The sequence below is a fragment of the Allobosea caraganae genome (assembly GCF_003351345.1).
Classification (GTDB): Bacteria; Pseudomonadota; Alphaproteobacteria; order Rhizobiales; family Beijerinckiaceae; genus Allobosea; species Allobosea caraganae.
This window is the reverse complement of record NZ_QQTO01000033.1, coordinates 113,094-169,068: the sequence shown is the minus strand read 5'-3', so window position 1 is coordinate 169,068 and position 55,975 is coordinate 113,094. Positions and strand designations below refer to the sequence as shown.

The 55,975-nt window shown below is 67.4% G+C and carries 52 protein-coding genes (2 of these 52 only partly in view); 27 read left to right on the top strand and 25 right to left on the bottom strand.

Annotated features, from left to right (window positions below):
• The 9 genes from hemB to DWF00_RS21650 all read left to right on the top strand — a co-directional run.
• Window positions 1-542, top strand: the 3' portion of a protein-coding gene (hemB, locus tag DWF00_RS21690; protein ID WP_114829729.1) for a porphobilinogen synthase. It extends 532 nt beyond the left edge of the window; 542 of the gene's 1,074 nt are visible here — the last part of the coding sequence; its start codon lies beyond the left edge, outside the window; it ends in the stop codon at window positions 540-542.
• A gap of 43 nt (window positions 543-585) precedes the next feature.
• Complete coding sequence (locus DWF00_RS21685) at window positions 586-1,923, top strand: branched-chain amino acid ABC transporter permease (protein WP_114829730.1); 1,338 nt, start codon at window positions 586-588, stop codon at window positions 1,921-1,923.
• Window positions 1,924-1,966: 43 nt separating this feature from the next.
• Window positions 1,967-3,214, top strand: a complete 1,248-nt coding sequence (locus DWF00_RS21680) for a threonine ammonia-lyase (protein ID WP_114829731.1) — start codon at window positions 1,967-1,969, stop codon at window positions 3,212-3,214.
• A 58-nt stretch (window positions 3,215-3,272) separates the two neighbouring features.
• Window positions 3,273-3,743, top strand: coding sequence for an RDD family protein (locus DWF00_RS21675; protein WP_181832680.1), 471 nt, complete (start codon window positions 3,273-3,275; stop codon window positions 3,741-3,743).
• 79 nt (window positions 3,744-3,822) lie between these two features.
• Window positions 3,823-4,575 (top strand): arginyltransferase, encoded by a 753-nt coding sequence (locus tag DWF00_RS21670; protein ID WP_114829733.1) that lies wholly within the window; start codon window positions 3,823-3,825, stop codon window positions 4,573-4,575.
• 313 nt (window positions 4,576-4,888) lie between these two features.
• Window positions 4,889-5,263, top strand: a complete 375-nt coding sequence (locus DWF00_RS21665; protein WP_114829734.1) for a hypothetical protein — start codon at window positions 4,889-4,891, stop codon at window positions 5,261-5,263.
• 30 nt (window positions 5,264-5,293) lie between these two features.
• Window positions 5,294-6,643 (top strand): PepSY-associated TM helix domain-containing protein, encoded by a 1,350-nt coding sequence (locus tag DWF00_RS21660; RefSeq protein WP_181832696.1) that lies wholly within the window; start codon window positions 5,294-5,296, stop codon window positions 6,641-6,643.
• A gap of 263 nt (window positions 6,644-6,906) precedes the next feature.
• A complete protein-coding gene (locus DWF00_RS21655) occupies window positions 6,907-7,932 on the top strand; it encodes a DUF2336 domain-containing protein (RefSeq protein ID WP_114829736.1) in 1,026 nt (341 codons plus the stop codon).
• A gap of 122 nt (window positions 7,933-8,054) precedes the next feature.
• The gene (locus DWF00_RS21650) at window positions 8,055-8,663 is read left to right on the top strand and encodes an outer membrane protein (RefSeq protein ID WP_114829737.1); all 609 of its coding nucleotides are present in this window, start codon (window positions 8,055-8,057) and stop codon (window positions 8,661-8,663) included.
• A gap of 265 nt (window positions 8,664-8,928) precedes the next feature.
• Here the strand turns inward: DWF00_RS21650 and parC are convergent, their stop codons facing one another.
• The 3 genes from parC to DWF00_RS21635 all read right to left on the bottom strand — a co-directional run bounded on the left by parC (window position 8,929) and on the right by DWF00_RS21635 (window position 12,570).
• Window positions 8,929-11,175, bottom strand: a complete 2,247-nt coding sequence (parC, locus tag DWF00_RS21645) for a DNA topoisomerase IV subunit A (protein ID WP_114829738.1) — start codon at window positions 11,173-11,175, stop codon at window positions 8,929-8,931.
• Between the two features lie 122 nt (window positions 11,176-11,297).
• Window positions 11,298-12,026 carry a DNA repair protein RecO gene (recO, locus tag DWF00_RS21640; RefSeq protein ID WP_114829739.1) on the bottom strand — a complete coding sequence of 243 codons (729 nt, stop codon included), beginning with the start codon at window positions 12,024-12,026 and terminating at the stop codon, window positions 11,298-11,300.
• Window positions 12,027-12,189: 163 nt separating this feature from the next.
• On the bottom strand, window positions 12,190-12,570 hold the full coding sequence (locus DWF00_RS21635; protein ID WP_114829740.1) for a tautomerase family protein: 381 nt from the start codon (window positions 12,568-12,570) through the stop codon (window positions 12,190-12,192).
• Window positions 12,571-12,682: 112 nt separating this feature from the next.
• Here DWF00_RS21635 and DWF00_RS21630 point away from each other — a divergent pair, with 112 nt between their 5' ends.
• Window positions 12,683-13,534 (top strand): LysR family transcriptional regulator, encoded by an 852-nt coding sequence (locus DWF00_RS21630; protein ID WP_114829741.1) that lies wholly within the window; start codon window positions 12,683-12,685, stop codon window positions 13,532-13,534.
• Between the two features lie 108 nt (window positions 13,535-13,642).
• On the opposite strand, the gene era is transcribed toward DWF00_RS21630, so the two are convergent.
• From era to DWF00_RS29555, 4 genes are all read right to left on the bottom strand, one after another.
• On the bottom strand, window positions 13,643-14,566 hold the full coding sequence (era, locus tag DWF00_RS21625) for a GTPase Era (protein WP_114829742.1): 924 nt from the start codon (window positions 14,564-14,566) through the stop codon (window positions 13,643-13,645).
• Window positions 14,559-15,290 (bottom strand): ribonuclease III, encoded by a 732-nt coding sequence (gene rnc, locus DWF00_RS21620; protein ID WP_245974179.1) that lies wholly within the window; start codon window positions 15,288-15,290, stop codon window positions 14,559-14,561. Before rnc ends, era begins: the two co-directional genes overlap by 8 nt.
• Entirely contained in the window at window positions 15,287-16,045 is a 759-nt protein-coding gene (gene lepB / locus DWF00_RS21615) for a signal peptidase I (protein WP_114829875.1), read from the bottom strand. The genes rnc and lepB overlap by 4 nt, the downstream gene beginning before the upstream one ends.
• 158 nt (window positions 16,046-16,203) lie before the next feature.
• The gene (locus tag DWF00_RS29555) at window positions 16,204-16,347 is read right to left on the bottom strand and encodes a hypothetical protein (protein ID WP_181832681.1); all 144 of its coding nucleotides are present in this window, start codon (window positions 16,345-16,347) and stop codon (window positions 16,204-16,206) included.
• Between the two features lie 225 nt (window positions 16,348-16,572).
• On the opposite strand from DWF00_RS29555, the gene aqpZ reads away from it, so the two are divergent.
• A complete protein-coding gene (gene aqpZ, locus DWF00_RS21610) occupies window positions 16,573-17,289 on the top strand; it encodes an aquaporin Z (RefSeq protein WP_114829744.1) in 717 nt (238 codons plus the stop codon).
• Window positions 17,290-17,367: 78 nt separating this feature from the next.
• Here aqpZ and DWF00_RS21605 read toward each other — a convergent pair whose 3' ends face one another.
• Genes DWF00_RS21605 through DWF00_RS21595 form a run of 3 tightly spaced genes read right to left on the bottom strand, consistent with a single transcriptional unit; the run spans window position 17,368 to window position 19,603 of the window.
• Window positions 17,368-18,423, bottom strand: coding sequence for a DUF2332 domain-containing protein (locus tag DWF00_RS21605; protein ID WP_114829745.1), 1,056 nt, complete (start codon window positions 18,421-18,423; stop codon window positions 17,368-17,370).
• Between the two features lie 12 nt (window positions 18,424-18,435).
• Window positions 18,436-18,840: a holo-ACP synthase gene (gene acpS, locus DWF00_RS21600; protein WP_114829746.1), complete on the bottom strand. Its 405-nt coding sequence runs from the start codon at window positions 18,838-18,840 to the stop codon at window positions 18,436-18,438.
• 10 nt (window positions 18,841-18,850) lie between these two features.
• Window positions 18,851-19,603 carry a pyridoxine 5'-phosphate synthase gene (locus DWF00_RS21595; protein WP_114829747.1) on the bottom strand — a complete coding sequence of 251 codons (753 nt, stop codon included), beginning with the start codon at window positions 19,601-19,603 and terminating at the stop codon, window positions 18,851-18,853.
• A 227-nt stretch (window positions 19,604-19,830) separates the two neighbouring features.
• Between DWF00_RS21595 and DWF00_RS21590 the strand changes: the two genes are divergently transcribed.
• From DWF00_RS21590 to DWF00_RS21560, 7 genes are all read left to right on the top strand, one after another.
• The gene (locus tag DWF00_RS21590; protein WP_114829748.1) at window positions 19,831-21,540 is read left to right on the top strand and encodes an ATP-binding protein; all 1,710 of its coding nucleotides are present in this window, start codon (window positions 19,831-19,833) and stop codon (window positions 21,538-21,540) included.
• A gap of 98 nt (window positions 21,541-21,638) precedes the next feature.
• Window positions 21,639-22,031, top strand: coding sequence for a DNA-directed RNA polymerase subunit omega (rpoZ, locus tag DWF00_RS21585; protein WP_114829749.1), 393 nt, complete (start codon window positions 21,639-21,641; stop codon window positions 22,029-22,031).
• 175 nt (window positions 22,032-22,206) lie between these two features.
• The gene (locus DWF00_RS21580; RefSeq protein WP_114829876.1) at window positions 22,207-24,417 is read left to right on the top strand and encodes a RelA/SpoT family protein; all 2,211 of its coding nucleotides are present in this window, start codon (window positions 22,207-22,209) and stop codon (window positions 24,415-24,417) included.
• Window positions 24,418-24,546: 129 nt separating this feature from the next.
• Window positions 24,547-25,131, top strand: coding sequence for an orotate phosphoribosyltransferase (gene pyrE / locus DWF00_RS21575; RefSeq protein WP_114829750.1), 585 nt, complete (start codon window positions 24,547-24,549; stop codon window positions 25,129-25,131).
• Window positions 25,132-25,273: 142 nt separating this feature from the next.
• The gene (locus DWF00_RS21570; RefSeq protein WP_114829751.1) at window positions 25,274-25,900 is read left to right on the top strand and encodes a LabA-like NYN domain-containing protein; all 627 of its coding nucleotides are present in this window, start codon (window positions 25,274-25,276) and stop codon (window positions 25,898-25,900) included.
• A 115-nt stretch (window positions 25,901-26,015) separates the two neighbouring features.
• A complete protein-coding gene (locus tag DWF00_RS21565) occupies window positions 26,016-26,747 on the top strand; it encodes a superoxide dismutase (protein WP_342769122.1) in 732 nt (243 codons plus the stop codon).
• Window positions 26,748-26,925: 178 nt separating this feature from the next.
• Entirely contained in the window at window positions 26,926-27,516 is a 591-nt protein-coding gene (locus DWF00_RS21560) for a TetR/AcrR family transcriptional regulator (protein ID WP_245974177.1), read from the top strand.
• Window positions 27,517-27,699: 183 nt separating this feature from the next.
• Here the strand turns inward: DWF00_RS21560 and smpB are convergent, their stop codons facing one another.
• Genes smpB through dapA form a run of 3 tightly spaced genes read right to left on the bottom strand, consistent with a single transcriptional unit; the run spans window position 27,700 to window position 29,763 of the window.
• Window positions 27,700-28,173 carry an SsrA-binding protein SmpB gene (gene smpB, locus DWF00_RS21555; protein ID WP_114829753.1) on the bottom strand — a complete coding sequence of 158 codons (474 nt, stop codon included), beginning with the start codon at window positions 28,171-28,173 and terminating at the stop codon, window positions 27,700-27,702.
• A complete protein-coding gene (locus DWF00_RS21550; RefSeq protein ID WP_114829754.1) occupies window positions 28,170-28,817 on the bottom strand; it encodes an FMN-binding negative transcriptional regulator in 648 nt (215 codons plus the stop codon). The genes smpB and DWF00_RS21550 overlap by 4 nt, the downstream gene beginning before the upstream one ends.
• Before the next feature lie 52 nt (window positions 28,818-28,869).
• Window positions 28,870-29,763: a 4-hydroxy-tetrahydrodipicolinate synthase gene (dapA, locus tag DWF00_RS21545; RefSeq protein ID WP_114829755.1), complete on the bottom strand. Its 894-nt coding sequence runs from the start codon at window positions 29,761-29,763 to the stop codon at window positions 28,870-28,872.
• A 167-nt stretch (window positions 29,764-29,930) separates the two neighbouring features.
• Between dapA and DWF00_RS21540 the strand changes: the two genes are divergently transcribed.
• Window positions 29,931-32,024, top strand: a complete 2,094-nt coding sequence (locus tag DWF00_RS21540) for a lytic transglycosylase domain-containing protein (protein ID WP_245974175.1) — start codon at window positions 29,931-29,933, stop codon at window positions 32,022-32,024.
• A 47-nt stretch (window positions 32,025-32,071) separates the two neighbouring features.
• Here the strand turns inward: DWF00_RS21540 and DWF00_RS21535 are convergent, their stop codons facing one another.
• A complete protein-coding gene (locus tag DWF00_RS21535) occupies window positions 32,072-32,797 on the bottom strand; it encodes a class I SAM-dependent methyltransferase (RefSeq protein WP_114829878.1) in 726 nt (241 codons plus the stop codon).
• Between the two features lie 137 nt (window positions 32,798-32,934).
• Here DWF00_RS21535 and DWF00_RS21530 point away from each other — a divergent pair, with 137 nt between their 5' ends.
• The gene (locus DWF00_RS21530) at window positions 32,935-33,828 is read left to right on the top strand and encodes an alpha/beta fold hydrolase (RefSeq protein ID WP_114829757.1); all 894 of its coding nucleotides are present in this window, start codon (window positions 32,935-32,937) and stop codon (window positions 33,826-33,828) included.
• A gap of 112 nt (window positions 33,829-33,940) precedes the next feature.
• Here the strand turns inward: DWF00_RS21530 and DWF00_RS21525 are convergent, their stop codons facing one another.
• The 6 genes from DWF00_RS21525 to DWF00_RS21500 all read right to left on the bottom strand — a co-directional run bounded on the left by DWF00_RS21525 (window position 33,941) and on the right by DWF00_RS21500 (window position 46,227).
• The gene (locus DWF00_RS21525) at window positions 33,941-34,432 is read right to left on the bottom strand and encodes a hypothetical protein (RefSeq protein WP_114829758.1); all 492 of its coding nucleotides are present in this window, start codon (window positions 34,430-34,432) and stop codon (window positions 33,941-33,943) included.
• A gap of 9 nt (window positions 34,433-34,441) precedes the next feature.
• Window positions 34,442-36,913, bottom strand: a complete 2,472-nt coding sequence (locus DWF00_RS21520) for an OmpA family protein (protein WP_114829759.1) — start codon at window positions 36,911-36,913, stop codon at window positions 34,442-34,444.
• Between the two features lie 198 nt (window positions 36,914-37,111).
• Window positions 37,112-38,506, bottom strand: coding sequence for a porin (locus DWF00_RS21515; RefSeq protein ID WP_114829760.1), 1,395 nt, complete (start codon window positions 38,504-38,506; stop codon window positions 37,112-37,114).
• Window positions 38,507-38,918: 412 nt separating this feature from the next.
• Entirely contained in the window at window positions 38,919-43,241 is a 4,323-nt protein-coding gene (locus tag DWF00_RS21510) for a translocation/assembly module TamB domain-containing protein (protein WP_114829761.1), read from the bottom strand.
• On the bottom strand, window positions 43,241-45,190 hold the full coding sequence (locus tag DWF00_RS21505) for an autotransporter assembly complex protein TamA (RefSeq protein WP_245974173.1): 1,950 nt from the start codon (window positions 45,188-45,190) through the stop codon (window positions 43,241-43,243). Before DWF00_RS21505 ends, DWF00_RS21510 begins: the two co-directional genes overlap by 1 nt.
• A 278-nt stretch (window positions 45,191-45,468) precedes the next feature.
• Window positions 45,469-46,227, bottom strand: a complete 759-nt coding sequence (locus tag DWF00_RS21500) for a hypothetical protein (protein ID WP_114829763.1) — start codon at window positions 46,225-46,227, stop codon at window positions 45,469-45,471.
• A 167-nt stretch (window positions 46,228-46,394) separates the two neighbouring features.
• On the opposite strand from DWF00_RS21500, the gene DWF00_RS21495 reads away from it, so the two are divergent.
• Both DWF00_RS21495 and DWF00_RS21490 read left to right on the top strand, forming a co-directional pair.
• Complete coding sequence (locus tag DWF00_RS21495) at window positions 46,395-46,595, top strand: type II toxin-antitoxin system VapB family antitoxin (RefSeq protein WP_114829879.1); 201 nt, start codon at window positions 46,395-46,397, stop codon at window positions 46,593-46,595.
• Window positions 46,592-46,960 (top strand): type II toxin-antitoxin system VapC family toxin, encoded by a 369-nt coding sequence (locus tag DWF00_RS21490; RefSeq protein ID WP_114829764.1) that lies wholly within the window; start codon window positions 46,592-46,594, stop codon window positions 46,958-46,960. Before DWF00_RS21495 ends, DWF00_RS21490 begins: the two co-directional genes overlap by 4 nt.
• An 11-nt stretch (window positions 46,961-46,971) precedes the next feature.
• Here the strand turns inward: DWF00_RS21490 and DWF00_RS21485 are convergent, their stop codons facing one another.
• From DWF00_RS21485 to DWF00_RS21465, 5 genes are all read right to left on the bottom strand, one after another.
• Window positions 46,972-47,889 carry a dihydrodipicolinate synthase family protein gene (locus DWF00_RS21485; RefSeq protein WP_114829765.1) on the bottom strand — a complete coding sequence of 306 codons (918 nt, stop codon included), beginning with the start codon at window positions 47,887-47,889 and terminating at the stop codon, window positions 46,972-46,974.
• A gap of 53 nt (window positions 47,890-47,942) precedes the next feature.
• Entirely contained in the window at window positions 47,943-49,454 is a 1,512-nt protein-coding gene (locus DWF00_RS21480; protein ID WP_114829766.1) for a tripartite tricarboxylate transporter permease, read from the bottom strand.
• A 30-nt stretch (window positions 49,455-49,484) separates the two neighbouring features.
• Window positions 49,485-49,973 carry a tripartite tricarboxylate transporter TctB family protein gene (locus DWF00_RS21475; protein WP_245974171.1) on the bottom strand — a complete coding sequence of 163 codons (489 nt, stop codon included), beginning with the start codon at window positions 49,971-49,973 and terminating at the stop codon, window positions 49,485-49,487.
• A gap of 162 nt (window positions 49,974-50,135) precedes the next feature.
• Entirely contained in the window at window positions 50,136-51,128 is a 993-nt protein-coding gene (locus tag DWF00_RS21470; RefSeq protein WP_114829767.1) for a Bug family tripartite tricarboxylate transporter substrate binding protein, read from the bottom strand.
• A gap of 69 nt (window positions 51,129-51,197) precedes the next feature.
• On the bottom strand, window positions 51,198-52,238 hold the full coding sequence (locus tag DWF00_RS21465; protein WP_114829768.1) for a 4-hydroxythreonine-4-phosphate dehydrogenase PdxA: 1,041 nt from the start codon (window positions 52,236-52,238) through the stop codon (window positions 51,198-51,200).
• Window positions 52,239-52,393: 155 nt separating this feature from the next.
• On the opposite strand from DWF00_RS21465, the gene DWF00_RS21460 reads away from it, so the two are divergent.
• From DWF00_RS21460 to DWF00_RS21440, 5 genes are all read left to right on the top strand, one after another.
• Window positions 52,394-53,812 carry an NAD(P)H-dependent oxidoreductase gene (locus DWF00_RS21460; protein ID WP_114829769.1) on the top strand — a complete coding sequence of 473 codons (1,419 nt, stop codon included), beginning with the start codon at window positions 52,394-52,396 and terminating at the stop codon, window positions 53,810-53,812.
• A 43-nt stretch (window positions 53,813-53,855) separates the two neighbouring features.
• Complete coding sequence (locus tag DWF00_RS21455) at window positions 53,856-54,542, top strand: GntR family transcriptional regulator (RefSeq protein WP_114829770.1); 687 nt, start codon at window positions 53,856-53,858, stop codon at window positions 54,540-54,542.
• A gap of 83 nt (window positions 54,543-54,625) precedes the next feature.
• Entirely contained in the window at window positions 54,626-55,126 is a 501-nt protein-coding gene (locus DWF00_RS21450; protein WP_181832682.1) for a DUF4142 domain-containing protein, read from the top strand.
• A gap of 74 nt (window positions 55,127-55,200) precedes the next feature.
• Window positions 55,201-55,533 (top strand): LysR substrate-binding domain-containing protein, encoded by a 333-nt coding sequence (locus DWF00_RS21445; RefSeq protein WP_114829772.1) that lies wholly within the window; start codon window positions 55,201-55,203, stop codon window positions 55,531-55,533.
• Between the two features lie 95 nt (window positions 55,534-55,628).
• Window positions 55,629-55,975, top strand: the beginning of a protein-coding gene (locus DWF00_RS21440) for a shikimate dehydrogenase (protein WP_114829773.1). Its footprint extends 538 nt past the window's final position; 347 of the gene's 885 nt are visible here — the first part of the coding sequence; its start codon is at window positions 55,629-55,631; its stop codon lies beyond the right edge, outside the window.

Here is a 55,975-nt window from a genome sequence, read left to right as displayed (position 1 = left end):
CCGAACAGGCGCTGGCGCTGGCCGATGCCGGCGCCGATGTGATCGCACCCTCCGACATGATGGACGGGCGCGTCGGCGCCATTCGCGCCGGGCTCGACGCGGCCGGGTTCGACCAGGTCCAGATCATGTCCTATGCCGCGAAATACGCCTCGGCCTATTACGGCCCGTTCCGCGACGCCATCGGCACCAACGCCACCCTGATCGGCGACAAGCGTACCTACCAGATGGACCCGGCCAATTCGGATGAGGCCATCGCGGAGGTCGCGCTCGACCTCGAAGAGGGGGCCGATATGGTGATGATCAAGCCCGGCCTGCCCTATCTCGACGTGATCGCGCGGGTGAAGGACCATTTTCGCGTGCCGACCTTCGCCTACCAGGTCTCCGGCGAGTACGCGATGATCCAGGCGGCGGCGCTGAACGGCTGGCTCGACGGCGACAAGGCGATGCTTGAGAGCCTGATCGCCTTCAAGCGCGCCGGCGCCGACGGGGTGCTGACCTATTTCGCGCCCCGGGTTGCCGAGAAGCTGAAGGCGATCGGCTGAACACGAGTTTCAACGCACCGCAACTGGCGCTAGCGTCAGCGCGATGCGCCCCGCCCTCCTCCTGCTGATTCTGTTCGGCCTGGCGCTTGCCGGCTGCGGCGGGCGTTTCGATACGGATCAGACGCGGCTGTGCCGGCAGGCGATCCCGCCGCTCAACCCGCCCGGCGCGCGCATCACGATCGAACGCGACACGACCGGGCCGCGCGCCAACGCCCTGCGCATCCTCTACAAGGTCGAGGCCGGATCGACGTTGGCGCGCACGCGCTATATCGACTGCCTCTTCGCCGGCGAGGGCATCGGCTCGCAGCGCGGCGCGCTGATCGGCGTCGCGACCGACGGAAGGCCGATGAACGATGCCAGCTTCTACCTGCTGCGGCGCTTCTACCTGGAGAACCGCGAAGAGCCCGCGCCCGATCCCGGCTCGACCCGGCTGGAGGACCTGCCGGAGATCCCGTTCGGCCTGGCCTACGGGCTGCAGCAGGCCTTGAGCGCCCTGCCCTCGGCCGCGGTCTATGCGCTGCTCGCCTCGGCCTACGCGCTGATCTACGGGCTGACCGGCCGCATCATCCTGAGCTTCGGCGAGTTCGCGGCGCTCGGCGCGCTTGCCTCGGTCGTCGGCGTGGCACTGCTGGTCTCGGCCTCGCTCTCGACGCCGATCTCGGGGCTGGTCATTGCGTTTGCCGTGGCGATGGCGGTCTCGGCCTTCCATGGCTTCGCCATGGGCCGCTTCGTGCTGCGCCACATGCAGCGGGCCAATGGCCAGCAGGTGCTGATCGCGACGATCGGCCTTGCCATCGGACTGTCCGAATATCTGCGGCTGGCGCAGGGGCCGGACCTGCGCTGGCTGCCGCCGGTCTTCAACGAGCCCTGGGCGCTGGCGCGGGCGGAGGGCTTCGTCGTCACCGCGACGCCGGTCGGGCTCGGGCTGGCCGCGTTCGGGCTGGCGCTGACGCTGGGGCTCGTGTTGCTGATCCGGTATTCCGGCTACGGCCGGGCCTGGCGCGCGGTCTCGGATGACGAGCGGACGGCGTCACTGTTCGGCGTCGATGCGCGGGCCGTGCACGACAAGGCGCTGATCCTGGCTTGCGCGGCCTGCGGCGCGGCCGGCGTCATCGTCACCGTGATCTACGGCGGCATGGGTTTTGCCGGAGGGTTCACACTCGGACTGAAGGCGCTCGTCGCCGCCATCCTCGGCGGCATCGGCTCGGTCTCGGGCGCCTGCCTCGGCGCGCTCAGCATCGCGCTGTTCGAGGCGCTCTGGTCGTCGACGATGCCGCTCGAACAGCGCGACATCGCCGTCTATAGCTTGCTCGCCGTGGTGCTGATCCTGCGCCCCGGCGGCTTCTTCGGCGAAGCCGAACTGACGCCGCGCCAAGTCTGAACGCGCGATGTCTGAAATCCGTCCGGCCTGAAATGGGAAACACATGACCAGCGCGCCCTTCGCGATCACCCTTGCCGATATCGCGGCGGCCGCGCGCCGAATCGAGGGCCATGTGCTGCGCACGCCGCTGGTGCCGGCGCCGCGCCTCTCCGAGCTCACCGGCGCGACCATCCTGGTCAAGCACGAGAACATGCAGGCGACCGCCTCGTTCAAGGAGCGCGGCGCGGTCAACAAGCTGCTCTCGCTCGACGAGGCCGAGAAGGCGCGCGGCGTCATCGCCATGTCGGCCGGCAACCATGCCCAGGCCGTGGCCTATCACGCGCATCGCTTCGGCATCCCAGCGACGATCGTGATGCCGGAGACGACGCCGCTGGTGAAGGTCGAGAACACCCGGGCGCATGGCGCGCGCGTGGTCCTGTATGGCGAGACGCTCTATGAATCGGCGCAGAAGGCCCGCGAGCTGGCCGAGGCCGAGGCGCTGGTCTTCGTCCACCCCTATGACGACGCCGCCGTGATGGCCGGCCAGGGCACGGTCGCCAGCGAGATGCTGGCCGATGCGCCCGATCTCGAGATGCTCGTCATTCCGCTCGGCGGCGGCGGGCTGATGGCGGGCAACGCCATCGCGGCCAAGGCGATCAAGCCGGAGATCGAGCTGATCGGCGTCGAGGCGGCGCTCTACCCGTCCTTCTACAACGCGGTGAACGACAAGGACCTGTTCATCGGCGGCGCGACGCTGGCCGAGGGCATCGCGGTCAAGACCGTCGGCCAGCAGACCCTGCCGATCGTCGCCAGCCTGGTCTCCGACATCGTGCTGATCGGCGAGGACCTGATCGAGCGCGCCGTCAACGCCTATGCCAGCCTGCAGCACACGCTGGCCGAGGGCGCGGGCGCGATCGGGCTTGCCGCCATCTTCAAGGAGCCCGAGCGCTACAAGGGCCGCAAGGTCGGGCTGCTGCTCAGCGGCGGCAATATCGACACCCGCCTGCTCGCCGCGATCATGGTGCGCGAGCTGGAGCGCGAGGATCGCATCTGCGCCTTCCGGCTCACCGCCAGCGACCGTCCCGGCCTGCTCGGCAAGGTCGCGAGCCTGCTCGGCGAGCACGGCGCCAACATCCTCGAGGTCAGCCATGGCAGGCTCTTCCTCGACGTGCCCGCCAAGGGCGTGACGCTCGACGTCACCGTGGAGACCCGCGGCGAGGCGCATACGCGCTCGATCGAGGCGGCGCTGAAAAATGATGGCTATGCGCCGCGCCGGATCCTGCCGCGCGGCCTTGCAGAACAGGACCGCTGATCAAACATTATGGCGGCACGGGCGGATCATCCGCCCGCCAGGACAGGGGCCGTTTCCGATGAGCGACCGCAGCTACCAGCAGCCGATCACGCCGATCGAGCCCTATGCCGTGCCGAATGTGCGCGGCGTGCTCGGCTCGCGGCTCTTCGCCTGGATCGGCGACATCGTCATCCTGTTCATCCTGGGCTGGCTGATCTTCTTCCTGCTGCTGCTCCTCGGCATCGTCACCTTCGGCGCGACCTGGCTGCTGATCCCGATCGCCACCGTCGCGACCGCGCTCGGCTATGCGGCGCTGACGATTGGCGGGCGCAGGCAGGCGACCTGGGGCATGCGCATGGCCGGCCTCAGGGTCGAGACTGTGACCGGCGCGCGGCCGGACGGGCTTGCCGCTGCCGTGCATGCGCTGCTGTTCTACGTCGCCGCCGGCACGGTCGGGCTCTGGGTGCTCGACATCCTGTGCGGCTTCGTCCGCGCCGACCGCCGGCTGGGACACGATATCCTGACCGGATTCGTGATCGTACGGGCCTGATTTGCCCAAAGCCTGCGCTTGTTGCTGCCGTTGCTGCTGTTACACTGTCGTTTAGAGCCGTTTCCGGAGCGACCTGACCTTGACGCGCCCGTTGCGGGATGCCCCGCAATTCTACCTGACCTCGCCGACTCCTTGCCCCTATCTGCCCGGGCGCGAGGAGAGGAAGGTGTTTACGCATCTCGTCGGCGGCCGGGCGCGCGACCTCAACGACGTGCTCTCGCAAGGCGGCTTCCGGCGCTCGCAGAGCATCGCCTATCGACCCGCCTGCGAGACCTGCCGCGCCTGCATCTCGGTGCGCGTCGTCGTCGACGACTTCAGGCCCTCGCGCGGCTTCCGCAAGGTGCTCTCGCATAACAGCGACCTGATCGGCGAGACGCTGCCGCCGCAGCCGCGCTCGGAGCACTACTCGCTGTTCCGCGAGTATCTCGACGAGCGCCATCCCGATGGCGGCATGGCGACGATGTCGGCGCTCGACTTCGGCATGATGGTCGAGGACACCCATGTCGACACCTCGCTGGTCGAGTACCGCCGGCGCGGGCCCGATAGCGGCTTCACCGGCCGCGGCGAGGGCGACCTCTACGCCATGGCGCTGACCGACCGGCTCAGCGACGGGCTCTCGATGGTCTACTCGGTATACGATCCGATGCTGGAGGCGCGCTCGCTCGGCACTTTCATGGTGCTCGACCATATCGAGCGGGCCCGCAAGCTCGGCCTGCCCTATGTCTATCTCGGCTATTGGGTCGAGGGCTCGCCGAAGATGTCCTACAAGGCCCGCTTCCTGCCGCAGGAGCGGCTGAGCGCGCAGGGCTGGGAGCGCGTCGACAAGGGCTGAGGCCCGCTGCTCCAGAGCAAATGCTTGAAGGGGAGCACTGCCGTTCATGAGGGGCGCAAGCCCTCCCCCCGCTTGCGGTGGGGAGGGTTGGGTGGGGGGCAGTGCCGCCTGGTGTCACGCGGAAGACCTGGCGAGACCCGCTTTCCGGCCCCCCATCCCTAACCCTTCCCCACCGCAAGCGGGGGGAAGGGGACGAGCCTGGCCTTCAAGCGATTGCCCTGCCCGCCGCGCGGCCAAACGGCGCAGCGCCATCGCATGACCAAGCGTTGACCGGCGGGCGGCTGCGCCTTAGCCCTTTGGCATGGGCGGGAGAGTGCAGGCAGCAGGCTGGAAGCGGGGCGCCGTCGCGCTGCTCTGCACCTATGCGCTCATCCTGCACGCCGTGCTGCTGGCGCTCGGCTCCGGCCTTGCGGCCGCGCCCTCGCCGCTGCCGCAACATGTGCTCTGCCTGCCGAGCGGGGGTTCCGGGCCGGACACGCAGCAGGGCAAGTCCGAGCATGGCCCGATCTGCTGCGCGCTCGGCTGCCTCGCCAGCGCCAACGGCGTTCCGCCCGTCGCCGGCACCGCCCTGCCCTTGCGGCTTGCCCGCGTCGCCGAGGCGCGCTTCCTGCCGCACGCCGCGCCAGCCGTCCCGCCGGGCCGCCCAGTCTATCCACTCGGAGCCCGCGCGCCACCTGCCCTGACCTGAAGCCCTTCCCAGCCATCTTCAGGACAGGACATCACCATGACCACCATCTCCCTGGCGGAGACCGCGCCTGCGCGCGCGTCCGCTTCGTTCTACCGCGCCGTCTGGCGCTGGCACTTCTATGCCGGGCTGCTGACGCTGCCCTTCCTCATCCTGCTCGCGGTCACCGGCGGGCTCTACCTCTTCCGCTACGAACTCGACGGGCTGATCCATCGCGACCTCAAGCAGGTCGAGATTCGCACCAGTGCCATGGCCGCGCCGAGCGCGATCGTGGCGAATGCGCTCGCTGCGATCCCGGGCCAGGCCGTGAAATTCGTGCCGCCGGAGACACCCAGCGCCTCCGCCGAGGTGACGATCCGCACCGCGGACGGCACACGCAAGGTCGCCTATGTCGACCCCTATGATGGGCATGTGCTCGGGCAACTGCCGGACAAGGGCACGGTGATGTGGGTCGTCAGGCAGATCCACAGCCTGGCCTATTTCGGGCCGGTGGCGAACGGCGTGATCGAGATCGTCGGCGGCTGGGCGATCCTGCTGGTCGCGACCGGGCTCTACCTGTGGTGGCCGCGCGGGCGCAGCGGCGGCGTGGTCTCGGTGCGCGGCGATGCTGGGAAGCGCGTGTTCTGGCGCGATCTCCATGCCGTGACCGGCGCCTTCGCCGGGCTCTTCGTCGTCTTCCTGGCCGTGACCGGCATGCCCTGGTCGGTGTTCTGGGGCGATCAGGTCAACCGCTGGGCCAACGGGAATAATTTCGGCTATCCCGCCGGCGTGCGCGTCGCGGTGCCGATGTCGGACGAGCACCTGCACCATGCCGGCCCGACCTCATGGTCGCTCGAACAGGCGCGCGTGCCGGAATCGGTAGCGAAGGCGGCTGCGCCGATCGGCCTCGATACGGCGGTGGCGAAGTTCGACGCGCTCGGCCTGACGCGCGGCTATGCGGTCAACCTGCCGAGCGGCCCGGCCGGCGTCTATACCGGCTCGGTCTATCCCAACGACCTGTCGCGCCAGCGCGTGATCCATCTCGACCAGTATAGCGGCGAGCCGCTGATCGACATGTCTTTCGCCGATTACGGCCCGCTCGGCAAAGCGCTGGAATGGGGCATCAACGTGCATATGGGCCAGGAATTCGGGCTGGCGAACCAGCTCTTCATGCTGGCGGTCTGCCTCGCCATCATCCTGCTCGCGGTCTCGGCCGGGGTGATGTGGTGGAAGCGACGCCCGGCCGGCTCGCTCGGCGTGCCGCCGATGCCGCCGCGCCGGCGCACGCTCTACGGCGTCTTCGCCATTCTCGGCATTGGCGGCGTCATCTTCCCGCTGGTCGGCGCCTCGCTGCTGGCGATGCTGGCGCTCGACCGGCTGTTCTGGCCGATGGCGAAGGCCTGACGCAGCGGACCGGCCCGCGCGATGCCGCTGCGGGCCGGTCACTTCTGGGAAACCATCCGATCAGAGCATGGCGCGAAAAAGTGGGAGCCGGTTTTTCGCGTAGGCCATGCTCTAACTTTTTGATGAAGATCACGTTTTTCGCAATTTGATGGGTCCATCCAATTGCGACGTGATCTTGGGTCAGCTTCACGCCAGTCGGCGGCTTAAGACTAAATCAAGATGCCGCAACGTTACTATTTGAATTCCTCAAAGGCAGAACGCCGATGTTAGACTCCTTGTCGAAGATGCCGATCGAAATGTCGTCGGATACGCGGCGGCAATTGCTGAACGCGGTCACCGACCTGTTCCTGCTCGACCAGGAGCCGAGCGAGCTTTCCAAGGAGCATTACGGCGAGATCGCCACCCATTCGCTCAACCATCTCGATAGCCCGGAGCGGCAGGCCTATGCCGAGCAGGTCGCGGCGGTGCCGAGCCTGCCGCATCAGGTCGCGGTCACGCTCGCCGGCGATCATGACGGCGAGGTCGCCCGCCTCGTGCTGAAGCTCTCGCCGGTGCTGACCGATGCCGACCTCGCGGCGATCGCCGTCAGCCAGTCGCAATACCATCTCGTCGCCATCGCCGAGCGCGCCCGGCTGTCCTCGGGCCTGACCGACATCCTGGTGGAGCGCGGCAATCGCGACGTGCTGCACACAGTCTCGAACAACGAGGGCGCCGCCTTCTCCGACAGGGGCTTCGACAAGCTGCTCGAGCGCGGCGGCAGCGACATCGCGATCAGCAGCGCGCTCGCAGCCCGCGCCGACCTGACGCCCGACCGCGCCACCCGCGTGATGCGCATCGTCGAGGAGCTCAACGACAGCGGCGGCCTGTGGTCGAAGCGCCCCGACGAGGCGGTGACGCTGGCGCGCCAGGCCCGGCAGCAGCGGCTGGAGGTGAAGCTGCTCCAGAGCGAACTCACCGAGGGAACCCGCTCGCTCGACGACGTCATCGCCATGCTCGCCCGCGAGGACCGGGCCTACCACCTCGCCCAGGTCATCGGCCAGGCGGCCGACATAACGACCGAGCAGGCCCTGCGCGTGCTGATGCAGCGCGATGTCAGCGGCATCGCAGTGACCTGCCGCTCGCTCAATGTCGGCACGCCGGCCTTCGAGGCGGTCCTGACCATGCGTGTCAGGCGGCTCTATTTCGCCCAGAAGAACATCAAGGACGACCTGCGCGGCTACGCCACCCTCGACGGCGCCACCGCCGAGCGGACCATGCGCTTCCTCAAGATGCGCACCAAGCTGCGCTGAGAGCTCTTCGACACCACCCGAGCCTCATCCGCCCACAGGCGCGGCGTCGCCACAAATCCGCGACATTCGCCCGCCCATCTGCTAGCTTCCAACGGAAGTTCGGCCGCAAGGGTGCCTTCAACGTGAGATTACCGATCCTGACCGGCGCGCTCTGCGCGCTCGCCATGACCGCGGGCGGCGCGAAGGCCCAGGCCTTCCTGCCCTTCACCGGCTTCGCGCCCCTGCCCTCCTTCGCCTGGTCGGAGCCGACGCTGGCGCCCGGCGGCGTGAAGTGGGACGGCTCCTACGCGCGCATCTCAACCGGCTTCCAGGTGTCGAGCTCGAAGCGCTACGGCACCTATGCCGGGCCGACCATCGGGCTCGAGGCCGGCAAGATGTGGCGCGAGGGCGATTTCGTCTACGGCATCGTCGGCGCCGTCGAGTACACCCGACCGTTCGGCGGTTACGACACGCCGCGCTTCGGCAACGCCGTCTATACCAGCGACATCGCCGGCGCCTTCCAGCTCAAGGCCGGCTACCTCGCAGCCGAGAACGTGCTGCTCTACACCAAGGTCGGCATGGTCGCCGCCAACGAGACCTGGCGCTTCGGCGCGAGCCCGTTCTCGGCGCCGTTCAAGCAGAGCGACATCGCGGTGAGACCGGAAGCGCGCGCCGGCGTCGAATGGGCCGTGACCAACAACCTGACGCTCGGCCTCGAAGTCGGCATCGTCGGGCAGGCGATCAGGCCCTGAGCTTGAGAGTTTGATTCAAGGCGTTGGCGGGTCGATTCAAGATGATGACGTAACGTCATGAAACTGAATCGTTCTTCGGCGGAGTGAGCGCGCCTTCCCTTCTCCCCCTGCGGGAGAAGGTGGCTCGGCGAAGCCGAGACGGATGAGGGGTCGCGCGACGCTCCAAACGTTGCGCGCGGCGTCCTCGACATTCGGAAAGCGCGGCGCGACCCCTCATCCGCCCCTTCGGGGCACCTTCTCCCGCAGGGGGAGAAGGAAGAGCACGCTACCCCCCGAACTTGTTGTTCTTCGGGAAGCCCTTCGGCGGCAACCTGCCCGCTTCAGCGCGGTGGCCGAGCCATTCGGTCAGCTCGCCTTCCGCCACGGTCCAGGTCCGGCTGGAGGTGTCGAGCCAGGTCAGGCCCTCAGTGAGCTTGAAGACCTTGGCGTCCGAGACGCCGCCATCCTTGTAGCGCTGCAGGCGCACGCCCTTGCCGCGGCCCATCTCCGCCACTTCGGAGAGCGGGAAGCAGAGCAGCTTGCGGTTCTCGCCGATGATTGCGACATGGTCGCCCTCGGCCGGGGCCGCCAGGATCGCCACGACCGGCACTGCGACATTGACCACCTGCCGGCCCTTGCGGGTGTTGGCGACGACGTCGTCGGTCGGCGCGACGAAGCCGCGCCCGTCCGAGGTCACCATCAGCAGCTTCGTGCCCGCCTTGTAGGGGAAGGCGGAGACGATATCGGCCGTCTCCTCCAGCTCGATCATCAGCCGGATCGGATCGCCGAAGCCGCGCCCGCCCGGCAGTTTCGAGGCCTCCAGCGTGAAGACCTTGCCGTTCGAGGCCAGGACAAGGACCTTCGCCGTCGTCTCGGTGAAGAACCCGAGCTGGAGCGCGTCGTCGCCCTTGAAGGTCAAGGTCGAGAAATCCTGGACATGGCCCTTCAGCGCCCGGATCCAGCCCTTCTTCGAGACCACGACCGTGACCGGCTCGCGCTCGACCATGGCCTGGGTCAGGTCGATCTCGGTGGTCTCGGGCATGTCGGCGAAGTCGGTGCGGCGCTTGCCGATCGCGGTCTCCGGGCCGAAGAGCTTCTTCACCTCGCGGATGTCGTGCGAGATCAGCTTCCACTGCGTCGCCTCGGAGGCGAGCAGGTCCTCGATCTGGCCCTTCTCGACCGTGAGTTCGTCGAGCTCGGTCTTGAGCTGCATCTCCTCGAGCTTGCGCAGGGCGCGCAGGCGGGTGTCGAGGATGGCGTTGGCCTGGACCTCGCTGAGCTCGAAGAAGCGCATCAGCTCGACCTTCGGCTCGTCCTCCTCGCGGATGATCTTGATGACGCGATCGAGGTCGAGATAGACGATCAGCAGGCCGCGCAGGATCTCGAGCCGCTTCTCGATCTGGCCGAGGCGGAAGCGCGAGCGGCGCAGCAGCACGTCGCGGCGGTGGTCGAGCCAGGCGCGCAGGGCCTCGTTCAGGCCGAGCACGCGCGGCACCAGCCCGCCGGTCAGCACGTTCATGTTCATCGGGATGCGCGCTTCCAGCTCCGAGAGCCGGAAGAGCGATTCCATCATCAGGTTGGGATCGACGGTACGGGCGCGCGGCTCGATGACGACGCGGATGTCCTCGGCCGATTCGTCGCGCAGGTCAGCGACCAGCGGCAGCTTCTTGTCGTTGAGCAGCTCGGCGATCTTCTCGATCAGCCGGCCCTTCTGGACCATGTAGGGGATCTCGGTGACGACCGCGAGCCAGGTGCCGCGGCCCTGGTCCTCGACATGCCAGCGCGCCCGGGTGCGGAAGGCGCCGCGGCCGGTGCGGTAGGTCTCGATCATCGAGGCGCGCGTCTCGACGATGATGCCGCCGGTCGGGAAATCCGGGCCGGGCACGAAGGTCATGAGCTGCTCGGAGGAGGATTCCGGGTGCTGGATCAGATAAAGCGCCGCATCGCAAAGCTCGGCGGCGTTGTGCGGCGGGATCGAGGTGGCCATGCCGACCGCGATGCCCTGCGAGCCGTTGGCGAGCAGGTTCGGGAAGGCGGCCGGGAGGACGATTGGCTCCTCGTCCTCGCCATTATAGGTCGGGCGGAAATCGACCGCGTCCTCTTCGATCCCGTCGAGGAGCAGACGCGCAACCTCGGTCATCCGCGCTTCGGTGTAGCGGTAGGCGGCGGCGTTATCGCCGTCGATATTGCCGAAATTGCCCTGGCCGTCGACGAGCGGATAGCGCTGGGCGAAATCCTGCGCGAGGCGCACCAGCGCGTCATAGACCGACTGGTCGCCATGGGGGTGGAAGCCACCGATGACGTCGCCGACGATCTTGGCGCATTTCCTGTGCACCACGCCCGGATTGAGCCGAAGCAACTGCATCGCATACAGGATGCGGCGGTGGACCGGCTTCAGCCCGTCGCGCGCGTCCGGCAGGGCGCGGTGCATGATGGTGGAGAGCGCATAAGCGAGATAGCGCTCCTCGAGCGCCGTCTTCAGATCGATGCGCTCGGTCTCGTCCTCCGGCGGCGGATCGACCGGTTTGCCCATGGTGTACTCGACCTCGATTTATACGGCGGCGGCGCCAGGCCAGCCTTGCGAATCACTTGGCATGACGATGCCGGCCCGGCGCAAGCGGTGCAAAGCGTCATAGCGCCCCGAGGCCGAAAAAGTCAGTGGATTCGTGCGGCGAGCTCGATCAATCGCGCCCGCTCCGGCGGCTCCTGGAGACCGCGCGGCTCGTAGAGATGGCGGCGCAGGAAGAAGCCGGTCAGGGCGAAGCCTGCCGCGATATCGGCCGGGGCCGGCTGGCGGGCGCCCTGCCCCTCGCTGAGGAAGGCAGGCAGCCTCAACAGGCGGTCGAGATAGGGCTCAGCCGCCTTGCGACTCACGGCCTTGCCGGATTTCGGCGAGACATGGGTCAGGTCCTCGTTCGCGCCGGTGACGGCGCAGCGCACGAGGTCGAGTCCAAAGCCGAGCTCGGACAGCATGGCGATCTCGAAGCGCACGATCAGCGCCGGCGCCAGCAACGGCTCGTCGAGATGCTCGATCAGCACCGAGAGCGCCTCGTGCAGCCCGGGATGCGGATCACGCTCCGGCAAGAGCCGTAGCAGTGCGGCGATGGTGGCGAGGCCGTAGAGCGCGACCGGAGCGGCCATCAGCCTTGCGGCGTGCGAGGTCAGCAGCTCGATCCTGTACTCGCCGAGATGCTCGTCGAGCCGAGCCCGCCAGGTCAGCGCCACCGCATTGCCGGGCTGGAGCACCGGCTGCACCTTGGTGGAGCGGCCGCCGCGGACGAGGCCGAGATGGCGGCCGTGCCCGCGCGTCATCACCTCCAGGATCACGGCGCTCTCGCCATGCTGCCGGATGCCGATGATCGTGCCCTCGTCGCTCCACTCCATCGCGTGAGTTAGGGCGGCGCAGTGGCGAGGGTCAATTTTCTTCGTTTTCCCGGCGCGCCTTTCTCGTCATGGTCGGGCTTGTCCCGACCATCCACGTCTTCGCTTATCGCGGGCACCGTTCAAAACGTGGATGCTCGCCACAAGGGCGAGCATGACGGCGCGGTCAGGCGTACTGCGCCACGCCGGCGCCGAAGGACCAGTTCTCGCGCGTGGTCTCGACGAGGTTGATGAAGATGTCGTCCGGCTTCAGGCCGGGGTCGCGGCGCAGGTTCTCGGCGATCTTCGCAAAGAGCGCCTTCTTCTGGGTGACGCCGCGGCCGGCGCTGACCGTGAGCTGGATGATGACGAGCCCGGCCGAGCGCGCGAAGCCGAAATAATTGGCGTTGAAGATGAACTCGTCTGGATCATGCTGATGGATCACGGCGAAGAGATCGTCCTCGGGAACCTCGAAAGCCTCGCGCAGCGCCCGGTAGACGCCGTCGACGATGGCGGCGGGCTCGGAGGCGGGACGGCCGCGCCTCATGGAAATGCGGATCAGGGGCATGTTGGCTCTCCGGTTCGGGCGAGGCCTTGCCTCGCCGCCCCGATAGCTAGCGCCAAGGCATTCATCGTAGTAGGGTATTGTTATAGATATCAATCATACGGATTTTGGATCTATGGGTGGCGCTTCACTCGATATCGATGCGGTCGCGGCCTTCCTCGGCGCCGCCGACCTGCGCAGCTTTACCCGCGCGGCCGAGGCGCTGGGCACGACGCAATCGCTGGTCAGCACGCGCGTGAAGCGGCTGGAGGAGGTTCTGGGCCGCGCCCTGCTCCAGCGCCATCCGCGACTGGTCAAGCTGACTGCCGAGGGCGAGCGTTTCGTGCCGGCAGCGCGCGAGCTGCTCGCCGCGCATGAGCGGGCGCGCGCCGCCTTCACCGAGACATCGGAGCGAATCGCCGTCGGGATCAGCGAGCAGGCTGTCGGGGCCGATGCGCCGGCCCTGCTCGCGCGGCTTGCGGGGCATGACCCGACGCTGGTGATCAACCTGACGATCGACCGGTCGAGCGTGCTGGAGGCGGCCTTCGAGCGCGGCGAGATCGATATCGCGGTGACGCGCCGAATCGGCGGCGGGCGTGTCGGCGAGACCCTGCGCCGCGACGTCTTCGGCTGGTTCGCGGCGCCGTCGCTGGCGCGCGATGCGACCGCGCCCCTGCCGCTGGTCAGCCTGATGACCGAATGCGGGCTCAGGCGCCATGCGATCGAGGCGCTCGGCCGCGCCGGCATAAGCTGGCGCGAGGCCTTCATCGGCGGCGGCATGGCGGCCGTGCTGGCGGCGGTTCAGGCCGGGCTCGGCGTCTCGCCGCTGGCAGCGCGGATCGCACCACCGGGCGCGGTCGATGTCGGGGCGGCCGGGGGGCTACCCGCGCTCGGCTCGTCCGAGGTCGTGCTCAGAAGCAATGTCGCGACACCGCGCGGCAATGCCTTCGTCAGGGAACTCGCGGCAGCGTTTCGGACGGCGCGCTAAACCAATTTCCCGTCATTGCGAGCGTAGCGAAGCAATCCAGGGGGCTCGCGCACTCCCCCTGGATTGCTTCGCTACGCTCGCAATGACGTGGAGGTCGAAGCAGCCGCGCTAGCCGCCCCGCGGAAACTCCAGCCCCATCTCGCGATAGCGCTCGGGATCATCGGCCCAGTTCTCGCGCACCTTCACGAACAGGAAGAGATGGACCGTGGCCTCGGCCGCCTCGGTGATCTCCTTGCGCGCGGCCTGGCCGATCGCCTTGATGGTCTGGCCGCCCTCGCCGAGCACGATCTTGCGCTGGCCCTCGCGCTCGACATAGATCGTCTGCTCGATCCGCACCGAGCCGTCCGGCCGCTGCTGCCATTGCTCGGTCTCGACGGTGGAGCGGTAAGGCAACTCGTCATGCAGCCGCTCGAAGATCTTTTCGCGCGTGATCTCGGCGGCGAGGAAGCGCAGCGGCGCATCCGAGATCTGGTCCTCAGGGTAGAGCCAGGGGCTGAGCGGCATCCGGGTCTCCAGCCAGGACAGCATGTCCTTGACGCCGTAGCCGGTCAAAGCCGCGATCATGAAGGTCGTCTCGAACGTCGTGCGCGCGTTCACCTCGGAGGTGATGGCGAGCAGCTTCTCCTTCGGCACCGTGTCGATCTTGTTGAGGATCAGGAACTTCGGCTGCTTCAGCTCGGCGAGCCGTTCGAGCAGCTTGACGTTCTCCTCATGGTCGAACTTGGCGACGTCGATCAGCACGCCGATCAGGTCGGCATCGGTCGCGCCGCCCCAGGCGCTCGTCACCATGGCGCGGTCGAGCCGGCGCTTGGGCGCGAAGATGCCGGGCGTGTCGACGAAGACGATCTGCGTCGGGCCCGTCAAAGCGATGCCGCGCACCTGGGTCCGCGTCGTCTGCACCTTGCGCGAGACGATCGAGACCTTGGCGCCGACGAGCTGGTTCAGCAGCGTCGACTTGCCGGCATTGGGCGCGCCGATCAGCGCGACGAAACCTGCCCGTGTGGGCTGTGAGGGCTGTTGCGCCTCAGCCATTGCCGACCTCCATGGTTTCGCTCCAGAGCCCTTCACGGCGCAGGAACGCCTCGGCCGCGGCCTGCTCGGCCAATCGCTTCGATGGTCCCTCCGCCTCGGCGTCGGGCAGTCCGCTGATGCGGGCAGCGACGCGGAAGAGCGGGGCGTGATCCGGCCCCGAGCGACCGCGCTCGCTATAGGTCGGCGTCTGGTAGCCACGTCCCTGCGCCCATTCCTGCAGCGCAGTCTTGGCGTCGCGCAAGGGCCGGACCGGTTTCAGCAGGCGCTCGCCGAAGGCCCGCTCGATGAGGTCCCGCGCGGCACTATAGCCGCCATCGATGAAGACCGCACCGATGATCGACTCGCAGGCATCGGCGAGGATCGCCTTGTTCTTGCGGGCTCCGCCAAGGATCTCCCCTTCGCCGAGCCTCAGGAAGGAGCCGAGATCCCAGGCGATCGCGACCTCGGCGCAGGTCTCCTTGCGCACGAGATCGGCGAGGCGGCGCGACATGTCGCCCTCCTCGGCCTCGGGATAGCGGGCGAAGAGCATGTCGGCGATGCTGAGGCCGAGCACGCGGTCGCCGAGAAACTCGAGCCGCTGGTAGCTGCCGCGACGCGTGCCCTCGGCGCTCATATGGGTGAGCGCGGTCTCGAGCAGGCCGCGATCGGCGAAGACATGGCCGAGCTTCGCCTCCAACCGCGAGAGATCGGGCAGCTTCCGGGCGTGATCGTTGGGTTTCGTCACTTGATCGTCGAGAACAGGCGGTTCCAGCGAACCGTCCAGGGCCATTCCCAGATCCGCCAGGCCGAGGCGCCGTCCTCGATCGAGAAGAAGATGATCTCGGCGCGGCCGACGAAATTCTCGAAGGGCACGTAGCCGACGCTGACATCGCGAGAATCGAGCGAGTTGTCGCGATTATCGCCCATCATGAAGTAGTGGCCCTCGGGCACGAGGAAGACCTTCGTGTTGTCGAAGGAGCCGGTATCGCCCTCGCGCTCGATGATCATGTGGCTGACGCCCTCGGGCAGCGTCTCGCGATACTGGATGACCGGGACGTTGCGGCCCCAGTTGTCGGTGGTGACGTAGTCGGCGATGCGCTCGCGCTTCACCGGCTGGTTGTTGATGTGCAGGATGCCGTCGATCATCTGGATGCGGTCGCCGGGCAGGCCGATGACGCGCTTGATGTAGTCGGTCGAACCGTCGCTCGGCAACTTGAACACCGCGATGTCGCCGCGCTTGGGCGGGGCCGCCCAGACCCGGCCGTTGAACAGCGGCGGGCTGAACGGGATCGAGTGCTTGGAATAGCCGTAGGTGTACTTGGAGACGAAGAGGTAGTCGCCGATCAGCAGCGTCGGGATCAGCGAGCCCGAGGGAATGTTGAAGGGCTGGAACAGCAGCGTGCGGATGACGAGGGCGATGAGGAGCGCCTGGACGACGACCTTGATCGTCTCGAGGATGCCGCCCTCCTCCTTGACCGCCTTGCCCTGCTCTTTCGCCATCTTCTTGATCTCGGCGTCGTTGGCCACGCGGGCGCTCCTTCATAATTCCAACGCGCGGGCATAGCGGAGTATTGGACGGGGGACAACGCGCTTCCCAGCCTATCAGCACGAGATTGGGGCATGATCTCGTCGAAATGGCCGCGCCGGGAGCCGGCCCGTCATGCGCGCGTCGCCATATTGCGGGGCGAGGCAATCCGGCCGGGACGAGTCACTGCCGAAAAAATAGCCGGGGAGATGATCCGGAACGAGTCCCAAGGTAAGCTCGACATCGATTCGGCGAACCAGCGTTCGATCGAATTCATGCGCAGCTCCTCCAGAGACCGGCGACGCCCCTGCCGAGCCTCGTTGCTGCTGCAACGCACAAGGGCGCGGAAAAGGTTCCAACTTGGCCGCCGAGGCCGCTCAGACCAAGGCGCCTGCCCTGTGGCAAGCGTCGGTTAAGGCTAACGTCTCGTTTACGCCCTGCCTCTATCCCGGCTCCGGGCTGTTGTGTGCGCAGCGTCCCACATCGACTCAGGGGGTTCCTCATGAATGCGAAGAAATACGTGGCCGAGGTCATCGGCACGTTCTGGCTGACCTTTGCCGGTTGCGGCAGCGCGGTGATCGCCGCCGGCTTCCCGCAGGTCGGCATCGGCCTGCTCGGCGTCTCGCTCGCCTTCGGCCTGACGGTCGTCACCATGGCCTACGCGATCGGCCATGTCTCGGGCTGCCATCTCAACCCGGCCGTGACGGTCGGCCTTGCGGCCGGCGGGCGCTTCCCGGGCAGCCAGGTCGTGCCCTATATCGTCGCCCAGGTGATCGGCGGCATCCTCGGCGCGCTCGTGCTCTACCTGATCGCCAGGGAAGCGCCGGGCTTCGACCTCGCCAAAGGCTTCGCCTCGAACGGCTATGGCGAGCATTCGCCCGGCCAGTACAGCCTGATCGCCGGCTTCCTGATCGAAGTGGTGATGACGATGATGTTCCTCTTCATCATCATGGGCTCGACCCATGGCAAGGCGCCGGCCGGCTTCGCCCCGCTCGCGATCGGCCTGGGCCTGTGCCTGATCCACCTCGTCAGCATCCCGGTGACCAACACCTCGGTCAATCCGGCGCGCAGCACCGGCCCGGCGCTGTTCGTCGGCGGCTGGGCGCTGCAGCAGCTCTGGCTGTTCTGGGTCGCGCCGCTGATCGGCGGCGTCCTCGGCGGCGTCATCTACCGCTGGCTCAGCGACGAGCCGGAAGGCGAGATCACCGGCCGCGGCTGATTATACAGTCGCACGAAATTGACGAACCGCCCGCCCCTCTCGGCGGGCGGTTTCGTTTTGACGGACGCTATCGAAGGCTCAATGCCACTCGACCCAGCGGCCATGGTAATCGGCCCGGCCAAGCTCGCGCTCCGCGCCGCCGGGCCATTTGCCGAGCGTCACCGCGGCGCTGTCGCCATCGGCCTCCATGCGCAGCCAATAGAGTGGGCGCTCGGCCATCGCAGCTGCGCCGGCCTGCATCATCGCCGCGGTGATGCGCTGCTTGGTCGGCTCGGGCAGGTATTGCCACATGATCGTGTGCATCAGCACGCGCGCCCGGCTCGTCGGCGACGTCTCGGACAGCCTCGCCTCGACCCAGGTCGCGGCATCTTCGCGCTCGACCCGCCAGGGCGCGGCAGCCGCGGCGTCGAAGGCCGCTTCGGTGGTGCTGAGGCGATCGGCCTGGTCCGGCCAGATATAGGAGAGCACGCGTTCCCGATCCTCCCGGCGCGACGGGTCGAGCGGGTTGAGATCGCAGGCGCGTCGTGCCGCAACCGCAAGCGGCGCATCGAGCGGCGGCAGCGTTCCGCGCCATTGGCTCCTGATCGTGACCGGCGCGTCCGCACTACCCCATTCGGCCGAGCCAAGCTCGTAGCGATAGCGCTCGAAACCGAGATTGAGCCCGGCGCTGGAGCCGATCTCGATCAGATCGAGCGGCAGACCCGATTCCCTGGCGATGACCAGCGCGCCGCCGAGCAGCACGGCGCAGCGCTTGACCTCGTTGGTCTGGGGCGGACTGTCGAGATAGCTGGTGAGGAAGGCGTCATGCCCGGCAATCGCGGCGCTCAGAGCCTGCCAGAGCGGCTCAGCCTGGGTCTCATTCGGCGGATAGGCCGCTCGCAAGGCCAAGTCCCGCCCGGACCGCGCCAATGCGTTCAAGGCACCGGCCGCACGCAAGGAGAGCGCATCGGCCCGCGGCTCGCCCGGCCAGTCGAACATGCGCCGGCCGAAGGCGCTGGTACGGTCGAGGCGCTCGGCGAGCAACTCGCAAACCAGCGCTGTGAAGGGGGAGCCGAGCTGACGGCAGCCCCTGGCCTGGCCGATGAAATGGGCGCGAAGGCGCTCCTGGTTCGTGCCATCGCCGCCATGCGCCATATCCGGACTCCGTCAGACGGCCTTTGGCCGCGCCTCGATCACCACGAAGGCCTGCGCCAGCGGCGGATCATCGGTCAGCGACACATGGATGACCGCCTCGCAGCCCGGCGGGGTCATGGCCCGGAGCCGCGCCGCGGCACCGCCCGTGAGCCGCATGGTCGGAGCGCCGCTCGGCAGGTTCACCACCTCCATGTCGCGCCAGAACACGCCGGCGCGCAGGCCGGTGCCGAGCGCCTTGGAGCAAGCCTCCTTGGCGGCGAAGCGGCGCGCATAGGATTCCGCACGCGTGGCGCGCCGGTCCGACTTGGCGCGCTCGCCAGCAGTGAAGATACGATGCGTGAAGCGCTCGCCGAAGCGGTCGAGCGAGTTCTGGATGCGGCGGATGTCGCAGAGATCGGAGCCGATGCCGAGGATCATGACGGCAGGCTTACGCGGCGGCGCGGCCTTCGTCCATCGCCGCGCGCATCAGCGCGATCGATTGCTCGAGCCCGAGGAAGATCGCCTCGCCGATCAGGAAATGGCCGATGTTGAACTCGACGAACTCCGGCACGCCGGCAAGCTTGCGCGCCGTGTCGTAGTCGAGCCCATGGCCGGCATGGACCTCCAGGCCGAGCGACGTGCCGAAGGCGGCGCCGGCGGCCAGGCGGCGGAACTCGACCTCGGCCTTCTCGGCATGGCCATCGGCGACAGCGTGGCACCAGGTGCCGGTATGGAGCTCGACCACCGGCGCGCCGAGCTTGACCGCCAGCGCGATCGGCGCCTCGTCCGGCTCGATGAAGAGCGAGACGCGGCAGCCGGCCGCCTTGAGCCTGACGATGCCAGGCCTCAGCGCGGCCTCCTGGCCGACGACGTCGAGTCCGCCCTCGGTGGTGCGCTCCTCGCGCTTCTCCGGCACGAGACAGGCTGCATGCGGCTTGAAGCGCTCGGCAAGCGCGATCATCTCGGCGGTCGCTGCCATCTCGAAGTTCAGCGGCACGGTGAGTTCGCTCGCGAGCCGCTCCATGTCGGTGTCGCGAATGTGGCGGCGATCCTCGCGCAGATGCGCGGTGATGCCGTCGGCGCCAGCCTTCACGGCCAGGTGCGCGGCGCGAACCGGGTCGGGCCAGGTGCCGCCGCGCGCGTTGCGCACGGTGGCGACGTGATCGATGTTCACGCCCAGTCGCAACCGGCTCGTCGTCATGGCAGCCCCCTCGCCTCTCATCCGCTGCATAGACCCACGCCCCGCCCGGCTCAAGGCAAGGAAATTGATCGCGCGGACCACGTTCGCTGATGGGTGCGGAGCGATTGTCCCGGACTTCTTGTCGATTTGGTAACCGCGGCAGCAAACACCTCCCCTATGGGAAAGCTCTCTTAAGCGCTCGCGCGTAGCGTCACGGATCGTCGCAAAGAGGCAAAGGCAGCCCGCCCGTGCAGCTCGCAGTCAACAAGAGCGGATTCGAGAACGACCTTTCCCCCGACCGCCGCGATCTCGGCCAGGGGCCGGACCGCGCGCTCGGCCACGTGCTGGCCTGCAACGGCGCGCGCGCGACGATCGGCGCCACGTTGGAGCAGGGCAGCCGCATCCCGCAGGAGGCCTGGACCGTCGGGCGGATGATCTCGATCAATCTCGGGCACAGCCGCATCGTCGGCATCGTCTACCAGATCAAGGCCGTCGAGCAGAGCTGGGACGACCGCGGCGCCAACGACGTGCATGTCGAGGTCGAGCTCGTCGGCGAGGTGCTCGAAGGCGGGGACGGCCGGCAGCGCTTCCAGAGCGGCATCACTACCTATCCGCCGGTCGGCGCGGTGGCGCACCGCATCCGCGCCGGAGACCTCGCGCTGGTGCATGATCTCGGCGGCCGCGGCGGCACGGCCATCGGCCACCTGACCCAGGATGCCAGCATCCCCGCCACGGTCGACATCGAGCGCATGCTGTCGCGCCATTTCGCGCTGGTCGGCACCACAGGCGTCGGCAAGTCGAGCGCAGTCTCGCTGCTGCTGCGCAAGGCGGTCTCAGTCAAGCCGCAGCTCAGGGTGCTGATCCTCGACCCGCACAACGAATATGCCCATGCCTTCCCCGACAAGGCCGTGACGATCGAGGCCTCGACGCTCGACCTGCCCTTCTGGATGTTCCGGCTCGACGAATTCGCCGACGTCGTCTTCCGCGGCCGGCCGGACCCGGACGAGGTCGACATCCTGCGCGAGGTCATCGCCGCGGCGCGGGCGCGCTATCGCACGATCTCGGCCCAGGACATGCTGCGCGACCTCAACAGCACGCTGCTGAAGCGGCCGCTCGACCCAACCGCACCGCGGCGCGGGCCGGACAATGCCGGCTCCTCCGCCGACGCGCCGCTGCCCTACCGGATGACCGACGCCTTCACGGTCCTCGACGAGCTGACCGGCCTACACGAGATCCGCTACCCGCGCACCGCCTTGCGCGCGCTCAAGGTCCGGCTCGAGACTCTCTATGCCGACCCGCGCTACCATTTCATGTTCGCGCGCGCGAACATGATCGAGAGCATGAGCCCGGTCATCGGGCAGGTCTTCCGCATTCCGCAGCACGGCAAGCCGATCACGGTGTTCCAGCTCGCGGGGCTGCCCTCCGAGGTGGTCAACTCGGTCGCGTCCGTTCTGGCGCGCATTTCCTTCGACCTGGCGATGTGGAGCCAGGGCAGCTACGAGATCCTGCTGCTCTGCGAGGAGGCGCATCGCTACGTGCCCGCGGACACCGCGCTCGGCTTCGCCCCGACCCGCCGGGCGATCGCCCGCATCGCCAAGGAGGGCCGCAAATATGGCTGCTATCTCGGCGTGGTGACGCAGCGCCCGGGCGAGCTCGACCCGACCATCCTGTCGCAATGCTCGACGATCTTCGCGATGCGGCTCGCCAACGACCGCGACCAGCAGATCATCCGCTCGGCCATCGCCGATGCCTCGGCCAGCACGATCAGCTTCCTCTCCGCCATCGGCAACCGCGAGGCGATCGCCTTCGGCGAGGGCGTGGCGACGGCGATGCGGATGCGCTTCGCCCAGCTCCAGCCGCACGAGCTGCCGGCCATGGCCATCGCGGAGCATGACGGGCTGGCGCGCCGCGAGCCGGGGCTCGATGAGCTGGTCAGCCGGATGCGCGGAAACGGCTGAGCCTGAGTTCGCAAGAATCTTGCATCCAGCCGGCATTCGCTGTATGGCCGGCTCAGATCATCTTTCCCTGCATCGCTAAGATCAGAAGGAGCCGTTCCATGGCTCGCGTAACCGTTGAAGACTGCATCGACAAGGTCGATAACCGCTTCGAGCTCGTGCTGCTCGCCAGCCACCGCGCCCGCATGATCGCGTCGGGCTCGCCGATCCTGGTGCCGCGCGACAACGACAAGAACCCCGTCGTCTCGCTGCGCGAGATCGCCGAAGAGAAGCTGAAGCCCGAGGATCTGAAGGAAGACCTGATCCACTCGCTGCAGAAGCATGTCGAGGTCGACGAGCCCGAGGCCGAGACCGTGCCGCTGCTCGCCGCTCCCGGCCAGAGCGCCTCGACGCCCGATTCGGAAGTGCAGTTCGACCGCATGAGCGAAGAAGACCTGCTGCGCGGCCTCGACGGCCTGGTGCCGCCGACCGAGAGCGCCGACGACGAAGACTGAGCGAGAGCGCTCCCCCCGCAAAAGTGCATCCCACTTTTGTGGGATATGCTGTAAAGCCCGGCAGTGCCGGGCTTTTTCATGACGCCCATCCGATTTCGTCTTGCCGCCTCCGATCGCCGTGCCGATATTGAATGATTGCAAACCATTGGCAGGTGTTACTGGGACCCGCATGGGCATGATGCGGCAATATGAGCTCGTTGACAGGGTCAGGAGCTACAATCCGAACACGGATGAGGACCTGCTCAACCGGGCGTATGTCTACGCCATGCGCGCGCACGGCACGCAGAAGCGCGCCTCGGGCGACCCGTTCTTCGCCCACCCGCTCGAAGTCGCGGCGATCCTCACCGATCTGAAGCTCGACGATGCGACCATCGTCGCCGCCGTGCTGCACGACACCGTGGAAGACACGGCCGCGACGCTCGAAGAGATCGAGAGCATGTTCGGGCCGGATATCCGCCGGCTCGTCGACGGCCTGACCAAGATCAAGAAGCTCGACCTCGTCTCGAAGAAGGCGGCGCAGGGCGAGAATTTCCGCAAGCTGCTGCTCGCCATCGTCGACGATGTCCGCGTGCTGCTGGTCAAGCTCGCCGACCGGCTGCACAACATGCGCACGCTGCACTTCGTCGCGCCCGAGAAGCGCCTGCGCATCGCCGAGGAGACGGCCGAGATCTACGCGCCGCTCGCCGGCCGCATGGGCATGCAGGAGCTGCGCGAGGAGCTCGAGGAGCTCGCTTTCCGCCATATCAAGCCGGAGGCGCACGAGACCATCACGAGGCGGCTCGAAGAGGTTACCGAGCGCGAAGGCAGCGTGATCAGCGCGATCGAGCTCGACCTGAAGGAGAAGCTCGCGGCGCGCGGCATCCAGGCCGACGTCTCCGGCCGGCGCAAGCGGCCTTATTCGATCTGGCGCAAGATGGAGCGCAAGTCGGTCTCGTTCGAGCAGCTCTCCGACATCTTCGGCTTCCGCGTCATCGTCGACACGCTGGAGGATTGCTACCGCGTGCTCGGCATCGTCCACACGACCTGGCCGATGGTGCCGGGGCGCTACAAGGACTACATCTCGACGCCGAAGCAGAACGACTACCGCTCGATCCACACCACCGTGGTCGGCCCCGGCCATAGCCGCGTCGAGCTGCAGATCCGCACCGACAGGATGGACCGCATCGCCGAATACGGCATCGCGGCCCACGCCCACTACAAGGACGGGCGCACCACAGAGCTGACCCAGTTCGCCGATGAGAGCCGGGCCTATCAATGGCTCAGGCGCACGGTCGACCTGCTGGCCGAGGGCGACAGCCCGGAGGAGTTCCTCGAGCATACCAAGCTCGAACTGTTCCACGACCAGGTCTTCTGCTTCACGCCGAAGGGGCGCCTGATCGCCCTACCCCGCGGCGCGACGCCGATCGACTTCGCCTATGCGGTCCATACCGATGTCGGCAACACCGCCGTCGGCGCCAAGATCAACGGCCGCATTGCGCCGCTGCTGACCGAGCTTCAGAACGGCGACGAGGTCGAGATCACCCGCGCCGAGGGCCAGGCGCCCCCAGCCGCCTGGGAATCGCTCGTGGTCACCGGCAAGGCCCGCGCCGCCATCCGTCGCGCCACCCGCACCGCGGTGCGCCGGCAATATGCCGGGCTCGGCCGCCAGATCCTGGAGCGCGCCTTCCAGCGCGCCGAACGGCCCTTCACCGACGACAAGCTCAAGGCCGCGCTGAAGCGGCTGGCGCGCACGGCTGTGGACGACGTGCTGGCTGCCGTCGGGCGCGGCGAGATGTTCTCCGGCGACGTGGTCAAGGCAGTCTATCCCGATCTCGAGCCGGAGAAGCGCACCGCCTCGGGCGATCCCAAGGCCGCCAGCAACGGCAAGGGCTGGTTCGAGCTGCGCAAGGGCGACAACCTTAAATTCAAGCTGCCGGGCGAGACGCCGGGCGCCAACGCCATCCCGATCCGTGGCCTCGGCGGCGACCTGCCGGTACGCTTCGCACCCGATGGCGGCGCGGTACCGGGGGACCGCATCGTCGGCATCCTGACGCCGGGCGAAGGCGTGACGATCTACCCGATCCAGTCGCCGTCGCTCGCCGCCTTCGACAACGAGCCCGACCGCTGGCTCGACGTGCGCTGGGACCTCGACGACAAGGCGCCGCAGCGCTTCCCGGCCCGGATCGCGCTGAACTCGATCAACGAGCCGGGATCGCTGGCGCAGATCACCACGACCATCGCCGAGCATGACGGCAATATCGACGCGGTGGCGATGAACCGGCCCAACCCCGATTTCACCAATGTCACGATCGACCTGACGGTCTGGGACCTGAAGCATCTCAGCGCCATCATCAGCGAATTGCGCGAGAAGCGGGTGATCAGCCGGGTCGAGCGCGTGGTCGGCTGACCTGCAAAATCGGCCTCGCAGAAAAAACGCCGCGACCGCTCCATTGCTGTGGTTTGCCAAAATCTGAAGCTTGAAACATCGCGCGGTCCGCAGCTAAGACGTTGCAGTTTTGTGACCGGATTAGACCAAATGACCGACGATCAGGTTCTGGCCGAATTTCGCGATGCCGGGGCATTGCTCGAAGGCCATTTCATTCTATCCTCCGGGCTGCGCAGCCCGCTCTTCCTGCAGAAGATGTTCATCTTCCAGGATCCGGAGCGCACGGAGCGCCTGTGCAAAGCGCTCGCGGCCAAGATCGAAGCCGCCTTCGGCACAGTCGATTATGTCGTCTCGCCGGCTGTGGGCGGCATCGTGCCCGGCTACGAGACGGCGCGGCACCTCAAGGCCAAGGCCGTGTTCGTCGAGCGCGAAGACGGCCAGTTCAAGCTGCGCCGCGGCTTTGCCATCCCGGCCGGGGCGCGCGTGGTGATGGTGGAGGACATCGTCACCACCGGCCTGTCCTCGCGCGAATGCCTGGCCTCGATCGCCAACGAGCCCGGCACCATCCTCGGCGCCGCCTGCCTGGTCGACCGCTCGGCCGGCAAGGCCGATCTCGGCGTCCAGCTGGTCAGCCTGCTCTCGCTCGACGTGCCGGCCTATGCGCCCGACAAGCTGCCGCCGGAACTCGCCGCCATTCCCGCGATCAAGCCCGGGAGCCGCGGCTTGACCGCCTGAGCCGCCCTTTTTAGCCAGCTGCGGCGAGACGCCACACCACAACCGCGGTACTGCTGAAAAATTGGCGGTCATTCGACATGGTTAGACCGCCATCTTTCTTAATCCTGTCATTTAAGGCATTCTTCGAGCCAGGAGTCATTACATGGCCGCCGACCCGCGCATTGCGCTCTTTATCGATGGCGCCAATCTCTATGCCACGTCGAAACAGCTTGGTTTCGACATGGACTATCGTCGCCTGCTCAAGGAATTCCAGGGCCGCGGCAATCTGATTCGGGCGTTCTATTTCACCACCCTGGTCGAGAGCGAGGAGTATTCCTCGATCCGCCCGCTCGTCGACTGGCTCGACTATAACGGCTACCGGGTCATCACCAAGGCGGCGAAGGAATTCACCGACGCGACCGGGCGCCGCCGGGTGAAGGGCAACATGGATATCGAGCTCGCCATCGAGATGCTCGAACTCGCCCCGCATCTCGAGCAGATCTACCTGTTCTCCGGCGATGGCGACTTCCGGCCGCTGGTCGAGGCCGTGCAGCGCAAGGGCGTCAAGGTCTCGGTGGTCTCGACCATCACCACCAACCCGCCGATGGTCTCCGACGAGTTGCGCCGGCAATGCGACGAGTTCCTCGACCTGTCGCACCTGATGCCGAAGGTCGGGCGCGATCCGGCCGAGCGCGCCGCGCGCGGCCCGGGCGCCCCCGGCACCCCTGGCAATCCCAGCCTGGAGCGGCGCTACGGCATCCGCCAGGGCGACGAGACCGTCGACGGCTGAGCCTCACGTCGATCTTGCATTCCCGACCGCCGCATGGCTCGGCGGCGATCTCTTGACCACCGCACCGATGGGCGGTCCACACTGGGCCGCACCATAACAACTGGGAGGGTTTACCGTGGATCGCCGTCGCTTCCTCACTGCGTTTGCCGCCGGCTCCGCCGGTACACTCGTGCTTGCCCGCCCCGCGCTCGTGCTGGCGCAGGCTGCGCCCGCCCCGGCCGCAGCCCCGCCACCGGTCTTCACCCTGCCGCCGCTCGGCTATGGCTTCGATGCGCTGGAACCGAATATCGACACCGCGACCATGCGCATCCACTACAGCGCGCATCACCAGGCCTATGTGAACAACGCCAACGCCCTCGTCGGCCAATGGGCGGGGCTCCGGACGACGCCGATCGAGACCATGCTCGCCGATCTCAGCGCCGTGCCTGAAAATGTCCGCACCGGCGTGCGCAACAATGTCGGCGGCCATTGGAACCACTCGTTCTTCTGGGACCTGATGGTGCCGGGCGGGGCGCAGCAGCCCTCGGCCGAGCTCAAGAGCGCGATCGACGCTTCGCTCGGCTCGGTGGCCGACATGGTGACCAAGGTCAACGCCGCCGGTGCCGGCCGCTTCGGCTCGGGCTGGGCCTGGCTCGTCGTCGGCAAGGACAAGAAGCTCGCCATCATCTCGACTGCCAACCAGGACACGCCGCTCGAGCTCGGCGCCCGGCCGGTGCTCGGCGTCGATGTCTGGGAGCATGCGTACTACCTCAAGTACCAGAACCGCCGGCCCGAATACCTGGCCGCCTGGTGGAAGACGGTGAACTGGGACAAGGCCAACGCGAACTTCAAGAAGGCTGTCGGCTAAAGCCGCTCTCCCGTCATTGCGAGCGCAGCGAAGCAATCCAGGGGGACTGCGCTCTACGTCCCCCTGGGTTGCTTCGTCGGCTGTGCCTCCTCGCAATGACGGTGGAGCTCTTGCTCCTGCCGCATCTCGTCCTTACTGAGTGTAGGTTACACTCAGTAAGTCGATGGAGACGGCACAAGTGGCGGGGACCAGGCGTCTGGCCAAGGGCGAGCGGCGCCAGCAATTGCTGGCGACCGCCTTCGACATGGTGCGCCGGGACGGCACCGACACCCTGACGCTCGCGACGCTGGCCGAGCAGGCCGGCGTCACCAAACCGATCACCTACGAGCATTTCGGCACGCGGGCCGGCCTGCTGCTGGCGCTCTACCGCGACTACGAGGAGCGGCAGAACGCCGCGATGCATGCCGCCATCGCGGCGAGCGGCAGGACGCTGACCGAAGTCGCCGAGATCGTCGCCACCGCTTATGTCGATTGCGCCTTGACCTCCGGGCCGGCAAGCGAGGAGATCGCCGCGACGCTTTGCGCCTATGAGGAGACCAAGGACTTCCTCCAGGCCTCGCGCCGGGCCTGCATTGCCGGATATGCCGGGGCCTTCTCGGCCGTCGCCGCCGTTCCCCCGGAGCGCAGCGAGGCGCTGTTCTCGGGCATTTTGGGCGCGACAGAAGCACTGGCGCGCTCGGCCACAAGCGGCCAAATCACGCGCGAGACGGCGATCACGACGATTGCGCAGATTGCGGTCGGGGCGGTGAAGGAGGCAACGTCTCGATAGGATCGCGCCGCTCATCCAACTCTCGACGTCATCCCGGACAAGCTGCGAAGCCGCGCCGCTCCGGGATTCATCGTCGAGCACCGGAGCCCTACGATGGATCCCGGTTCTGCGCTGCGCTTGCCCGGGATGAAGCGGTTAGGTGCTTGCCAGATGTCATGGCCCGAAGGCCGAGGCGAGCGAAGCCTAGCCGCCGGCCTTCATGATCCGCGCCTTGTCGCGGTTCCAGTCGCGGGCCTTCTCGGTCTCGCGCTTGTCGTGCAGCTTCTTGCCGCGGCCCAGCCCAAGCTCGACCTTCGCCCTGCCCTTGTCGTTGAAATAGACCTTGAGCGCGATGACGGTGAAGCCGTCGCGCTGGATCGCGCCCATCAGCTTGTTGATCTGGCGGCGATGCAGCAAGAGCTTCCGCGGCCGGCGGACATCGTGGTTGAAGCGGTTGGCTTCGAGATATTCCGGGATATGGGCGTTGAACAGGAAGAGCTCGGTGCCCATCGGCCCGGCATAGCTCTCGCCGATCGTCGCCCTGCCGCCGCGCAGCGACTTGATCTCGGTGCCCTGCAGGGCGATGCCCGCTTCCAGCGTCTCCATGATCTCGTAATTGTAGCGCGCCTTGCGGTTGTCGGCGGCGAGTTTGTAGCGCTCCGGATCCGGCTTGCTCATGCCGATCGCCCGAAGCCATAGGCCTTCACGAGACCGGCCATCGCCTGCGATTCCGATTCAGGGTCGGCGCTCAAGCCATTGAGAACGCCGAGCTTGTCGGCCTCCTGCCGGTTCTGGCTCAGCTTGAACTTGCCGACGATCGCGGCGATCTCGATCTCGATGCCGACAATGCCGCGCGTCTGCGCCGCAATGAAGGGAGCCGGCGCATCCGAGACCGACCAGGGCTCGGCGCGCGGCGCCTCCTGCTGGCGCGTCAGCGATTCGAGCTGGGCCATCAGCCACTCGCTATCCTCGATGGCGCGGGCCGGGCCGCGCACCTGCACGGTGACGTAGTTCCAGGTCGGCACGACCTTGCCGTGCTCGCGCTTGGCGGCATACCAGGCCGGCGTGATGTAGCGCTCGACGCCGGTGAAGACGACCAGCGTCTCGGCCCCGGCCGCAATGGCGCGCCATTGCGGGTTCGGCCGCGCCAGATGCGCGCGCAGGATGCCCTGCTCGCCGAGCTCCGGATGCAGCACGAAGGGCACGGGGTTGGCCAGCAGCCCGCCCTCGCCCGCGGTCACCAGCGTGGCGAGCGGATTGGCGCGGATGACCTCGTGGAGGGCATCGCGGTCTTCGACCTTGAAATGGCTTGGCTCGTACATCTCGCTCTCCCGGCGTTCAGCCGGGGCAACCGGACGAACGCAGCGCCTCTATCTAGGCATTCAACAGGCCGGCGTGAACCATGGCCTCGCGGATTACCTTGCCTGTGGCAGCCGTCACCGGCACCAGAGGCAGGCGGACCTCGTCCTCGACGCGGCCGAGCAGGCTGAGCCCATGCTTGGCGCCGGCCAGGCCCGGCTCCTTGAAGACGGCGTCATGCAGCGGGATCAGGCGATCCTGGATCTTGAGCGCCGTTGCGTATTCGCGCTTCAGCGCTGCGACCATCAGGTCCGAGCACAGCTTCGGCGCGACATTAGCGACAACGGAAATGCAGCCATGGCCTCCCGCCGCCATATAGGCCAGCGCCGTCATGTCCTCGCCGGAGAGCTGGATGAAGTCCGGCCCCATGGCGTGGCGCTGCAACGAGACGCGGGCGAGGTTGGCGGTGGCATCCTTCACGCCTGCGATGTTCTTGAGTTCATAAAGCCGCGCCATGGTCTCGACCGACATGTCGATCACCGATCGCGGCGGGATGTTGTAGATGATGATGGGTATGCCGACCGCGTCGTTCACCGCCTTGAAGTGCTGGTAGAGGCCTTCCTGCGTCGGCTTGTTATAGTAAGGCGTCACCACCAGCAGCGCATTCGCGCCGGCCTTCTCGGCATGCCGGGCGAGCGATATCGCCTCCGCAGTGTTATTCGACCCGGCGCCTGCGATGACGGGAACCCGGCCCCTGGCCTGATCGAGGACGATCTCCGTGACCTTGCCGTGCTCGTCATGGCTAAGCGTCGGGCTCTCGCCGGTGGTGCCGACCGGCACCAATCCGTGACTGCCATTCTCGATCTGCCACTCGACCAGCGCGCGCAGGCCGGCCTCGTCGACCTTGCCGCCCTTGAAGGGCGTCACCAGCGCGGTCAGAGAGCCGGTGTACGGCGCATGCTTGGTCATGATCGAGGCGTCCCACAGAAAACCCACAATGAGTGGGCAAGAGACATAAACCGTTGGCCGGCACGCGCAAAGCCGGCAACCCATCAAAATCCGTGGCCGTAGAGTTAAGGCTTCATCAACCGCCTTCCCCGACCATCACGACTCAAGCGTCGTTCCAGGACCCTTTCATGTTCAGGTCGCCTGCCTCCAGACGACTGACTACCATTGTCTTGCCGGCGCTGCTCGCCTTCGCCGCGACCGCGCTCGCCGGCGACGACAGCGAGCACCCGCTGCAGGAGCAGCGCCTCGCCGCCCTGGCCGATGTCCAGACCACCGGAGCATTGCCGCCCTATCCCAGCGACCAGTTGCGCGACGACGCAGCGACGCCCGATCTCACCGTGCTGAAATCGGCGGTAGAGGCCTATCGGCGCGGCGCGCTCGACGATGGCGACAAGCTGGCCGAGATGATCGACGACCGCACCGCGCGCGCCCTGCTCGAATGGGTGGCGATCCGCTTCGGCGGCGGCGCGGTCGATTTCGCGCGGATCAACGCCTTTCTGAGCAGCTATCCGAACTATCCGGCCACCACCCTGTTTCGGCGCCGCGCCGAAGAGGCGCTGATTTCAGAGAAGAAGAGCAATGCGGTGATCCGCGCCTTCTTCCATGCGCAGCGCCCGGTCAGCCCGGTCGGGCGGGTGGCGCTGGCGCGCGCACTCAAGGCGGAGGGCAAGGCCGACGAGGCGGCGGTGCTGATCCGCGAGACCTGGCGCAAGGACCATCTCGGCCAGCCGCTCGAAAAGCTGGTGCTGGCGGAATTCGACGGCGTGCTGACCCAGGCCGACCACCGCCTGCGCACCGAGCGCTACCTCTTCAACGGCAAGGCCGAGGCCGCCTTGCGCAACGCGGCGCGCGTCTCGGCCGACTACGTCAAGCTGGCGCAAGCGAGGCTCGCCAGCGCGAAGGCGAAGAGCCCGCTCCCGGCCAAGCAGATCGACGCCATTCCGGCCTCGCTGCGCGGCGACCTGTCGTTCCTGTTCCTGCAGGCGCAGCAGGCGAGGCGCGCCAACAAGCCAACTGAAGCCGCCCAGTTCCTCGCCAAGGCGCCACGCGACCCGGCCCTGCTCGGCGATGGCGACGAATGGTGGGTCGAGCGCCGCCTCACCGCCCGCAAGCTGCTCGACGAGGGCAATGCCGCCAAGGCCTATGAGGTCGTGGCCGGGCATGGCGCCGAGGACAATGCCGAGCGCATCGATGCCGAATGGCATGCCGGCTTCATCGCGCTGCGCTTCCGCAACCAGCCGGGGCTGGCGCTGGCGCATTTCACCGAGGCCGCCAAGCTGGCGGAGACGCCGATCTCGGTCTCGCGCGCCGCCTACTGGCAGGGCCGCGCGGCCGAGGCGATGGGCAATACCGAAGGCGCCACAGCCCATTACGAGGAGGCCGCCGCCCATCCGATCGCCTATTACGGCCAGCTCGCCCGCGCGCGGCTCGGCCTCTCCGATCTGCCCCTGCGCCGCGCCAGCGCGGCCATCCTGACGCATCTGCCGGCACATCGCGGCGTGCGCCTGCTCTACCAGATCGGCGCGCGCGATCTTGCCGGGGTCATGCTGATCGACCTGGCGCAGCGCCTGCACACCACGCCGGCGCTGGAGGCGGTCGCCGCGATCGCCCGGCGCGAGGGCGACGTCAAAGCCCTGCTCGCCGTCGGCAAGACCGCTTTGCAACGCGGCTTCCCGCTCGACACCGCCGCCTTCCCGACTTTCGGCGTGCCGGATTTCCCGGTGCTGGGCGATCCGATGGAGCGGGCCATCGTCCATGCCATCGCACGGCAGGAGAGCGCCTTCGACCCGACCGCAATGTCGCAAGCCGGAGCGCGCGGGCTGATGCAGATGATGCCGGCAACCGCGCGCGAGACGGCGCGCCGCGCCAACCTGCCCTTCGACTGGCCGCGGCTGGGCCAGGACGCGCTCTATTCGGCGCAGATGGGCGCGGCGCATCTCAACGACCTGCTGAAGGACTGGCACGGCTCCTACATCCTGACCTTCGCCGCCTATAATGCCGGCTCCGGCAACGTGAAGAAATGGATCGACGCCTATGGCGATCCACGCAAGCCGGAGGTCGACGCCGTCGATTGGGTCGAGCGCATCCCGTTCTACGAGACGCGCAACTACGTCCAGCGCGTCATGGAGAACCTGCAGGTCTACCGCCAAAGGCTCGACCAGCGCAGCGCCTATCTGATCGACTATGATCTGAAGCGCGGTGGCGGGCGCTCCGGCGACTAGAGCATGATGCCAAAAAGTGGGCACCGGTTTTCGGACGACATCATGCTCTAACTCTTTGATGAGAGCCGGCGCGCGATGCAGGCGCCCCAGAACAGGCTCGCGAAGAACCATGTCGGCGGCTCGAAGCCGGCCTCCTTCAGCAAAGTCGCGACCGCAGCTTCCGAATGCGGCGGGTCGGCGCCTTGCAGGATCTTGCCGAGCTTGGCTTGAACCTCGTCGACGCCTGCGCCGTGCATGCGCCAGCGTTCGGCCCAGGCCGCGAGCAGCAGGGGCCGGCTGGCATAGGCATAGCGATTCCCGGCCAGGACCAGCGGCGCGCCCGGCTTCAGCCGCGCGGCGAGTGCGCGCAGCAGCTCACGCTTGGGCTGGTCACCGGGAATGTGATGCAGCACGCCGATCAGGGTCGCGGCGTCGAAACGTGCTTCGACCGGCAGATCGTCGATATAGCCAAGATGGATTTCCGTGCGGTCGAGCAACCCATGCTGCCGCAGCTTGGCAACCGCAAGGTCCAGCATCGGCTCGGATGGATCGAGCGCAGTGAAGCGCCAAGCCGGCTCCAGCGCACCGGTCGTGACGATCTCTTGCCCACCACCGCCCGCGCCGACTACGAGGATATGCGCAGGCGCGCCTTGGCCGAGTGCTGCGGCAAGCATGCAGGCGGAGAGCTCGTGGCAGGCATCATAGCCCGCCAGAGCGATGCGACTCTGGGTTTCGTATTCGGCAGCCCGGCCCGGATCGAATTTCCGCGCCGCATCAGCGGATGCAGTAGCCAAGACCATTATCCCTTGACGTGGCGGCCGGAGAACGGGATCAGCGCGGTCGCTCCATTAAGCCGGCTTGAGTTGAGCTTGGCCGGGTTCGCAGGTAAGCCGCAAGCTACTTCGGGGAATATCTCACGCGCGAGGACAGCATGAGCGCTGATACTGGCTTTCGATCACTCTTCATCACAGCCCGCGATGGCCTGAAGCTGCACGCCCGCGACTATGGTCCTCTGGCCGCAACCGCCCTCCCCGTGATCTGCCTGCCCGGCTTCGCGCGCACCGCCGCCGATTTCCATGAACTGGCACTCGCGTTGGCGCAGGATGAGGCCAGGTCGCGGCGCGTGCTCGCGCTCGATTATCGCGGGCGTGGCCGCTCGGGCTACGACAAGACCTGGGCCAACTACGACATCCGCGTCGAACTCGACGACGTGATGCAATTGCTGACCGCGGCCGGGATCGAGCAGGCGATCTTCATCGGCACCTCGCGCGGCGGCCTTTTGACCATGGCGCTGGCGGCCGCCCGCCCGACCCTGATCAAGGGCGCGGTACTGAACGATGTCGGGCCGGTGATCGATGCGCGCGGCCTGCTGCGGATCAGGGGCTATGTCGGCAAGCTGCCGGTACCGCGCAGCTTCACCGAAGGCGCCGAGATCCTGAAGCGCCTCTCCGACCAGCAGTTCCCGCTCTTCGGCGATGCCGAATGGGAGATGATGGCGCGTCGGACCTGGACCGAGCGCAACGGCAAGCTCGTGCCCGATTACGACCCGAACCTGATGAAGGTGCTGGAAGAGCTCGATCTCGAAGCGCCGCTGCCGGTGCTCTGGACCTATTTCGACGGGCTCAACGCCGTGCCGCTGCTGGCGATCCGCGGCGCCAATTCCGACCTGCTCGCACAGAAGACCCTGCTGGAGATGGCCGAGCGCCATCCGGACTGCGAGACCTTCGTCGCGCCCGGCCAGGGCCACGCGCCGCTACTGGGAACGAAGGACATGGTCCGGCGCATTGGCAAGCTGATCGGCCGCGCGGAGAAGCGGGCGGCCTGAGCGGCCGCGCCTAGATCGCCGTGCGTCCTATCGGACGCAAAGTGGCGCTCTAGGCTTTTGTTATTGCATCGGACTTTTCCGAAAACCGGATTCCACTTTTCGGTCCGATGCTCTAGGCCTTGTCCGGATCTTCCGGTTTGGGGCGCTTCCGCCGGGCCGGCTTCGCGGTTTCCGCCGCAGCTTTGGCGCCGTCGAGCGTCTTTTTGGCATCGCCAGGCTTGGAGACCTCCGCGCTGGCCTCGGCGACATCGCGCGCGGTGATCTCGATCGGTGGGACGACCCCGTCAAGCTGCTTTGCCGTCGCGCTCCCAGCTGCGACCGGTTCCGGCATCGCGGACATGAGCGTGCCGCGAATGAGGCAGGCCAGGCCGCAGCCAACGAGATAGGCCGCGAGATAGAGCAATCCCGTCTCGATCCAGAGCGCGGCCGCGCCATTCACGCCCTGGAGCCCGGTCAGCGCAGCGACCACCAGCCAGGCGCCGGCGAGATAGGGCAGCGGCCCGGAGAAGCGCAGGCGCCCGGTGCAGCTGATCCAGCCCATGACGCCGCCCATGGCGAAGGCCGCGAGCAGGAACCAGGCATATTGCGTGGCCAGATAGAGCATTCCGGCCCCCTACTTCTCGACCGTGAACTGGACGCGCCGGTTCTTCACCTTGGCCTCCGGCTCATCATGGCCGACGAGCGGACGCTGCGCGCCATAGCCCTTCACCACGAGTTGCGCCGCCTCGATGCCGCGCTTGACCAATTCATCGCGGACGCGCTGGGCGCGGCGATTGGAGAGGTCGAGATTATCGAAGCCGTACCTCTCGCCGTCGCGATTGGCATGGCCCTCGACCGTGACGCGCGCCGCCGGGCATTGCTTCAGGATGCCCGACGCCTCGGCAACGGCACGCTCGGTGATCGGATCGAGCACGACCACCGCCGTACCCTGGCCAAAGAGCACGGAGTAGCGCTTGGTCAGCGCGTCGAGATCGTTCTGGCAGGTATTGGGCGGGTCGATGACGCAGCCGGTCTGGCGCAGGCCGATATCGGCGCGCCCGCTGATGCCAGCCGGCAGGCCGGAAGCGACGCTGGTTTCGATCTCCGACTTGATCAGGTCGCGGCAGGTCAGGCCCTGGATCTCCACGCCGGCCTCGCTCAAGCGGATCGTGCCGAGATCGAGCCGCAGCAGGTCGGTCATCGCCGCCTGCGCCGCCGCGCCGAAACCGGCCGGTGCTCCCGGAACGATGCGGGCCTCATCCGAAACCTTGCCGCGCAGGGGGGAGGCCTCCAGCAGCGCGAGCACGGCAGCGCGCGCCTGAGCGTCAGGCCAATAGCCCGACAGGCTGGCGCCCGACTTGTCGGCCGCGATCGTCAGCCCATAGGGCCGGATGCCGACCGAACCGAGAGAGAGATTGCCGGAGAGATTGCCGGGCAGTGGCCGCCGCCCGAGCAATACCTCAAGCCCGCGCCATGAATCCTCATCCGCGACCGAGCCGGCAAGCGCTGCCGTCACGCCGTCGACCGCGACCGAACCGCGGCTGAGCTTGCCGAGGACCTCCAGCAGGAAGTCGGTCGCCGCACCGTATTCCGGCGTGTCGCGCAGGTTCGGCTCGAGCGTCAGGCGGTCTTCGACTGCGGCGGAGGTGGCCGCCTTGCGCGCAGCCTCCAGCAGCGCCGACCTCGCCGCCTCGTCGCGCACCAGCCCGCTCAGAACGATGCCCCCATCATCCTTTTGCGCCTGCCAGCGCAAAGCGACGGAGGGTGGCGGTGGCGCCGGTGGCGCGACAGGCGGTGAAGCGGCGTCACGACCAGCCGAAGCGCTCGCCGCTTGCTGCCCCGCCGGCGCACTCTGTGTAGAGGGAAGCGGCTGGCCGGAAGGCGCAGTCGGTGCCGACGTCTCCTTCGTTGCAATCGCCGCCGGGCTTCCGGCCGGCACTGGTGCGGCTCCATCGGCAACCGGCGCTGGCGGAGGGTCGATGGAGAGCGAGAGCGGCGGAATATCCGGCAGGGCCGGCATGGGTGGCGGCGGCGGTGGGCATTCGATCGCAGCCTGCGCGACCGAGTCGGGCCCGTCCGTCTGGGCGATCAGGAGGCGCAGGGCCTGGCAGGAATCGAACTCCAACGGGCCGGCACCGGTCAGCGCATAGGCATCAGCGTTGAGTTCGGCCTTGCCGCTGCGCAGCCGGGCCAGATCCGCAACGGCGCGCGTGACCTTCGCCATGAAGGCGCTGGGAACCCCGAGCGCCGGCTTGGTCCGGTCATCGATCCGCGCAGGTTCGGGAAAGCTCCGACGCAAGGCCGCCGCAATCTGTCGCCTGGTTTCGTCCGATGGATAGAAGCCGGCAACCGCGATCGACCCATCGGCAGATTTCTCGGCGCTCCAGCGATACGGGCTCAGCAATGGCGGTTCGAGATTGCACTCGACCAGCTTGAAATCGCCCTGCCCTGCCGCCGCCTTCAATGCCAGGAAACTCTCCGGCGTACCGGCCTTGCCCTCGATGCAGAAGCGGGTGTCGTCCAGGGCGACCTTGCCGATCGAGAGGCTGGACAATTTATCCAGAAGCGCCTGCGTCATCGCCGCAAAGCCCGCCGGCGCGCCGAAGGCCAATTCCTGGCGGTCATCGATCCGGAGGCCGGGCAATGCGGTTCGCGCCGCCGCGACATTGGCCCTGGCCGTCGCCTCGTCCGGTACGAAGCCGCTCAGGACGGCGGACGTGCCGTCCCGCGTAGCCGCCCAGCCATAGGGCGTCTTGGCCACGGCCTGCGACAAGCCGCCGAGCGCGCGGCGAACGCCGAACTCGGCCCGCAACTGCGCCATCGCCTTGGAGGCGCCATCGGATGACAGGGCCTCGCCGCTGATCGAGACGTCGCGGCCGGTGACCTGCGCGGTGACGGCCCGGGCGCCCGGTGCCTGGCCTGCAGCCTCCGTCGCGATTGCGACGGCGCGGCGGGCGACATCGCGCTGGACTGCGTCACCCAGGACGAGGTTGCCGGCCCCCCAAAGCAGGGCGAGAGGAACCAGACCCCAGAGCCAACCTGCCGGTTGCGCCATCCCAATCCCCGCCTCGATGCCAGCCCGGAGCTTCTGGTCGGTACGAAGCATGTCAGGACCGTCTCCGGGCCAACCGCTCCAGAGAGCCGCATGGGCCGATCACCTGACATATTCCGTTACGCGAACCGGCACTTATCTCGCTCGACATGGCCTTGACCTGTCAAGCGCAGCATTGCCCGTAAGTCATGAAATCCAAAAGAAAAAGCCCCGGGTTTCCCCGGGGCTTTCCACTAAAGATCGGAGGACCGATCAGAAGTCGCGCTGGATCCGGAGACGGCCAGCCCAAGCATCGTCGTTCTTGATGCTGAGGATGCCGCTGCGGCCACCGTAGTTCTGAGCCTCGCCGACCGGGTTACGAACGTCGAGGTGGGTGTAGAGAACCTCAACGCCGATATCCAGGCCAGAAACCGGCGACCAGATCAGGTTGGCAGCGATGTTGTACTCCTTCGGGTCGAGCGAACGAGCGAAGGCGCCGAAGCTAGCCGCATCGATGTACTTCAGCTTGACCTGGGAGTACGAAGCGGTGATCTCGGTGCGCAGCTGGGGGGTCCAGAAGTGCTTGAGAGCCGCAACGAGCGACCAGCCCGAGCTGTTGTCGACACTGCCGGTGATGGTGTTCAGCGTGGCATCGGCGAGGGTCAGACCACCGAGACGGCCGACGCCGAAGGTGCCCGGATACCAACCGATGTAGCCGAGAGCGCCATCAGCGTAAGCAGCCTGCAGGATCAGGTTGTCGCCAGCGGCGAGCATCGGCAGGTTGATCTTCACGCCGCCCTGGATCGCCCAGACCATCTCGTCGCCATCAACCGGCGACTGGACAGCAACCGACGGCAGGCCGACGGAGTACTTGCGCTGGCCGACCGCGCCGGACAGCTGAGCCGAACCCCAGCCCTGATCGACGCGCAGCGAGCCGATGAGGTCCGGATAGTCCTGGCCCTGAACGACGGCGGTGCCGTAGGTGCCACCGAGGAGCGTCGGGGTGAAGGTCACGCCCGGCAGTTCGCGGTTGTTGGTGCCCGAGACGCGATCTTCGAGCGAGACCGTGGCCGAGAAGCCCGAACCGAAGGTGGCGGTGTAGGCCAACAGGTTCAGACGGGTGTCCGACGTACGGGTCGAAGCGAAGTTGTAGTCGTTCGCGTAGAAGTCGAAGAACGACTGAGCGCGACCAGCGGTGATCGGGCCGAACTGGACGAAGGCCAGATCGACGAGAGCGCTGGAGGCAGCGGTCGGGGCAGCGCCGCGGGTCGAACCCGGGATGACAGCGCCGGTGTTGAACGGCGTGACGCCGCCGGAGTTGTACAGGCCGGTGTTGTTGGTCAGCTCGTAGCGGAAGAAGGTACGCAGCGTGCCGTAAGCGGTCGCGGTGCGGGCGTCGATGTTCAGACGGCCACGGGCGCGGGTGCCGTAAGCATCCTGGTAGTCGCCGAAGCGGGTGCCGACGGTGTACTCAGCGCGAACACGGCCACCAACGCGAAGGCAGGTATCGGTGCCCGGGATGTAGAAGAAGCCTGCGCCGTAGGCGGAGCAGACGCGAACGTATTCGACCGGAGCGGCCTTCCGCGAGGGAAGGTCGGCGGCCTGAGCCCCGGCGACCGCGGCGATGCCGGCGGCGGAACCGAGGAGGAGGCTCTTAACGAGCTTCATTGGTAACCTCCAAAAGAGTTTCGAGACCCTCGGGCTTCAGCGTGTCCTTGCAGGTGGCCCCAGGAGACCAAACCGGCGAACCCGCCTATCCCGGTCTTTCGCCCGCGTCCCTGAACCATTCAGAGGCGAAGACGAAAAACAGCGACCGGGAACGTCCCGACGCATCAACACCATACGAAAGCCGGATTGCCGATCAACCGAGATCAGGCCGCCGCATGGCCCCAGGGGGTGCTTTGGAACCCGGTGTTGCAGGCGCGCCACGCTTTGAGGGGCGAAATTTACCACGCGTTAACCGCGCCACCCCGATCCCGCCGTTCGCATGGACCCGGTGTCGCAGAATCGTCAGCCCACCCAAGTGCGCCGTCAGCCGCCGATTCTCCGGTTTCCAAACTGCGCGTAGGCGGAGCGAGGGCTAGTATTCCCATTCGGCGCCGACGCCGACCGAGGCGCTGCCGTCGGCTCCCGTCTCGGCCTGGATCTTTAGCCGCTTGGTGACGTCGATTCCCACCGAGATGCCGCTATCCTCGGGTTTGGCGCCGGCTTTCACGCCGACGGAGACGTTGTTCCCGATATAGCGGGAAGCACCGATGGTCGGGCTGCCGCTCGCGCTCATCTGGATGTCGAGATTGTCGACGCCGAGCGACTTGCGCAGCCGCTCGAACGAATCGTCGCCGCCGCCACCGGCGAATTGCGCCGCCGTCTGCGCCAGTTGCAGCGCCTGGAAGGGCGAGAGCGAGCCGGAGGCGCGGGCAAAGAGCAGGCGCGACAGCACCTCGTCCTGCGGCAGTTCCGGGCTCGAGGTGAAGGCGAAGGCCGGCTGGTCAGCCTGGCCGGTGATCAGGATGCGTGCGGTGACGTCGGCGGCGCGCGTCTCGGCGACGAAGTCGAGCTCGGGAATCACGCCGCCGGCGAAGGTCAGCCGGCCGCGGCTGAAATCGAGCCGCTGGCTGGCGATGGAGAGCCGGCCGCGCCGAAGCTCGAAGCCGCCATCCAATACTGGCGCCGAAGAGGTGCCGCCGACGCGCAGCTCGCCGCCGAGTTCCGCGTCGATGCCGCGCCCGCGGATGAAAACGCGATTCGGCGCGGACACCGTGATGGCGAGCGCAGCCTCGAAGGCGGTGGCCTTACCGCCCTTGCCCGCCTTGGCCTGCGCCTTGCGCTGGGCGGCAAGCCGTGCCGCGGCCGTGCCGGTCGCCTTGACGTGGCGGATGCCGTCGACCGGGCGCAGCGAGGCCGGCAGCCGGTCGGGCACCGCGACGTCGAGCGAGACGACACCGACCTTGCCGCTGACGCGCGGGCGCTGGGCCAGCGGCCCGGAGAGCTCAAGGTCGAGATCGGCGACGGCCGTGACGATACCGCTGGAGACGAGCTGGGCCCGATTGCCCTGGATGCGCAGTTGGCCGGGGAAGCCGGCGGCAGGATCGACCTTGACCTGGCCGGAGGCCGAGATCGTGCCGCCGTTGGGCGTCTTGGCGCCGGCGCGCTCGATCGTCAGGTTCTCGCCATTGGCGGCGATGCGGGCCTCGATTCCCGTCAGCTTCACGCCCTGGAGCGCGTCGGTGAAGCTGCCATTGGCGAAGGTCGCGGCACCGCTGAGCCGAGGAGAAGCGGCTGTGCCGCCGGCGCGCATGTCGAGCGCGAGCGTGCCGGTGACGCGCTGGCCTTGCGCCGCGATCAGCGAATTTGCGAGCGCGGCGTCCACCCTGCCCTGCGCCGCGAGGTCGAGCGCGCCGGCGGCGCTCAGCGGCGCGGTGCCGCGAATCGTCAGGTTGGCGCCTTTGCCGGCGACGAGGGTGGCATCGACGCTGGTCTCGCGGCCGTTGAGGCGGCCATTGCCGTTGATCTCGATCGGCGGCAGGCCGGCGCTGCGGGTCTCGGGCGTGACCAGGCGGGCGATGCTCAGTTTCCACGGGCCCGACAGCGCATCGGGCTTGCCGGCGATCTGGGCTTCAGCGTTGAGCGTCCCAGAGAGATCGAGCGATGGGGCGGCCAGCTTCGCGGCCGAGAGCGGCACGTTGCTGGCGCTGACCTTGAGATCGAGGGTTTCGCCGGCGCGGCCATCGACGCTGATGCGGCCGCCATCAACGGCGAGCGCGAAATTGGCGATCTCGACGCCGCCTGCGGGGAAACTGAACGCAGCCGGGCTGGCGAGAGCGATGCGGCGGCCGTCGCGGCGCGCGTCGAAGGAGGCAAGTTCGAGCCGCAGCGGCTCGCCCGGCACGAGCCGGCCGGCGCCGTTGAGCGCGAAGCCACGGGCCGCGGCGGAAAGGGTGAAGTCGCTGGCTTGCGCGCCACCCTTGGCATCGAAGCGGATCGAGGAGACCGGCTCACCGGCGATCACGGCGCGGTCGACGGCAACGGCGGCGTTGATCGCCGGCCGGCCGTAGAGATCGGTCGCGCCCGCGGTCGCGTCGAGCTTGTCGAGCGAGACGCCGGCGGCGTTGATGCGGCTGCCGCGGGCCGTGAGGTCGAGGCTCTGCTTGCCCTCGGGCAGCGCCAGCGTCAGGTCGGCATCGAGCTGGCCGCCGAGCTTGGTGAGCGCCAGCGCCGAAAGGTCGTCGAGGTTGCGGGCGGCAAGTGTCAGACGGCCGACGGCGCGTTTGGCCGGATCGACCGTCACGGCGCCGTTGAGCTTGACCGAGCCGATGGCGATGTCGAGCGAGGACAGGTTCCAGCCATCGTCCTGGGTGCGGGCGAGTTGGAGGGCGCCGGTCGCCGGCTTGCCTTCGATCTCGCCGTTGAGCGTCACGCGCGAGTCGAGCGCGCCCTGCAGGTCGCGGATGACGGCGTCGATGGCGAGGCGCGGGATCGGGCGGCCGAGCGCGCTCGCATTGGTGACCGCGATGCGGGCGGTGGCGTCGAGCTTGTCCTGCGGGCCATTGAGTTGGGCAGTGATCTCGCCGCGGCCGGAGAGGCGCGGATCGGCGCGCTTCAGGTCGGGCAAGGTGATCGCGGCGCGCAGGTTGGAGGCTTGCGGGCCAATGCCGCCATCGGCGGTGACGGCAAGATGCTGACCGGCCAGACGCAGGCCGGAGACATTCGCACCGCCGGTTGCAAGGGTGCTAACCTGACCGGCGAGCGTCAGGTCGCCGCCGATGAGCCGGTCGAGCGCCGCTTCGCCGGTGACGAGGTTGTCCGTGCGGCCGGTCAGCGTGGCCGAATAGGCATTGTCCTTCGGAACCGCGTCGAGCGAGGCGCCGAGCAGCGCCTTGCCGGAGAGCTTGCGCCCGGCCAGCTCGTTCAGGCGCGAAAGGTCCGGCAGGGTCGCGTTGGCCTGGCCGAGGATGCGGGCCTTGCCGAGCCTGCCCTTGTAGTCGAGCTCGACGCCGGACATGGCGAGCCGCAGCGTCTCGAAATCGGCGCTGCCCTCCCCGTCCCCGGTGCCGCGCAAGGTGAAGGTGACGCGGTCGCCGACGATGCGCGCGATCCTGGGGTCGGCCAGCGCGACGCCGGTGGCATCGCCGTCGGCGACGAGCGCGATGCGGGTATTGGCGTCGCCGATGGCGCCGTTCGGCGTTGCGGTGAAGCGCGCAGCGAGCTTGCCGAGGTGGCCGAGCGGCAGGCGGGCATCCTCGGCGTCGAAGCTCGCGGTGATGCGGGGGCCGGCGGCTGGCCCGGCAATGGTCGCATCGAGCGCGAGCTTGCCGATCTCGCTGCCGGAGGCGACGGTGCGGCCATTGGCGTTGGGGATCGCGCCAGCGGTGATGCGGAAGTCGAGATTCTTGTCGGCGCCGTAGCGGCCGCGGACATCGAGCCGCGCCAGCGCCGAGACGAGCGCGAGGTTGCTGACATTGACCGAGCCGTCATCGACGATGCCGATGGTGCCGTCGAGCTTGGTCGATCCGGCGAAGACCGGCGCCAGCGGCGGCGGCATCAGGCCTTCGATGCGGGCGTCGAGCGCGAGCGCCAGATTGCGGGCATTGCCGGCGCGGGAGAGATTGGCCGACCCTTGCGCGCCAATGGTCGGGCCAGCGATGAAGGTCAGGTTGGAGCGGAAGCTATCGAGCGGGCCGTCGCCGTTGAGGTCGAGCTTGACCGGCGGCTGATCCGGCAGGCCGGCGACATGCGCGATCAGGCCGCCCCGCGGTTCGTCGACCTTGGCGGCGACCTGAAGCCGCGTCGATTGCGGCACGAAGCCCAGCCGCACAGTGTACTCGCCAGCGGCATCGAGGCGGCGGGCGTCGAGCCTGAGGTCGAGCCCTTCCGAAGGCGGGCCGAGCGTGGCGGACCCGGTTGCGCCAAGGCGGGCGGGAACGCCGACGAGCGGCGCACCGAGCGAGAGCTCGTTGAGCTGGAAGGCGCTGATGATCACCTTCAGCGGCAGTTCCGGCAGGATCGGCTGGTCGCTGGGCGGCGGAGCCCCGGGCGGCTGCGGCGCCGGCTTGCGCAGGATCTCGAGCTTGCCGATCTCGAGCCGGTTGACCTCGAGCCGGCGCAGCAGCAGCGCGCTGCGGGTCCAGATCAGCCTGACGCGGTCCAGCCGGAGCCAGGGGCCGTCGCGGTCGGAGAGCACGATGTCGCGGATCGCGACGTCGGAGGACAGAGCGCCATCGACCGCGCCGATCGAGACCTGGCTGTTCGGCGTCGAGAGCGCCCGCGAGATCAGGTCGGCGACGATGCCCTTGTCGCTATCGGCGTTCTGGGCTTCGCCGGGGACGCGCGAGAAGATCGCCAGCCCCGCCAGGAGCAGGAGGGCGAGGAGCGCCAGGCGCGAAAGGTTCGGCCGCTTCCTCATCAGAAGGCCTGTCCGATGCTGATATAGACCGCAACGGGCTTGTCGCCCTTGCGCGGGTTGAGCGGCGCCGCGACATCGAGCCGGATCGGCCCGATCGGCGTATAGTAGCGCAGGCCAAGCCCGGCCGAGAGCGCCAATGTCTCCTTGAAGTTCGGGAGCTCCGACGCGAAGGCCATGCCGGCATCAAAGAACGGCACGATGCCGATCGTCTCGGTGATCTTGATGCGGGCCTCGGCCGAGGCCTCGAACAGGCTGCGACCGCCGGTCAGGCGGTTGAGCGGGCCGAGCGGCGAGAGCGAGCGATAGGCATAGCCGCGCACCGAGCCGCCGCCGCCGGCATAGAAGCGCCGCGTCGCCGGGATCTCGTCGAGATCGGCGCCGGCGATCGAGCCGAAGCCGACGCGCCCGGCCAGGACGTAGCGGGCGTCCTCATCGAGCGCGTAGTAGCCGGCGATCGACGCCTTGGTCTGGAAGAGCGCGTTGGTGTTGTCGCCGAACATGGCATAGGGCGCCACCGAGGCGGTGGCGCGGATGCCGCGGGTCGGGTCTAGCAGGCTATCGGTCGAATCGTATTTCACCGAGAGCGGGATGCCGACGAGGGTGTAGTCGACCTGGCCGAGCACGTCGCTGGTCTGGCCGCGCTCGACCTCCAGCCCGGCCTGGACCGAGAAGGTGTCGCTGAAGCGGCGGCGGATGCTGGTCGTGATGTTGGCGTAGCGCGCGGTGTAACCGCCATAACGATTGGTGCCGACGCGCTCGCGCGTGGCCATGCCGTCGACCAGCAGGTCGTAGCGGCTGCCATTCAGCGCCGGCTTCATGAAGCTGAAGGAGAAGCGGCCACCGAGATCGGACTGCTCGAAGTCGCCGAACCGCTGGATCGAGCTGCCGTCGATGCGCGGCGCCAGGAAGATGTCGGCTTCGAGCCGCAGGCGCTCGGCGCCGCCGAACAGGTTGCGGTGCTCCCAATAGGTCTTCACCGCCGGGCCATCGATGGTCGAGTAGCGAGCGGAGAAGCCGATCAGACGCTTAGGCCGCTCCGTGACCTCGACGAAGATCGGCAGGTTGCCGTTGCCATCGAGCTTGTCGCCCTCGCGGATGCGCGCGGAGCCTATTGCCGGGATCGAGGTGATCGACTTGCGCGTATCCGCCAGCGCCTTGGGTGAATAGGGATCGCCCGGTTCCAGATAGATGAAGGAGCGCACGACCTCGGGCGGGACATCGACCGTGCCGCCGATGGCGATGTCGCCGAAGCCGGCGAGCGGACCGGGATCGACGACATAGGTCACGTCCATGATGCGCGCGGCATGATCGACGACGGGCCTGAGCTCGACGATCTTGGCGAGCGGGCGCGACTGGGCGCGCAGGTAGTCGACCAGCGCGGCTTGAGCCGAGCGCAGGGCCGAGGCCGTCGCGGCATCGCCGGGCTTGAGCTTCGCGACCTTCTGGGGATCGGCGATGCTGGGAGCGCCGACCTCGCCGCGCTCCAGAATATCGACCTTGCGCAGGCCGAAGACCGGGCCGGGCGCGATTTCGACCTTGATCGGTGCCGGCTCGCGATTGCGATAGGCTTCGAGGGCGCGCACCAGGCCGGCATCCGGCTCGCCGCCGACGCGCAGGCGGGCGCCATCGACTTCGAGCGTCACGTCGGCGTTGAAATAGCCCTGCGACCAGAGCGCATCGACCAGCGGATTAAGGTCGGCGGCCATGCGGCGCGCCAGCGTCTCGCCATCGGGCGGCGCATCCTGCCGCAGCCGATAGAGCAGCGAGGCGTCCTGCAAGGTGCGGGTCAGCGCCTTGGCATCGGCGGCGTCGCCGAGGTCGAATTCGAGCTTGTAGGGCAAGGTGTCGGCGCTGACCGCCGGCGGCTGCTCCTTCGAGCCGAACAGGCCGAAGATGTCGAGCGAGGAGAAATCGAAGGCTTCGGCCGGCAGCGGCTGGACGGCAAGCATAGCAGCGGCGGCGCAGCCGCTCAGCCCCGCAATTCTCCGCCCCCTACGCCGCCATCCCCGCATCCATCCTCCAACGCAACACCACTAGAACCAACAGAATGAGATGACTTTATGATCACGCCGCGCCTCGACCACAATCTCGCGCGCGGCGTCCCCACCTCATCGACCCGCCCGAAGTCAGGTTAGGCTCATATAGCCTCATGGTAACCAGACGGTTTCAGGAAGTTCTGATCGCATCCTTTGAAAGATGCGAGATCATCGATCAAGCCAGCGCGCAATCAAGCCAGCGCGAAGGAGATCGCCGCCAGCGGGTCGAGCCTGGCGATGACCGGGCCGAGATTCGGCGCCAGCACGCCGCCGCACAGGCTGCCGGTGGTGATGACCTGGCCGGCGACGAGGCCGCCAAGCGCGCTCTCGTGCTCGCGATTGGCCCAGGCCAGGACCGGGGCGAGCGCGTCGCCGTTGCCGTGGACGGCCGGCTTGTCGTAGAGCACGTCGCCGTCGAGCTCGATCGTGCAGGTCAGCTCGCCGATCGAATCGAAGACCTCGAACGGCACGTCCTGGCCGATCAGGTAGCCGCCATGGCCCATCGCATCGGCGAGCCAGAGCGGGAACTGGACATGGGTCCAGTCGGCGATGCGGCTCTCGACGACCTCGATGCCGACGAAGGCGCTGTGGCAGTGCTCCAGCAGCTCGGCGCGCGAATAGGGCTTGCCCGGCCGGCGCGGCATGTCGCGGCCGAGGCGAATGCCGATCTCGATCTCGACGCGCAGCTCGGCGCCCGGCACCGAGCGATAGGTGTCGCCCGGCTTGAGGAACGGCCCCGGCATCAGGCCGATCAATCCGCGGCCGTCCGGGGCGATCGAGACCTTCCAGCCGAGATGGGAATAGCCCATGGCGCTGCTGACATCGGCCTGGACCGAGAGCGCCTCCTCCAGGCTGGCGGGAACCGGCAAGGTCTCGATATCGACCAGGCTGCGCTCGCGCCGCGCCTTGACGAAGGCGTCGCGCAACGTGGTTTCGGTCGTCGTGGCCATGGTTTCGTCCCTATCGGTCGAGAGTCGGTCTTCGCGCATCGTGCGCCGGCCGCCCGCTGCTTGCCAAGCTGCTACAGCAGCGAGGCGGCTTTGAACAAGCGGCACCGCTTCGAGGCATTGAAATCGGCATCATACGATGCTTATATCGTGCTTCATTGGAGGTCAGCATGCGAACCACCATCGCCCTCGACGACGACCTCGTTGCCCAAGCTCAAGCCTATACGGGCCACAAAGAAAAATCCGTCCTGGTCCGAGAAGCGCTGAAAGCATTGATCGAGCGCGAAAGCGCGCGGCGCCTGGCGCGGCTCGGCGGCACAGAGCCCGATCTCGAAGCCGCACCCCGGCGGCGGCAAGCCCCCCAAGCATGATCCTGGTCGATACGTCGATCTGGATCGACCATCTGCGCGCCAAAGACAGCATGCTCGCCGGCCTGCTCAAGACCGGCCACGTACTGATGCATCCATTTGTCCTAGGCGAACTCGCGCTCGGACATCTGCGCCAGCGCGAAATGATCCTGCGCGATTTTTCGCACCTGCCGCACGCGATCATGGCGACACATGTGGAAGTACTACATTTCATCGAGCGCCACGCCCTGTTCGGCTTGGGCGTGGGACTCGTCGATGTCCATTTGCTCGCCTCGGTCCGCTTGACCGACGGAGCTAGCATTTGGACCCGCGACAAGCGCCTCAACGGCGTTGCCAGCCAATTGGGGCTGGCAGCTACACTGCAGTAAGCGCCAGACCTTCACTTCCCCCAGCGCAGCGCCAGCGGGTCGAGTTCGCGCGCCAGCTCGATCAGGCCCTCGCGGGTCTTGGGGTGCAGCGGCGTCAGCGGGTGGCGCACCGCCTCGCTCTTGATGACGCCGCCCTCCTTCATCACCGCCTTGGCCGAGCGCAGGCCGCATTGGCGGTTCTCGTAATTGATGATCGGCAGCAGCTTGCCGTAGAGCGCGGCAGCGCCCTTGCGATCGCCCGAGGCGTGCAGGCCGAGGATCGGCTTGATCAGGTCGGGGATCATCGCGCTCGTCATCGTGCCGGTGGCGCCGGCATCGAGATCGGCCATCAGGGTGATGCCCTCTTCGCCGTCGAAGGGGCCGACGATGGCGTCGCCACCGGCCTCGATCAGCGCGCGCAGCTTGTTCGCCGTGCCCGGCACCTCGATCTTGAAGTAGCGGACGAGCGGCACCTCCTTCGCGAGCCTAAGCATGAAGGGCACGGTCAGCGTCACGCCCGAGAGCGGCGCGTCCTGCAGGATGATCGGCAGGCCGCATGCATCGGCCACGGCCTTGAAATGCTCGATCATGCCCTGCTCGTCGGCCTTGAGCAGCGCGCCGTGATAAGGCGGCATCATCATCAGCATCTTGGCGCCGGCATCGGCCGCGGCCTTGGCACGCTGCGCGGCGATGCGGGTCGAGAAATGCGAGGTCGTGACGATGACCGGCACGCGGCCCGCGACCTGCTCAAGCGAGAGCCGCATGACATGGTGGCGCTCCTCGTCGGTGAGCAGGAATTGCTCGGAGAAGTTCGCCAGGATGCAGATGGCGTCGCAGCCCTGGTCGACCATCAGGTCCATGACGCGCTTGTTGCCCTCGATGTCGAGGTCGCCATTGTCGTGGAAGATGGTCGGCGCGATGGGGAGAATGCCCTTGTAGGGTTCGGTCATGGCGTCATCTCGCAAGGCTGCAGTGGCGGACAGGGAGGGATTTGAATGGGCGGTCAGACCGTGCTCTGGGCGGTGCGGCCGCGCAAGCGCTGCGCGATCATGCCGACCAGCGGCAGGAGCAGCAGGACCACGCCGATCGCCATCAGCGTCGAGACCAGCGCATTCGACCAGAAGATCGAGAGCGAGCCCTGGCTGAAGATCATCGATTGGCGGAAGGCGTCCTCGGCCTTGTCGCCGATCACCATCGCCAGCACGAGCGGCGCGATCGGGTAGTCGAGCTTCTTGAACAGGTAGCCGACCACGCCGAAGGCGAGCGCCAGCCAGATGTCGAACGACTTCGAGGCCACGGTGAAGGCGCCGATGAAGCAGATCGCCACGATGATCGGCCCGATGATGGCGAAGGGGATGCGCAGGATCGAGGCAAACAGGGGAACGGTCGCGAGCACGACGATGACGGCGACGACATTGCCGAGATACATCGAGGCGATCAGGCCCCAGACGAAATCGGGCCGGTCGGTGAAGAGCGTCGGGCCGGGGTTGAGGCCCCAGATCATCAGGCCGCCCATCATCACCGCGGCGGTGGCCGAGCCGGGAATGCCGAGCGCCAGCATCGGCAGCATGGCGGAAGAGCCGGCGGCGTGGTCGGCCGTCTCGGGTGCGATCACGCCCTCGGGCTCGCCCTTGCCGAACTTGGCCGGGTTGCGCGAGGTGCGCTTGGCCATAGCGTAGCTCATGAAGGAGGCTGCGGTCGGCCCGCCCGGCGTGATGCCCATCCAAATGCCGATCAGGCTGGAGCGCAGCAGCGCCACCCAGTAGCGCGGCAGCTTGGCGGCGGTGCGCAGGACGTCGCTGATGCGAACCTTGGCCTGGACGCCCTCGAACTTCAGCCCCTCCTCCATCGTGATGATCAGCTCGCCGATGCCGAACAGGCCGATGACCGCGATCAGGAAGCTGACGCCGCCGAGCAGCGCGTCGAACTCGAAGGTGAGCCGCACGTTGCCCGAGACCGAATCCATGCCGATCGAGGCGAGCGCGAAGCCGACGCCCATCGAGACGATCGCCTTCAACGGCGAGGCGCCGCCCAGCCCGATGAAGCTGGCGAAGGTCATGAAATAGACCGCAAAATATTCGGGGGAGGAGAATTTCAGCGCGAATTTCGCGACCCAGCCGGAGAGCAGCGTGATCAGGATGACGCCCGCCATCGCCCCGAATCCGGCGGAGAGGAAGGCGAAGGAGAGCGCTTCCGTAGCCCTGCCCTGCTTGGCCATCGGGTGGCCGTCGAAGGTGGTCGCGACCGAGGAGGGCTCGCCGGGGATATTGAACAGGATCGAAGTGGTCGAGCCGCCGAAGAGCGCGCCCCAATAGAGCGAGGTCAGCAGGATGATGGCCGAGACCGGGTCCATGCTGAAGGTCAGCGGCAGCAGCAGCGAGACGCCATTGGGCGCGCCCAGGCCCGGCAGGACTCCGACGAGGATGCCGAGCAGCACGCCCGCCATCATCAGCAGGATGTGGTGCGTGGTCAGCGCCACCGAAAAGCCGTGCATCAGGGAGGCGACGTTATCCATGAGCGGGCACCTGTTCCAGATATTGCAGGGTCAGAGGCCGAGCAGCGGCTCGAGCGGCCCCTTGAGCAGGCCGATCTGGAAGAACTTCTCCAGCGCGAGATAGAAGAAGGCCGCGGCTCCGAAGGCCGTGGCCAGCGAGGGCAGCCAGCCGTAGCCGCCCTGGAAGCGCATGGCGAAGACGAGGTAGAGGATCGTCGCCACGTACATGCCGAGCGTGACGCTGAGCACGACGAAGGCGAGCAGCGGCAGGAAGAACGAAGCGACGCGCTTGAAGCGCTCGGCGTCGAGGAAACTTTCCTGCAGCCCGGCGTTGCCGGCAATGCGCCTGCCGATGGTCAGCGCAAGTGTGCCGAGGCTGGCGAGCGCGACGAGCAGCCCGGTATAGAACGGGAAGGCGCCGGGCTGGGGTCCGGATGAATCCCAGCCGATGCCGAATTCGAGCGCGCCGTAGACGATGATCAGCCCAAAGGCCATCGTCGCCACGGCGGTCGCGGATTCGGCCCAGAAGCGGGTGATCATGAGCGCGCTCCCTTTTTGATCGGCGCCGGCCGTCGCAGCGTTTTCACGCATCATCCCGGCCGGAGCGAAGCGCAGCGCCGAGATCCATCGAAGGGCACCGCTCCATGATGGATCCCAGGCCGACCTGCGGTCGCCCAGGATGACACTGAACGATGGCGGCGGTTATTTCACCACCCAGCCTTCGGCCTCGAAGACCTTGGCATTGGCCGCATCGTCCTTGGCGACGAAGTCGGCGAATTCCTTGCCCTTCATGAAGCGGCCGGTCTGCGCGGTGCGGCTGACGAATTCCTGCCATTCCGGCGTCTTGGAGACCTTCTCCATGATGTCGGCGTAGAAGGTCACGGCATCGGCCGGGACGTCGGCCGGCAGCCAGACGGTGCGCGGCATCTGGAAGGTCTCGAGCGGCAGGCCCGCTTCCTTGCAGGTCTGGATGTCGCCCCAGCCCTTGCCCTCGAAGACCGGGTCGCTCTTGGCGAGGCGGACCGGCGAGAAGACGCAGAGCGGCTTGACCTGCCCGGCCTTCCACTGGCCGACATTCTCGTTGGGATTATTGGTGTTGGAATCGACATGCGCGCCGGCGAGCTGCACCGCCGCGGCGCCACCGCCCTGGAACGGCACGTAAATCCACTTGGCGCCGGTCGCGAGCTGGATCATCGCGGTCAGCGTCTGGTCGGTGTCCTTCGACTGGCTGCCCGCCATCTTGAAGGTGCCGGGCTTGGCCTTGACCGCCTCGATATAGCTCTTGGCGTCGTTATAGGGCGCGCTGCCATTGACCCAGATGATGAACTCGTCGAGCGCCAGCGCCGCGACCGGGGTCAGGTCGGAGTACTTGTAGCCGAGCTTGGCGACGTAGGGCAGCAGATAGGCGTTGTTGGTGCCGAAGATGACGCGGTGCGGGTCGCTCTTGTTCTGCCTGCCATAGACATAGCCCTCGGCGCCCGAGCCGCCGCCCTTGTTGACCACCACGATCGGCTGGTCGAACAGCTTGTTCTTGGTGATGATCGACTGGATGACGCGGGCGAAATTGTCGGTGCCGCCGCCCGGGCCGGAGGTGACGACGAACTCGACCGGCTTGGTCGGCTGCCAGGCCTGGGCCGCGCCGGCGAAGCTGACGGAAGCAGCGGCGAGGCCGGCTGCGATGCAGAGATTCTTCATGCGTCTCTCCCTGGTTGATTGGCTGTCGGGCGGCTCATGAAACGGCCGCCCTCTGATTAAGTTCGAAACTCAGGCCGCGGCCTTGCGCGCCGCCTTTCCTTCATTGGCCATCTTGATGGCGAGCGTCAGCGCGGCGCGGGTGGCGCCGAGATTGGCGATGCCCTTGCCGGCGATCTCGTAGGCCGTGCCGTGAGCCGGCGTGCAGATCGGGAACGGGAAGCCGCCGATCAGCGTGACGCCCTTGTCGAAGCCGATCAGCTTCATCGCGATCTGGCCCTGGTCATGGTACATGGTCAGGACGGCGTCGAAATCGCCGTTCCTGGCGCGCAGGAAGACGGTATCGGAGGGGAACGGCCCCTCGACCGTGAAGCCCCTGGCCTTGGCCGTCTTCACCGCAGGCTCGATCGTGTCGATCTCGTCGCGGCCGAAATTGCCGCCATCGCCGGCATGGGGGTTGATGCCCGCGACCGCGATGCGCGGCGGGTTGAAGCCGGCGGTGCGCAGGTTGGCGTCGGCCAGCGTCAGCGAGCGCAAGATGCGCTCCTGGGTGACGTTCTTGGCGACCTCTGAGAGCGGGATATGCGAGGTGACGCGGCAATTCCACAGGCCGTCGAGCACGTTGAACTCGCTCGCGGCGCCCTCGAAGCCGATCGCATCGCGCACGAAGCGGATCTCGTCGTCATATTCGGGATAGGCGAAGCGCATCGCCGCCTTGTTGAAGGGCGTGAAGAAGACGGCGTCGGCCTTGCCGTCATTGGCGAAGCGCAGGGCACGGCGGAAGTTCCCGGTGGCGAAAGTGCCGCCGGCAAGCGTCGCCTTGCCGCGCTCGAGCTGCGTCGCGGGATCGAAGCTGCCGAGATCGACGAAGACCGGCCTGGCGGATTCGGCCGGGATCTCGTCGCCGTCCTTGATCACCAGCACGTCGGGGTCGGCCTTGCCGTCGGCAGCGCCGAGATCGAGCAGGCGCTTGTCGCCGAAGACGACATAGCGGGCGCAGGAGCGCAGGTCCGGCTCGGCCAGGATGCGGGCCAGCAGTTCCGGGCTGATGCCCGAAGGGTCGCCCATGGCGACGGCGATGGTGGGCAAGGGTCCGTTCGCGCGCGTTTCCATGTTCTCGTTCTCCGCAGCTTCGGCTTGCCGTTTGACCTAGCATGCTAGGCTTGAGGCAACAAGTATGCTGTATGCAGCATAATCCGATTGTTGTAGAACGGCTGTAACGGCGACCGTCCAAGAGTCGTGACGGGTACCGATACGGGAGGCACAGCATGAACTTTCACGCGCATTACGCCAGCATCAAGAAGCCGGTGGAAACCTGCCTCGTGGGCAGCGGCAGCTTCGGCCAGAGCTTTTTGGGCCAGGCCAGGCGGATGAAGCTCGTGAATGCGCGCATCGCCGTGGACATGACCGCGGACGGCGCGGCACGCGCGATGGCGTCGGCGGGCATTCCGGCCGGCGAGATTGCGACCTGCGAGACCGCAGCCGAGGCCAAGGTGGCCTGGGATGGCGGCCGCTACGTTGCCGCCGGCAAGCTCGACACCGTGATCGGCCTGCCCTTCGACGTGCTGATCGAAGCCACCGGCGGGCCGGAAGCGGCCACCCGCCATACGCTGGCAGCAATCGCGGCCGGCAAACATGTCGCGCTGGTCTCGAAGGAGGCCGATAGCGTGGTCGGGCCGGCCCTCGCCCATCTGGCGAAAGAGAAGGGCGTGGTCGTCACCCCCGTCGATGGCGACCAGCCGAGCCTGCTGATCGCGCTCGTGACCTGGGCCGAGGTGCTCGGGCTCGAGATCATCGCCGCGGGCAAGTCGAGCGAATACGACTTCGTGCTCGACGCCAAGACCGGCGACGTCGCCTGCAACGGCGTCACCAAGCCCCTGCCGGAACTGCGCGAGCATTGGCTGGCAGGCGAGCGCCCAGCCGTCTCCGTCAGCGCCGAGCGCGCCCGCATCCTGGGTTCCGCCTTCCCGCTGCGGGCGGTGCCCGATCTCTGCGAGATGACGCTGGTCGCCAATGCGACCGGGCTCTCCGCCGACACGCCGGCCTTCCACTCGCCGCCGGCGCGCATTCCGGAGCTCGCCGACCTCTTCGCCGGGCAGCGCCAGGGCGGGTTGATCTCGGGCACGAACCGGGTCGACGTCTTCCACCACATCCGCCTCGCCGAGGAAGCGAGCTTCGCCGGCGGCGTCTTCATCGTCGTGCGCTGCGAGGACGACACGACCTGGGAGGTGCTCGCAGGCAAGGGCCATGTCGTCAGCCGCGCCGCCGGCACGGCGATGATCTACCTGCCGCGCCACCTGCTCGGCGTCGAGGCCGCGACCAGCGTGCTCGACGCGGTCGGGCTCGGCCGCTCCGGCTACGGCGACGACTACCGTCCGCGCCACGACCTCGTCGCGGTGGCGCAGCGCGATCTGCCCGCCGGCACCGTGCTGCACATGGGCGGCCATCACCACAACATCGACGGCGTCGGTGCCGAGATGCGCCCGGCGGCAGCGCTTGCAGCCGAGCGCCCTGCCCCGTTCTACCTCATCGCCGACCGCAAGCTGACGCGCCCGGTCAAGGCCGGCGAGGCGATCAAATTCGGCGATGTCGAGATCGACGAAAGCTCGATCCTGCTGCAGACCAGGCTCCGGCAAGACGCGATTTTCGCCGAGAACCAAGTGGAGCGGGCCGTCGGGGCGCGTTGACAGGCCGAGGAGCCCATGCCGTAACGATGTAAATGGAGCGGCAATGACAAGCGAGGCTGACATCACCAGCGAAGCGCCCGAGCTCTACCCGCGCATCACGCGCCGCACCTTGCACGAAGAGGTGCTGGAACGCCTGCGCGACATGATCATCGAGGGCCGGCTAGGGCCGGGCCAGCGCATCAACGAGGGCCAGGTCGGCGCGCAGCTCGGCGTCTCGCGCACGCCCTTGCGCGAGGCGATCAAGACGCTCGCCAGCGAGGGCCTGGTCGAGATCCAGCCGGCCAAGGGCGCCGTCGTGCGCAGGTTCACCGCCAAGGACCTCTACCAGGTCCTGCAGGTGCTCAAGGCGCTCGAGCAGCTTGGCGCCCGGATGACCTGCGAGCAGGCGAGCGACGCCGCGGTCGCGGCGATCAACGCGCTGCACATCGAGATGATGGAGCTCTACCGGGCCGGCAACCGGCTCGAATATTTCAAGCTCAACCAGGCGATCCACAGCGCCTTCGTCGCCTCCTCCGGCAATGACGTGCTGGTCGAAATGCACAGCACCTTGCAGTCGCGGATCAAGCGGCTGCGCTTCATCGGCAATGAAGGCCCGGTGAAATGGGCCGGCGCCGTGGCCGAGCACGAAGAGATGATGGTGGCCCTGCTGAAGCGGGACTCCGACACGCTCTCCGAAATCATCGGCCGGCACATGGACTCGACGCTGGAGCGCGTGCGCGAAGTGCTGTGAGGCGGAAGCGCTTTTAGCATCGCAGGGAACCTCGCGCCGGTTCGGTCGTTCCATGGCTATCCATGGAAACCGGCGGAACCCCGATGATTCTGAAACCGTTCCTGCTTGGGCTGGCAGTGCTCGCCCTCGCGGCCCTGCCGCTGCGGGCGCAGACGCCCCAGGCCGAGCAATTCATCGCCGAGGCCTCGGTCTCGAACATGTTCGCGGTCGAGGCCGGCACCCTCGCCTTGCAGAAGAGCAACTCGACCGAGATCAAGACATTCGCGCATCAGGCGGTCAATGACCGCACGACGCTCGGCACCGGCCTGCGCCAGATCCTGGCGAAGCGCTCCGGCATCAGCGCGCCCGACATGCCCGACGAGAAGCGCCTGGCGGTCCTGCGCGACCTCGGCAACCTCCAAGGCGCGGAATTCGACCGCGCCTATGTGCTCGCCCAGCAGAAGGCGAACGAGGAGACGGAGGCGATGTTCGCGGCCTATGCCCAGTCCGGCAGCGACGAGGAACTGAAGAGCTTTGCGAGCAAAGCCCTGCCGATGCTGCAGGACTATGCGAAGCAGGCCAAGAAGCTGCCGAGCACGAATTGACGCTGAGGCGCTCGAACGCCTCGCTCCCCCGTCATTGCCGGTGAAGCCTCGCTTCAGCGCTTCGCCGCCGCGTGATGAGCGAGATCTTCAGCCGGCAGGGCCTGGCCTATGACATGCGGATCAAGGCGCGCTTCGGCACCACCGTGTGCTCGCTGGTCCGGGCCGGGCTCGGCATCGCCGTGATCGACCAGCTCACCGTGGCGCATGGCTCGATGCAGGGCATCGTCGCTGTCCCGATCGAGGAGCCGACGCAGTTCCAGACCTATGTCGCGATCAAGAACGACAAGGCGCCCTCGCTCAACGCCGAAACCTTCGTGAAATTGCTGCGCGAGGAGATGAATGCCGTGGTATCGCCACGCCCAGCGCAGTCGCGAGTCGATGTCGCCCAAAAGATAACATCGGGTTAGGTAATCACGACGGATTGGTTATCGCGTTATGAAGCCAAATCTGTCTATCTGAGCTATGGCACACCCGCTATCAGACGGGTGACCGAGGGAGAGACATGGCGGTATTTGCCACAGCGAAGAAGGCGCAGCGCGTGCTGCTCGGGCTGATCGGCTCGCCGATCGCCCATTCGGCCTCGCCAGCCATGCACGAGGCGGCGGCGCGGGCGGCCGGCTTCGAGGCGCATTACCACCTGATCGAGGTCGCCGGCGCCGGGCGCACCGATCTCGCCGTGATGCTCGAAGGAATCTGCCGGCTCGGCTTCGCCGGCGCCAACGTCACCTTCCCCTACAAAGAGGCCGTGGTCCCGCTGCTCAACCGGCTCTCGCCCGAGGCCGAGGCGATCGGCGCGGTCAACACCGTCGTTGTCGAGGATGGCGAACTCGTCGGCCACAACACCGATGC

What these genes read in the sequence shown, in the direction of transcription:
- DWF00_RS21685 (WP_114829730.1), top strand. Translation starts at nt 586, where the DNA reads ATGCGCCCCGCCCTCCTCCTGCTGATTCTGTTCGGCCTGGCGCTTGCC.
- DWF00_RS21680 (WP_114829731.1), top strand. Translation starts at nt 1,967, where the DNA reads ATGACCAGCGCGCCCTTCGCGATCACCCTTGCCGATATCGCGGCGGCC.
- DWF00_RS21675 (WP_181832680.1), top strand. Translation starts at nt 3,273, where the DNA reads ATGAGCGACCGCAGCTACCAGCAGCCGATCACGCCGATCGAGCCCTAT.
- DWF00_RS21655 (WP_114829736.1), top strand. Translation starts at nt 6,907, where the DNA reads ATGTTAGACTCCTTGTCGAAGATGCCGATCGAAATGTCGTCGGATACG.
- parC (WP_114829738.1), bottom strand. Translation starts at nt 11,175, where the DNA reads ATGGGCAAACCGGTCGATCCGCCGCCGGAGGACGAGACCGAGCGCATC.
- recO (WP_114829739.1), bottom strand. Translation starts at nt 12,026, where the DNA reads ATGGAGTGGAGCGACGAGGGCACGATCATCGGCATCCGGCAGCATGGC.
- DWF00_RS21635 (WP_114829740.1), bottom strand. Translation starts at nt 12,570, where the DNA reads ATGCCCCTGATCCGCATTTCCATGAGGCGCGGCCGTCCCGCCTCCGAG.
- DWF00_RS21630 (WP_114829741.1), top strand. Translation starts at nt 12,683, where the DNA reads ATGGGTGGCGCTTCACTCGATATCGATGCGGTCGCGGCCTTCCTCGGC.
- era (WP_114829742.1), bottom strand. Translation starts at nt 14,566, where the DNA reads ATGGCTGAGGCGCAACAGCCCTCACAGCCCACACGGGCAGGTTTCGTC.
- lepB (WP_114829875.1), bottom strand. Translation starts at nt 16,045, where the DNA reads ATGGCGAAAGAGCAGGGCAAGGCGGTCAAGGAGGAGGGCGGCATCCTC.
- DWF00_RS29555 (WP_181832681.1), bottom strand. Translation starts at nt 16,347, where the DNA reads ATGAATTCGATCGAACGCTGGTTCGCCGAATCGATGTCGAGCTTACCT.
- aqpZ (WP_114829744.1), top strand. Translation starts at nt 16,573, where the DNA reads ATGAATGCGAAGAAATACGTGGCCGAGGTCATCGGCACGTTCTGGCTG.
- DWF00_RS21605 (WP_114829745.1), bottom strand. Translation starts at nt 18,423, where the DNA reads ATGGCGCATGGCGGCGATGGCACGAACCAGGAGCGCCTTCGCGCCCAT.
- acpS (WP_114829746.1), bottom strand. Translation starts at nt 18,840, where the DNA reads ATGATCCTCGGCATCGGCTCCGATCTCTGCGACATCCGCCGCATCCAG.
- DWF00_RS21595 (WP_114829747.1), bottom strand. Translation starts at nt 19,603, where the DNA reads ATGACGACGAGCCGGTTGCGACTGGGCGTGAACATCGATCACGTCGCC.
- rpoZ (WP_114829749.1), top strand. Translation starts at nt 21,639, where the DNA reads ATGGCTCGCGTAACCGTTGAAGACTGCATCGACAAGGTCGATAACCGC.
- DWF00_RS21580 (WP_114829876.1), top strand. Translation starts at nt 22,207, where the DNA reads ATGATGCGGCAATATGAGCTCGTTGACAGGGTCAGGAGCTACAATCCG.
- pyrE (WP_114829750.1), top strand. Translation starts at nt 24,547, where the DNA reads ATGACCGACGATCAGGTTCTGGCCGAATTTCGCGATGCCGGGGCATTG.
- DWF00_RS21570 (WP_114829751.1), top strand. Translation starts at nt 25,274, where the DNA reads ATGGCCGCCGACCCGCGCATTGCGCTCTTTATCGATGGCGCCAATCTC.
- smpB (WP_114829753.1), bottom strand. Translation starts at nt 28,173, where the DNA reads ATGAGCAAGCCGGATCCGGAGCGCTACAAACTCGCCGCCGACAACCGC.
- DWF00_RS21550 (WP_114829754.1), bottom strand. Translation starts at nt 28,817, where the DNA reads ATGTACGAGCCAAGCCATTTCAAGGTCGAAGACCGCGATGCCCTCCAC.
- dapA (WP_114829755.1), bottom strand. Translation starts at nt 29,763, where the DNA reads ATGACCAAGCATGCGCCGTACACCGGCTCTCTGACCGCGCTGGTGACG.
- DWF00_RS21540 (WP_245974175.1), top strand. Translation starts at nt 29,931, where the DNA reads ATGTTCAGGTCGCCTGCCTCCAGACGACTGACTACCATTGTCTTGCCG.
- DWF00_RS21530 (WP_114829757.1), top strand. Translation starts at nt 32,935, where the DNA reads ATGAGCGCTGATACTGGCTTTCGATCACTCTTCATCACAGCCCGCGAT.
- DWF00_RS21525 (WP_114829758.1), bottom strand. Translation starts at nt 34,432, where the DNA reads ATGCTCTATCTGGCCACGCAATATGCCTGGTTCCTGCTCGCGGCCTTC.
- DWF00_RS21520 (WP_114829759.1), bottom strand. Translation starts at nt 36,913, where the DNA reads ATGCTTCGTACCGACCAGAAGCTCCGGGCTGGCATCGAGGCGGGGATT.
- DWF00_RS21515 (WP_114829760.1), bottom strand. Translation starts at nt 38,506, where the DNA reads ATGAAGCTCGTTAAGAGCCTCCTCCTCGGTTCCGCCGCCGGCATCGCC.
- DWF00_RS21510 (WP_114829761.1), bottom strand. Translation starts at nt 43,241, where the DNA reads ATGAGGAAGCGGCCGAACCTTTCGCGCCTGGCGCTCCTCGCCCTCCTG.
- DWF00_RS21505 (WP_245974173.1), bottom strand. Translation starts at nt 45,190, where the DNA reads ATGCTTGCCGTCCAGCCGCTGCCGGCCGAAGCCTTCGATTTCTCCTCG.
- DWF00_RS21500 (WP_114829763.1), bottom strand. Translation starts at nt 46,227, where the DNA reads ATGGCCACGACGACCGAAACCACGTTGCGCGACGCCTTCGTCAAGGCG.
- DWF00_RS21495 (WP_114829879.1), top strand. Translation starts at nt 46,395, where the DNA reads ATGCGAACCACCATCGCCCTCGACGACGACCTCGTTGCCCAAGCTCAA.
- DWF00_RS21490 (WP_114829764.1), top strand. Translation starts at nt 46,592, where the DNA reads ATGATCCTGGTCGATACGTCGATCTGGATCGACCATCTGCGCGCCAAA.
- DWF00_RS21485 (WP_114829765.1), bottom strand. Translation starts at nt 47,889, where the DNA reads ATGACCGAACCCTACAAGGGCATTCTCCCCATCGCGCCGACCATCTTC.
- DWF00_RS21480 (WP_114829766.1), bottom strand. Translation starts at nt 49,454, where the DNA reads ATGGATAACGTCGCCTCCCTGATGCACGGCTTTTCGGTGGCGCTGACC.
- DWF00_RS21475 (WP_245974171.1), bottom strand. Translation starts at nt 49,973, where the DNA reads ATGATCACCCGCTTCTGGGCCGAATCCGCGACCGCCGTGGCGACGATG.
- DWF00_RS21470 (WP_114829767.1), bottom strand. Translation starts at nt 51,128, where the DNA reads ATGAAGAATCTCTGCATCGCAGCCGGCCTCGCCGCTGCTTCCGTCAGC.
- DWF00_RS21465 (WP_114829768.1), bottom strand. Translation starts at nt 52,238, where the DNA reads ATGGAAACGCGCGCGAACGGACCCTTGCCCACCATCGCCGTCGCCATG.
- DWF00_RS21460 (WP_114829769.1), top strand. Translation starts at nt 52,394, where the DNA reads ATGAACTTTCACGCGCATTACGCCAGCATCAAGAAGCCGGTGGAAACC.
- DWF00_RS21455 (WP_114829770.1), top strand. Translation starts at nt 53,856, where the DNA reads ATGACAAGCGAGGCTGACATCACCAGCGAAGCGCCCGAGCTCTACCCG.
- DWF00_RS21450 (WP_181832682.1), top strand. Translation starts at nt 54,626, where the DNA reads ATGATTCTGAAACCGTTCCTGCTTGGGCTGGCAGTGCTCGCCCTCGCG.
- DWF00_RS21445 (WP_114829772.1), top strand. Translation starts at nt 55,201, where the DNA reads ATGAGCGAGATCTTCAGCCGGCAGGGCCTGGCCTATGACATGCGGATC.